Genomic DNA, 57,671 nt, shown 5'->3' with positions numbered 1-57,671 from the left:
GTATGTTTCAGGTTCTCCTCTGCTCCCATGACTGACGTCGTTTACATAGAGCATTCTCCCGAGATATCTGAGACGTAGCTACGGCTTTCGACCAGAAACAGCTGACACGTGGAAGAAAGCAAGCCCGATAGCGGCGATGCCTTCTCCGGTGCTCCCGGCTAGAATTCATCCTCCTGCAGCGTCAGAACTCGCAGATGCTCGAGCATTTTCTCGGCGGCCGGGCTGAGCCAGTCGTCGGGCAGGCGCTGGATGCCTGTGGTCCGTTTGGGCAGCGGCCGGGACAGCGGCAGTTCGGTTAGGCCGGGGTGTCCCCGCAGGATCGGGGTGACGGCGAAGGTGAGGGCGTCGGACTGTTCCAGATAGGTGGTGATGAAACCGTTGGAGGTCGAACGTATCCGGGCGACGGGCGGGCTCAGGCCCTCGGTCTGGAACAGCCCGTCGAGCCGCTTCTGGGCGTTGACGGCCTTGTCGGGCATGACCCATGGAAACCCGAGGAGATCCGGAAGCTCAAGCGTTCCTGCCCGCTCCAGCGGGTGCCCCCGGCGCGCGACCACGGCGTAGCGCGCGGAAGCAAGCGGCTCCGAATGGAGATCGGAAAACTCCGGGTCGTCGGTTAGCTCGGTGAGGATGAAGGCGACCTGTCCGCGCCGGACCAGTTCGGCAAGCTGGCGCTCGAAACCGCCGATCACGCTGATCGAGACGCCGGGCAGGTCCTGCGTGGTCAGGTTGATCGCGCGCGGCAGCAGACCGGTCAGCCAGATCGGGCCTGAACCCACGGAAAGCTCCGTCTCTTCATGTTCCTGCAGATGCCGGATTTCGTGCTGGGCGTCTTCCAACTGCCGGAAAATGCCTTGCGCCCTGCGCACCATCACACGTCCGAACACGGTCAGCCGCATGGCCTTGGGAAGCCGCACGAAAAGCTGCGCTCCCACTTCGTCCTCAAGCGCCGCAAGGCCGCGGCTCAGTGCCGGCTGGGTCATGTTCAACTGCTCTGCCGAGCGGGTCATCGACCCCGTTTCGGCTATGGAAAGAAGGTAACGCAGGTTTTGCAGGTTCATGTTTACGATTACCAAAATGCATGAGGAATGCGTTGTTAATTATTTGCATTAATGAAGCCATCTCTTTAGCCTTTGTCAAATCCAAGGGAGGAGAAATGATGATTTCCAGATCACTGGCCCGCTTTGCGGGTGTCGCACTTTCGTTTGCCGCTTTTGCCGGCACGGCCGCCGCGCAGGATTTTCCGACGCGCCCGATCACGATGATCGAGCCCTGGGAGGCCGGCACTTCCGGCGACATAACCGCGCGGATCGTTGCCGAATTCGCTGCCCAGAAGCTGGGGCAGCCGATCGCGGTGCAGAACATCGCCGGCGGCGGCGGCGCCAAGGCGATGCTTGCGCTTTCCGAGGCCGATCCCGATGGCTACACGATCGGCAATTCGTGGGTCGCCACCCAGATCATGGTGCCTACATTCGAGCCGCGTATCGGCTTCGATCCGATGGGTTTCGACCCGATCGGGCTGATGTGGGTGAACCCCTTCACCTTGACGGTTGCCGCCGATCATCCCGCAAACAACGTTGATGAATTCGTTGAATGGGCAAAAGCCCAGGACGGTGTCCTGAGAGTTGGCGTCTGCCCGGCGGTCAGCCTGCCGCATGTGGTGATGCGGCGGTTCCTCGAAGTGGCCGAGATCACCAGATATCAGCCGATCCCGGCGGACGGTTGCGAGACCTCGAATATTCAGGGCCTGTTTGACGGCTCTCTCGACTTCACCACCGGCGCGCTCGGCGCGGTGAAGATCTACGGCGACAAGATCAAGACGCTCGCGATCTTTACCGAAGAGCGCTCCCCGATCGAACCCGGGATTCCGACGGCGAAGGAACAGGGCTACGACCTTGACTGGGGTGCGGCGACCGCCGGCTGGTCGGGACTGGTCGCGCCCGAGGGCACGGATCCGGAACGCATGAAGAAACTTCAGGACGTGTTCCGCGAGGTCATCAATTCCGAGCCCTTCAAGAAGAAGATGTTCGAAGGCGGGTTCACCGTCCAGTACATGGAGCCGGATGCGTTTCAGGATCTCTGGCAGGTTTCGCTCGACCGGCTGGCGCCGGCACTGGAAAACCTGAAGAAAAATTGAGCGTTTCGCGCCGCTCCATACCATTGGCCGGCGGCGCGATTTCCTTTCAGACCTGAGGTTCTCCCGATGTCCAACGACGAAACCTTTCAGGCTCCGCAACGGGAAACGGCAACCCGGTCGCAAGACCTTGCCGCCGTCGTCGTCGGAGCAGGATCCTTCATTCTCGGCCTCTGGATGGTTCTGGATATCGCGGCGATGGAAGACAATCCCATTGCGTCGCTGTCGGGCGGCATCGATGCCAAGCAGTACCCCACATGGCTGGGCGTGGGCCTGATGGTCCTGGCGGTCGCCGTCATCATCCGCCCCGCGACGCGGCTGATTTCCGTACGCGGCCGGCCCGATGAAACTTTGCCGTGGGCGCGCATTATCGGCGTCGTCGTGGCGCTGTTTCTCTATCTTCTGGCGTTTCCGCGGTTTGGCTATATCGCCTCGACCACGCTTTTCGGCGCCGCGCTGATGGTTGCCGGCGGCGCGCGCAGGCCGCTTTCGATCGTCGGCTTTCCGGTGGCGTTCTCGCTGGCCCTTTACTGGCTGGTGCGGATCGTCTTCGACATTCACCTGCCCTTCGGGCGGTTTCTCACCGCCCTGATCGGAGGCTGAAGGACAATGGATACCCTGCTTTCGGCGCTGGACCTTGCCGGCGTTCTGTCGCTTCTTCTGGCCATCGCTGTCGGCATCGGCGTGGGCATCATCTTCGGCGTCCTGCCGGGCATGGGGCCATTGCTGGGCATTGCACTTGCGATTCCGTTCACCTTCTACATGGATCCGGTCCCTTCGATCGCCCTGCTGATGGGCATCTATCAGGGCGGCAATTTCGGCGGCGCGGTCACCGCGATCATGATCGGCGTTCCGGGCACGCCGATGGCCGCGGCGACGCTGCTGGACGGCTTTCCCATGGCCCGGGCCGGCCGCGTTTCCGACGCGCTGGTGCTTGCCACGCTGTCTTCGTTTGCAGGCGCCCTTATCAGCGCGGTCCTGCTGATCCTGCTGTCGCCCTATCTCGCCGCCGCCGCCGCCAATTTCGGCCCGATGGAGACGATGCTGCTGGCGGCGCTCGGCCTGTCGACCGTTGCCTCGCTCACCGGAAAATCCCTGCCGCGGGGCCTGCTGGCGGCAGCGCTCGGGCTGTCGGCTGCAGCGATCGGGACCGACCCGATCCTCGGCCTGCCGCGCATGACGATGGGCCTCAGCGGCCTCGATGGCGGGTTCAACCTCGTTGCTCTCCTGATGGGGCTGTTCGCGGTCTCCGAGCTTCTGACCCAGGTGGCCGAAGGCGAACATCTGAAGGCAGGCCGCGTGCGCCTTCAGTTGCGCAACGGCGTCCTGCGGAACTTCCTCGGACGCTGGAAGAACTGGCTCCGCTCCAGCGCGCTCGGCATCTTCATCGGCGCCATTCCCGGGATCGGCGGCGATGCCTCCGCTTATATCGCCTATCGCGTTTCCCGTGACTTTTCCGATGAACCCGAGAAATTCGGTCAGGGCGCGGACGATGGCGTCGTGGCCTCGGAATCCGCCAACAGCGCAACGACCGGCGGAGCGCTTCTGCCGATGCTTGCGATCGGCATTCCGGGCGATCCGGTCGTGGCGGCGCTCATGGGTGGGTTTCTCATCCAGGGGCTCACTCCGGGGCCGCAACTGTTCCAGCAGAATCCGGAAATCGTCTATGGCGTTCTGGCGGCGTTTCTGCTCGGCGCATTGCTGCTGTTGCCGATCGCGCTGATCATGCTGCGCGCCCTGATCCGCACGCTGGCCGTCCCCAAACCCTATCTCATCGCCGCCGTCGGCATGTTCAGCGTGCTCGGCGTGTTCATGGTGCAGCGTTACATGTTCGACCTCTGGGTGTTCTTCGCCTTCGGCCTGATCGGCTACGCGCTTCGCCTGGCGGCGATCCCGCTCGCGCCGCTGATCATCGGCTACGTGCTGGGATCGACCTTCGAGGAGGAGCTGAGGATGACGTCGCTGGTCACCGGCGGCGACTGGGTCGGCTTCTTTCTGAACCGGCCGGCCTCGCAGATCATTCTGGCGCTTCTGGTTCTCGTTCTTTTCACGCCGATCGTGCAGGCGCTGCTGCGCCGCCGCGCACGCCGCAAGCTTTCCACTTCGACACGTGAGACCCATTCATGACCGATACCCGTCCCAATATCGTCTTCGTCATCACCGACCAGCAGAGGCACGACACGATCCGCGCCATGGGTTTTCCCTACATGGATACGCCCAATCTCGACGCGCTGGTGGAAGAGGGTACGGCCTTTTCGAACATGTATGTGACGTCGCCGTGCTGCGCGCCGTCGCGGGCGAGCCTGTTCACCGGGCTCTATCCGCACAATTCAGGCGTCCTGCGCAATGACGAGGTCTGGCCCTCGACCTGGGTCAGCGATCTGGCGGCGGCCGGCTATCACTGCTGCAATGTCGGAAAGATGCATACCCATCCCTTCGAGGCGCCGTTCGGCTTTCATGAGCGCCATGTCGTCGAGAACAAGGACCGGGCCCATCCGAACCTGCCGTTCTTCCTCGACAACTGGGACAAGGCGCTGATGGCGCGCGGCGTCGAGAAACCCGACCGCCGCAGCTACCGCCGCCGGCAGGACTATGCGACCGCGCTCGGCGCGTTTTCATGGGAGCTCGACCGGGACCTGCATCCGGACGTCTTCACCGGCCGGCTCGCCTGCCGCTGGCTGAAGGAATGGAATGGGACAAAACCGTTCTTCCTTCAGGTCGGCCTGCCCGGGCCGCATCCGCCCTACGATCCCGCGCCGGAGGACCTGGAGCCCTATCTCGACCGCGACCTGCCGGCGCCCATTCCCTCGGACATAGAGGCGCAGCCGAAGGCGCTGCAGGAACTGCAGGCAAACCATATCCGCGACGATCACGACGCGGTGCGCCACCTCGCGCATCCGACCGATGAACAGACCCGGCGCCAGCGTGCGCATTACTACGCCAATGTCTCGATGATCGACGGCATCATCGGGGAGATCAGGGCAGCGCTCGAACAACGCGGCGTGGCCGGTAACACGATCATCATCTTCACCTCCGATCACGGCGATTGTCTAAACGACCACGGCCATAGCCAGAAATGGACGATGTACGAACATTCCGTGCGCGTTCCGGCGATCATTCACGATCCGCGCCGCGCCGGCGGAACCCGCGTCGACGATCTCGTCTCGCTCATGGATCTCGGGCCGACCGTGCTGGAATTTGCGGGCCTTGCTCCCCCTTCATGGATGGAAGGCATATCGCTCGCGCCCTGCACCCGGGGTGAAACCGAAGCGCCGATCAGGACCGAGGTCTTCGCCGAGCTGGCGCGCGACATGATCCAGAGCAACGCGGCGTTCTTCACCATGATCCGGACCGGGCCGTGGAAGCTGGTGCACATTTCCGGAACGACGGAAGGGCAGCTCTTCAATCTCGAGAACGATCCGGACGAATGCATCAATCTCTGGGACGATGCGAACCATGCCGACATGCGCCGGCAACTGACCGCGCGGCTTCTGGAATGGCGCATCGAGAGTGGCCTCGCCGCCCAGGGCTGGCTCGGAAGGGTGGCATGCTGATGTCGGCGAACTGGGATTTTTCGGTGCAAGGCAAGCGCGTTTTGATCACCGGTGGTCTGGGCGGCATCGGCTCGGCGCTGGCGGAGGGTTTTGTCCGCTGTGGCGCGGAGGTCATCGTCACTGGTCGAGCGCCTGATCGTGCACCGCCCGAGGGCTGCCGATACGAAGCCGTGGACCTCACGAATGATGCCGATGTGGACCGTCTTGCCGAACGAACCGGCGCGATCGATACGCTGATCCACTGCGCCGGACAGATCGAGCGCGAACGGGAGATGCAGCCTGATGGTTTCAACGCGGTGCTCGACGTTCATCTGACCGGTGCGCTGCGGCTTGCCAATGCCTATCGCGCGGGACTTGCCGCGCGCGGCGGCGCGATCATCAATATCGCCTCGATGTTTTCCTATTACGGCGCGCCGCATATACCGGCCTATGCGGCTGCAAAGGCCGGCGTGGTGTCGCTGACGAAATCGCTGGCGCTTTCCTTTGCGGAGGAGGGCATCCGGGTCAACGCGATCGCGCCCGGCTGGATCCGTACGCCGATGACCGAGCGCGGCCGGGCCGACCCGGAGATCCGTCAGAAAGTTCTGACCAGATTGCCGAAGGGCGGCGACTGGGCCGATCCGGACGAGCTCTGCGGTACAGCGGTGTTCCTGGCATCGTCGGCGTCGCGCATGATCACCGGCGTCACGATCCCGGTCGATGGCGGATATACAGCCGCATAGGCAGGACGAAACAAGGGAGGACGTTTCGATGGCCGGACATATGCTGATTACCGGCGCCGGCGGCGGCATCGGTTCCGCCACGGCGCGCATGGCGGCGGCACGCGGCTACGCCGTGAGCCTGATGGTGCGTCCCTCGGGCAGCAAGGAAGCCTCGGTGCTTCTGGACGAGATCGCTGTAAAGGGCGGAGAGGCACAGGTGGTGACCGCCGATGTGACCAGCGAGGGCGATATCGTCGATGCGTTCAAAAGGGCGGTCGACCGGTTCGGCCCCCTCACGGTGCTGATGAACTCGGCCGGCATTGCCTACAACGCGCCGGTCAGCGCGCTCGGCTCCGAAGACATAGCCCGGGTGATGGCGGTGAATGTCGTCGGCCTGATGCTCTGCTGCCGCGAGGCTGTCGGCCACATGTCGACTGAAACCGGCGGACAAGGCGGTTCGATCGTCAATATTTCATCGATGGCGGCAACCATCGGCGGCCGTCCCGGGGCGAGCGTCTATGCCGCCTCGAAAGGCGCGGTGGACGTTTTCACCACGGGGTTCGCGCGCGAGGTCGCGGATCAGGGCATTCGCGTCAACAGCGTCAGGCCCGGCATGATCGCGACGAAGATGACCGCCAATCTGGAACACGATGCTGCTCTCAAGAAATCGGTGGAGGCTTCTATCCCGATGAAGCGGATAGGACAGCCGGAGGAGATCGCGGAGATCGTCCTGTGGCTCAGTTCGCCGGCGGCCTCTTTCGTGACCGGTGCACATATCAACGCCGGCGGCGGTGGATTTCACATCGCGTCTTCCTGAGGAGGAAAAAACATGACTGTACTGGTGACCGGAGCGACAGGCTTTATCGGCTCCTATCTGATACCGGTTTTGCTCGAGCGGGGCTACGACGTCGCTGCCACCGATCGCATGCCGGCGCCGGAATGGATCGCAAAGCTCTCCAATGTTTTCTATGTCCAGACCGATCTCGGTCGCGAAGCTGATATTCAGAAACTGATGGGCATCGTCCGGCCCGAGAAGATCGTACATCTGGCATCGGTGCTTGCCGGGCCGTGCGAGGCCGACCCGCTGCTCGGCTACCGCGTCAACTTCATGTCGACCGCAACACTGCTGGACGCCGGACTTGCCTACGGGCTGAAGCGCTTCGTGATGACGAGCGCCGGATCTGTTTTTGGCCAGGGCCTGCAGGAACCGGTGCGCAACGACGCCGAGCGGCTGCCGCGCACCGTCTACGGACAGACCAAGCTGGCTTGCGAGCACCTGATTGAATGGTATCGCCGGGTCCATGGGCTGAGCTGCGGCGCTGTCCGTTTCCCGTGGGTGTACGGGCCGGGCAGGAGCACCGGCATCACGGCCGAATATTCGTCGCTGTTGCTCGACAGGATCGCCAGAAACGAGCCGCTTGTCATTTCCAACCCCGAGGAGCGCGGCGACTGGCTCTATGTCAGGGACGCGGTCAAGGCGCTGATGCTGCTCCTTGAGCGGGAGGAGCAGCCCGAAATCAGCTATAACATCATGGGGAGCGTCCACAGTATCCGGGAGGCGATGACGCTTGCCATGCAGATCTTCCCGGAAGCGCGTGTAACCTTCGAAGAAAGTGCCCGGACAACCCAGCCCTACGCCTCTTCCTATGATGACAGCAAGGCGCGCGCGGATATCGGCTGGCAACCGGAATACGCGCTTGCCGATGGCATCAGGGAACATGTGACGCTGGTCAGGCAACGTCATGTGGCCTGATGCCGAAGACCGTTTGCCTCGGAACAGGGATCGCAGGATAGTCACGCGGGCCTTGCGATGCTGAAAGATTATGCAATCGTGGTTCATGCCGCGAAAGATCTGCGCTCGGAGACGCGCGATCTCGTGCCTCTCGGTGCGGGTGAGGTCAGGCTCGAAATGGCCTGGGGCGGGATTTGCGGCTCCGATCTCCATTTCTATCGTCACGGCGGAACCGGCGTTGCAAAACTCCGCCAGCCAATGGTTCTCGGCCACGAGCTTTCCGGCCGTGTCTGCGAGACAACGCAGGATAGTCGCGGTTTTGCCGTCGGCGATGCCGTCGTGGTTCATCCGGCACGCGTCTGCGGCCAATGCCATGGGTGCCTGTCCGGCCGGGAGCAGCTTTGCGAGGACGTGCGCTTTCTGGGAAGTGCGGCGCGCATGCCCCATTGCGATGGCGGCTTCCGGCGTTTCCTGACGATAGAGGCGACGCAGCTTCGGCGGGTGCCCGAAGGACTGCCGCTCGACATTGCCGCGCTGACCGAGCCGCTGGCGGTTGCCCTTCACGCCATCGCGCGGGCAGGCGACGTCGCCGGCCGCACGGTGCTGGTCATGGGCGCCGGGCCGATCGGCGCGCTGCTCGTTGCCGCGCTGAGGCTGAAGGGTGCCGCCCGGATCGCCGCCGCCGATATCAGCGACTTTCCCCTGAACCTGGCGAGGCGGGTGGGGGCGGATGAAACCTGGAACATGACCTGCACGGCCCCGGAAGACACATTCGATGTTGTTTTCGAGGCCACCGGCGTGCCCGACGGCCTTTCCGCTGCGATCTCGCGAGCACGCCGGGGCGGCGTCATTGCGCAAGTCGGGATCTTTGCGGCCGGGCTCGTGCCAGCCCCGCTGTCTCTGGTTGTCGGTCGCGAGATCGATTTAAGGGGCTGCTGGCGTTTTGGCAGCGAGTTCAACGACGCCCTCGGAATGCTGGCCGACCATTCCCCACAGTTCAGCAATCTCGTGACACAACGGTTTTCCGTCGATGACTATAAAGATGCCTTCGAGACGGCTTCGGACCGGACACGCGCGATGAAAGTCCTGCTCGACCTTGCTGTGACGAACAAGGGGGCTGGAAGTCCGTGCTGACGCATTGAGACAGGGGTGACCGCTGGTTTTACGGTCGAGAGTGGACCTTCGACGCGACACTGATAGATATGGGATGTCGAACGGAAGCGTTGTAGTTTCTCAAGTTTCATGCTCGGCCCGGCCTTCTTCTTGCGGCCGTCCAAGATTTGTCCTCAGGGCGGCGGTAGAGACCGTATAGAATTTTGTGCCCTGCCGCCGCGCCGCACGAACAATTCGCTACCATTGCCTCGAAGCATTCGATGCATGGAAAGTCGCCTGCCTGCCTGCCTGAAAATCAGCGAACCTCGGGGGACTGCTCGGTCCGCTAAATTCAACGCGACAACGCCATCCAGCAATTCGGCGTCCCCGAATCCCGATCGCATCAGGCGTTATGCCGTCGGGTTGCGGCGCTGCGGTCGTATGCATCGGGTGTTTGGGGAGGCGCTGAGGCGCAATGCAGCGCGCGCGACTTCCTTGACAGCCTCACTCAATGATGATCAATATATCGACTATCGATTATTTGATCGGCTTTAGGATATGCATTCCCAGGGAGGAGCCTCGAATGAAAGTCTCATTATTTCACGCAATAGCTGTGGCCGCGACCATGGCGATACTGCCGCTGCAGGCAGGCGCTCAGGAATTGTCCGGCAAGAAGATCGGCATTGCCGCGCGCGAAATCACCAATGACTACAACCGCGACATCATAGCCGGTGCGCGCGAAGTGCTCGAAGGGGCCGGCGCGGAAATCGTCGTGACCGACGGCGGCGGCGATCCGCGCCAGCACAACGAAAACATCGAGAACCTGGTCAATTCCGGCGTTGCCGGTATCATCGTGCAGCTCGGCGATGCCCAGCAGCTCGCACCCGTCGTCGCCAAGGCAAACGACGCCGGTATCCCGGTCGTCACCACCTCGGTTGGCGCCACCACCGCCGGCGCGCTGGCGGATGTTGGCGGCGACGACGCATTGATGTCGGCGATGATGAGCCGCGCTCTGCTGTCGAGCATCGACTACAAAGGCGACGTTTATGTATTCTGGGTTCCGGGCGCGCCGCTTCTGGAAACCCGAAAGCGCGTTCTCGAGGCGGTTGCCGCGGACTATCCTCAGGTGACCCTGCACGAGGTCCCGACCGAGCATTCCGTTGCCCGCGTCCAGACGCAGATGGAAGACCTGCTGACCGCCAACCCGGCTCCCGGCAGCATCGCCGCGGTCTGGGGCGCGTACGACCTTCTGACCTCCGGCGCCGTTGAAGCGATCCGCCGCAACGGCCGCACCGAGATCAAGGCTGCGTCCATTGACGGCGACCGGATCGGCTTCCAGATGCTGCTCGATGAAAACAGCCCGTTTGTGGCCACCGTCGTTCAGGACGTGCCGACCATCGGCAGCACGGCGGCCGAGGTGCTGGTTGAAAAGCTCGGCGGCGCCGAGGAATTTCCGTCCGCGCTTTACACCGATGCTTGGCTGGCCGTACGTGGCAATGGCGTTGCCGCCGCTGAGAAGCGCTGGGGTCCGCAGATATGGGACGAACTCGGCATGGACAAAGCCGACGTCGAAGCCCGTTATCCCCAGGACAAGGATCTGGTGGTCATTCAGCCCATCCTTCCCTGACCGCATCTCCCGCATGTCAGCGGACCGGCGCCGTCTCTGTGCGGCGCCGGTCCACTTTCCAAATCAGGGTCATCTCCGAGCGGGAAGACCTGACAATCGTATGGTTTCGCCGATGACTTTGCATCTCGATCAAGCCCCTTTGGCGCTGGAATGCCGGAATATCCGCAAGGAATTCCCGGGCGTCCTCGCCCTTTCGGATGTCTCACTCCAGGTGCGCCGCGGCGAGATCCATGCGCTTCTTGGCCAGAACGGCGCCGGCAAGTCCACGCTCGTCAAAGTGCTGACCGGCGTCTACCAGCATGATGGCGGCGAGATTCTCGTCGAGGGCAAACCTGTCCGGATGTCGCGTGCTTCCGAGGCCGAGGCGAATGGCATCGTCATCGTTCACCAGGACCAGCAGCTCGTTGCCCAGTTCGACGTCACCCGGAACGTATTTCTCGGGATCGAACGCACCGGCGGCGCCGGTTTTCTGAACCTGCCGGAGATGCGGGCCGAAACGGAAAAGGCGCTCGCAAAGGTTGGCGCGGCTTTCACGCCAGACACTCTGGTGCGCGACCTTTCCGTGGCACAGCGCGAGCAGGTGGCGATCGCCGCCGCGCTCGTGCGCGATCCTAAAATTCTCATCCTCGATGAACCCACCGCCTCGCTTTCAGAAGCCGAGGTGGATCTTCTGTTCGGCGTCATCCGCGGTCTGCGCGACGATGGCGTGACCATCGTCTACATTTCCCATTACCTCGATGAAGTGCTGGATCTGGTCGACCGGATGACGGTGCTGCGCGACGGCAGGCTGATTGCTACGAAGGAGGTCGGAGAGACGTCGCGTCCGGACCTCATCAAGATGATGGTCGGTCGCGAGATCTCCCAGCTCTATCCGAAGGAAGACGTTGCGATCGGCGAAACAGCGCTGTCAATCAGGGATCTAGCGGTCGGCAATGCCGTACGCGGCGTTGATCTCGATATCCGCAGCGGAGAGATATTCGGCCTTGCTGGGCTGATGGGCGCGGGTCGGTCAGAGCTTGCGCTGGCATTGATCGGCGCAATGAAGCGAACACGCGGAACGGTGACGCTCAACGGCAAACCATCGAACCCGTCAAGCCCGAAGGCAGCCAAGAACGAAGGCTACGCGCTCATTCCCGAAGATCGCCGGCATGATGGTCTGATCGGCGAATTGTCGATGCGCGAAAACATGACACTGCCCAACATCTCGAAATGGGCGACATTTGGGCTCCTCAATCTAGGCCGCGAGAAGGCGGATGCGCAGCAGCTTCAGCGTGACCTCGCGATCCAGCCGCCGAACATCGCGACCACCACCAAGAACCTGTCCGGCGGCAACCAGCAGAAAGTGGTCATCGGCCGATGGCTGCCGGGCAATGCCGAGGTTTTCCTTTTCGACGAGCCGACGACCGGGGTCGATGTCGGTTCCAAGGTGGAAATCTACCGCCAGATGACGGCCCTGGCCCGGCGCGGGGCCGTCGTGATCCTGATTTCCTCGGATTTTGAGGAAATCGTCGGCATGTGCGATCGCGCCGCCGTCATGCAGAAAGGCAGGATCAATGCCGTTCTCGAACGCGACGAACTCGATGTAGCCACAGTGCTCTTTCACGCCTCCGGCGCGGACGAGCATGCCGAAAATTCCTCCACCGGACACAAGGCCGCCCCGCCTGCCGAAGTGGAAATGCGCGAACATCACGAGAGCGGCGTCGGCCGTTTCTTCGCTCGTTGGGGATCGTTGTTCGGCATGGCGGTCGCCATCGCGGTGATTGCGTTTCTCGCACCCCAGTTTCTCAATCCGGGCAACATCTTTGATGTGCTCAAGCAGGGGTCGGTGCTGGCCTTCATCGCTCTCGGCTTGACGCTGGTGCTGATCGCCGGCGGGCTCGATGTGTCCGCCGGCGCGATCAGTCAGTTCAGCTCCAACGTCGCTGCCGGCCTGATCGTCGGTTCTGCGGGAACCGCAGTGGCGCTCGGGGCGGGCATCGCCATCGGTGCTGTTGTCGGACTGATAAATGCGGCGCTTGTGCTGATATTCGCGATGCCGCCCTTCGTGGCGACGCTCGGCATGATGTTCGTGACGATGGGCGCCACGCTTCTCTATAACGGCGGCCAGGCGATCACCCTGTCGAACGAGCCCGGCTTCTTCTTCCTTGGCCAGGGATATGTAGGGCCGGTTCCGGCGGTCTTCATTCTTCTCGTCGTCATCACCGTCGTGCTCCACATCTTCCTGTCGCGCAGCCGCATGGGCCTCAGAATGTATGCGGTGGGACAGAATCTCGCCGCAGCCGAACTGCGCGGCATCCGCCAGCCGCGCTACGCGCTGGCTTCCTTTATCATAGGCGGCGCGGTTCTTGGTTTTGCCGGCGTGGTGCTGACCTCTTACAGCTATGGCGCCTCGGCGCTGGCCACCGGCATCGATTTTCTGATCAGCGCGCTGGCGGCGGCCTTCCTCGGCTCCACTCTGTCGCGCAGCGGTCAGCTCAATGTCACCGGCACTGTGGTGGCGGCAATGTTCCTTGCCTCGCTCTCGAACGGCCTGATCCTGATCGGCATCTCCAATCAGGTGTTGCCGGCCATTCAGGGAGCGGTGCTCATTCTGTCGATCGCGATCGGCGTCATACGACGGCGCGAGATCGGCCAAGTGCTGCTGTTCTAGGAGGTCGGCGAGATGAACCACGCATTGACACAAAAGTCGACCGGCGCAACCGTCGTCGGGTTTCTCCGAGACTACGGCGCGATCTTCGGCATGCTCGCCGTGCTCGCAATCTTCTACTATTTGCAGCCTGCGTTCCTGCATCCCAACAATGTATTGAACGTGCTGCGGCAATCCGCCGTGCTGATCGCGATCGCGCTCGGCATGGCGATCGTCATGTCGATGCGCGGGGTTGATCTTTCCGCGGCCCAGATCGCCGATGCCGCCGGACTGATCGCGGCCATGCTGATCATCAGGGGCGAGCCGACCTGGATGGCCTTTGTCATCCCGGTTGTGTTCGGTATCGTCGCCGGCGGGATCAACGGCATCCTCGCCGCCTATATCGGCGTTCCGGCCATTATCGGCACACTCGGCATGATGTTCATCATCCGCTCCGGCGAACTCATCCTCTCCAACGGCGCGGAACCGCAGATCCTGTTTTCGCTGCCGCGCGGACTGACCAAGGACTTCCTCTTTCTCGGCCAGGGAAGCATCGGTCCCGTTGCAACCCTGATCGTGCTGGCCGTCGTGCTCTTTTTCCTCGTCTGGGGGCTGATGTCGGTCACCGGCTTCTCGCGGCGGGCGAAGGCGATCGGCGCCAATGTGCGGGCCGCATATCTGGCAGGTCTGTCCATTCGCTCGGTCTTCGCCCTCGGTTTCGTCGCCTCCGGCGCGCTCGCGGCCATCGGCGGCGTGGCGCTTGCCTCGCGCACCGGGGTCGCCATGCCGCGCGGCGCCGAGCCTTTCCTGCTTGACGCCTTCGCGGCGGTCTTCCTGGGAACGCTGTTTTCCCGGCAGGGCGGGATCAGCATTCCCGGCACGCTCATCGGCGCGCTGTTCATCGGATTTCTGGGCAACGGGCTGACGATCGTCGGCCTCGGCGCGCCCTACCGTTTCGCACTCAATGGCGGCTTCATCCTCCTCGCAATGGCGGTGGGCGGACTGAAGCGCCGGACATGAACTCAAGGAAGGAAACAGGTCATGACGATTATCGATGCCCATAATCACGTCGGCACCATCAAGAAGGCGCATCAGTCCGGCGCCGACCTTGTTGCCAAGTTGGACAAGGCCGGGGTCGAAAGGGCGGTGATGTTCCCGTTCGTGGAGGGTGATTTCTCCAACGAGCCGATCCGGGACGCCCACAGGGAATTTCCCGATCGTCTTATTCCATATTGCGCGGTCAACCCCTGGAACGACAACGCGGTCGACGAGGTGCGGCGCTGCGTGGAGACCTACGGTTTCAAGGGGCTGAAGCTTCACCCCACCATCGGCGGGTATCACCTTTCCGATCCGAAGCTTTGCGATCCGCTGTTTGCCGTTTGCGAGGACTACGGCATTCCGATCGTCGTGCATGGCGCGAGCGACCTCTACAACTGCCCGCCGGAATTCGCGCTGATGGCCGAGCGGTTTCCGAATGTCACGCTGATCATGGCGCATATGGGTTTCTTCTGGTCCGTCGATCAGGCGATCCGCTTTGCGATCCAGTATCCGAATCTTTATCTCGAGACCTCCCGGGCGCCGATCTTCGAGATCCAGACGGCCGTTCGCGAAGCCGGCGCCGACAAGGTGATCTGGGGCACGGATTCGCCTTTCGTGGATTACGCGTTCGAATTCCAGAAAATGAGTAGCGCAACCGACGATACTGATGCTTATAGTAAGATCGTAGGCGGTAATATCGCCCGTATTCTCAAGCTCTGACCGTGGGTACGGATGAAGTGAAAAAGCCGGTTCCGCGCAATCCGGTCGACAATCCCGACCGGCGCCTTGACCTTGCTGCGCGCGCGGCGTGGCTTTCCTATGAAAAGCAGCGCACGCAGGACCAGATCGCCAGGGAGATGCAGGTCTCCCGGCAGGTGGTCCAGCGACTCATGGCGCTCGCGCACCGCGCGGGTCTGATCGAGTTCCGCCTGAAGCATGCGCTGACCGACTGCATCGAACTGGCCGAAAGGCTGCGGGAGAAGCTTGACCTCAGCTATTGTGACGTGGCGCCCAACGAATCCGAGACGATCGAGGATCTCGCGACAGTCGGCAGTCTCGGTGCACACTATCTCGAAACCATCCTGCCGCCGAGCGAACCCTTCACGATTGGCGTGGGGAATGGCCGGACGATGCGTGAACTGTCGCGTCGTATCGAGCGCCGCGACTTGCCGGAGTGCCGCTGCGTTTCGCTGATGGGCAATCTGACCCGCGACGGCAAGGCCAACAATCACGACGTGGTCAGTTGGATTGCCGAGGCGCTGGGGGCGGAATGCTACCCGCGCCCGATGCCGATCATCACCAACACGGCCGAGGAACGCCGGGTGCTTCAGGCACAGCCAGGCTATCAGTCGATCAGCCGTCTCGTTGCCGATGCGCAGGTGCTGATCATGGGGATGGGTTTTTTCGGCGCAAAGTCATCCCTTCTGGAGGACGGCTTCATCACCGCCGAGGAAACACGGCAGGCGATCGAGGCCGGCGCTGTCGGCGAGTTTCTGGGCTTTGCCATCAACCAGGAGGGCGCGATCGTCGCCGCAGAATATCACGAGCGCCTGACCTCATACCTCCCAAAGCCCGAGCAGCATCGCCCGGTCATCATCGTCGCCTCCGGCGCACAGCGCGCCGCAGCGATTATCGCAGCGTTCAAAGGCCGGCTCGCCAACGGTTTGATCACCGATGAAAATACGGCCCGGATTCTTCTCGATGACGAGCTGACGCAGAAAGGCAACCGGTAACGCTCGTGTACGGTGATCAGTGCCGGTCACGCTTCGACCGAAAGGGTTTCCAGAACGGCGCGGGCCACCGTTGCATGTGTGATCAGTGAGTTGACTATGCCGCCGCGGATGGCGGCGGCGATTGGTCCCGCCTTTTGTTCGCCGAAGGCGATGCATAACACATTCGGACATTTTGCAAGCTGGTCCAGCCCGGCAGCGATCGAGCGGTGCGACAACCCTGATTTCACCGACTGACCGTTTCGATCAAAGGTCTGTCCGCAAATTTCGCCGACAGCGCCGCTTTCCGCCAGTTCCAGACGCTCTTCCTGCGATAAAATGCTCCACAGCGATGTCTGTCCCTCGCGCAAAGCGCCCAGCCCGACGATGGCGAGCGTGACGGCGGGAAAGAGCGCGCTGACAATATGATAGTCCCGCTGGCGTCTGAGCGCATCGGCCGCGTCGCCATCGCTGGCGACGAGCGGCGCGTAGAAGGCGTTGCCGGGGCTGCCGGTCAGTTCCGCGATCCGACGCACCATCTCGACCGAGGTCTGACCGTTTGCCACGCCGGGCCATGCCCCGCCGAGCTGTACCACTGCGCGGGCGGAGAAGGGACGGGCATGCCGGGTCATCGCCTCCGTGGCAAGGGTCGAGGCGACACCCAGGATATCGTCCGGCCCGCTGATGTCGCAGAGCAGCTCCGCCGCCACCCGGCCCATGCTGTCAATACACATGTCCGTATCAAGGCCGGCGTCCTTGACGACGACGGCGTTTGCCAGGCCCATCTCCCGTTTCAGCATGGCGCTCAACTCATAGTCGACCGCGTCGGCAGGGTGAACGAATTCGATCCTGACAATGCCCTCGCGCAACGCCTTTTCAATTAAACGCGCGACGCGGAAGCGGCTGATGCCCAATTCCTTCGCGATGTCCGACTTGGCGATGCCATCCAGGTAAAAGCGCCGCGCCGCCGCGGCGCACAGAATACGGTCGGTAAAGCTGTCAACGTCTGCAGGCATCGGTGTTGGCGTGTCCTTATGGCGCTCATATGAGCATGTGTGCGTTACAATAGGTGGTTATTTCTGGATGAGAAACCAGAAAATTCCGTAAATTATTCGATTTTTTCTTGACGCTGACGAAAATGGAATGCTCATATGATTTTTGTAATGCACATATGAGCGATATGAGAATCCATGACTGATGGCGTGAAGCGTCCGAATATTCTGGTTTTGATGACTGATCAGCAGCGTTTTGACGCGCTTGGCTGCGCGGGCAATCCGGCGATAAGCACGCCCAATCTCGACCGGCTTGCCGCCGAGGGGGCGATGTTCCGTTCCTGCTATGCGCAGAATCCGATTTGCAGCCCGTCGCGGGCAAGCTTTGCGACCGGGCTTTACCCGCATGCCCACGGTCTGTGGGCCAATGGCGTCGAACTGCCCGAAGACCGGACGATGGTGTCACGCTCGCTGGCCGAGGCCGGCTATGATTGCGGTATGGCCGGAAAGCAGCACCTTGCGCCATGCGCCAATGGACCGGAGCCACGCCGGGAGGACGGCTATCGGGTCTATAAATGGTCACACGACCCGATTCACCGTTCCGCCGAAAACGCCTTTCACCGCTGGCTTGAGGACAATCATCCGGATATCTGGTCCCGGATCGGCGACACTTCCGGAGCTACGGCGGAGGCGGGCAATATTGCCAAGGGAGCAACGGCCGTCGATGTCCTGCCGGTGGAGGCTCACTACAGCCACTGGATTGCCGAGGAGGCCATCGCCTTCATCGGGGAACGTCGCGATGCTCCCTTCTATTTCATGGCAAATTTTTTCGACCCACATCATCCTTTCGGCGCGCCTGCGCCTTTCCGCGCGCTCTACGATGCGAAAAATCTTCCGGAACCCGTTGGCGGACCGGAAGAACTTGAAACCAAGCCGCTCGTGCAAAGCGAGTATCACCGGAAGTCCTATGGCGGACACGCGCCGGGCTTTGCCGAATATACACCAGAGGAACTGCGCGAGGCACGGGCCGGGTATTTCGCGATGGTTTCCATGATCGACGCGGAAGTCGGTCGCATTCTGGAGGCGTTGGAGGCGTCGGGCCAACGCGAAAATACGATCGTGATCTTCAGCTCCGATCACGGTGAGATGCTGGGTGATCACGGCATCATGCTGAAGGGGCCAATGCTTTATGACGCGCTGGTGCGCGTACCGCTGATCATGAGATGGCCTGGCCAGATCGCGCCCGGCCAGAGGCGCGAGGAAATCGTTCAACTGATCGATCTGACCGCGACATTGCTGGACGCGGCTGAAGCCGGTGACGCGCAGCAGGTGCAGGGCGAAAGCCTGTTGCCGATGCTGTGCGGCGGCGATGCGACGGATTGGCGCGACTGGGCGCTGGCGGAATATCGCGACAGCGGGCACAGCGCAACGCCCCCCGTTTTCACGACCATGCTGCGTGAAAAACACATGAAGCTGGTTGTTTGGCATGGAGCGCCAACAACACAGCGTCCGCGTGATGGCGAACTTTATGATTTGGGGCGTGATCCCACCGAACAAACAAATCTCTACAACGATCCCGCCTACAGGCTCGAGCGGGAGCGAATGAAGGACAGTCTGCTCGACGTTCTGGTCGCGACTGAATGGCCGCGTCCGGCGCGAACAGCGCAATGGTGACCTTGACGGTCGCATCTTTTAAAACTGGAGGAGTGTATCATGTTCAACAAGTTATCTGTTCTTACAGCAATGACGGCGGTAGTTCTGTTGCCGTTCGCCGCCCATGCCGAGCAGGTGGTGGTGGCTCATGCGGCCGGCATCAACGGTAACGCCGTGGAGGCAATACTCAAGGACTATTCGGCGGCGACGGGCGTCGATGCGGTCGGTATTACGATGTCGGACACGGACTATGGCGCCAAGATGCAGCTTGCCGCCAGGACAGGACGCTCCGATTTTGACCTTGCGCTCGGCGTGACCAGCGATATTTACAATCTGATCCAGCCGCAGGGCGTGTTCACGGCCATCGATACCTCCGGCTGGAACGCGGATGTTCTGGACGCGATGAAGGAGGCCGGGCTGATTGGAGAGGATTACGCCGTCTCGCAGGATACGGCAGCGCTTCTGGTCTATTCCCCGACCTTCGAGGACGATGCGCCGGCCTCTTGGAGCGATTTTTTCGATACCGCGAAATGGCCGGGCAACAGGGGCATGGCATCAGGCGGCATGGGCGTTCCCATCAATCTCGAATATGCGCTGATCGCATCAGGCGTTCAGCCGGATGAACTCTACCCGCTCGATCTTGAAAAGGCTTTTGCCGAACTGGACAGGGTGGCGGACAGCATCGTGTTGTGGGACAATGCGCCCAAGGGCATTCAGGATCTCGTCAATGGTGATACCGTGATGACATGGTCTTATGCCCCTGCGGCGCTGTCGGCGGTCAAGGCCGGTCAGGACATCAAGCTTGCAGCACCTCCCGGCACGGCGGTTGCCCGCCAGTACGCCGTGGTCATGGAGGGTGCCCCGAATGGCAACGAGGCCGCTCAGCAATTCCTGAAATGGTGGTTCGAACCGGAACAGCAGGTGAAATACACCGAACTGACCAATTACGGAATTGTCGTGCCGTCGCCGTTGATCACCGGGAATTTCACCGAGGAGCAGCAGGCCTATATGCCGTTCTCGGGCAATCACCCGGAAAACTACCGGACGATCAACTACGATTATTACAGTTCTGAGGGCGATTTGGGGCAGAGCAATCTCTCGCTCGTGCTTGATGGATGGAACAACTTCCGTGCTCGCTGACCAAGCCGGAATATCCGGCCGGCCCTTCGGGGCCGGCCGAAAAGGCGCGCTCCGGTCATGGTTGAGTGCCTGCCTGCACGCGCCGCTTCTGCTCGCATTTCCCGCGATTGTTTTCGTTGGCATCTTCGCCGTCTGGCCGATGGCGCAGTTTCTGTTCGACAGCCTGCGTGATGGTCAGTCGTTTTCGCTCATTCAGTTTCAGCGGTTGCTGGCCAGCTCGACCTTCTTCGTTGTTCTCGGCAAGACGCTGGTTACCGCCATCACGGTCACGCTTTGCTGCCTGGTGCTTGCCTACCCTATGGCCTATGCGCTGATGCGGGTTCCTGGCCGACTTAAGTCGGTGATGATCGGCCTCGTCGCTCTGCCCTATCTCACATCGGTGATCGTGCGCACCTACGCCTGGGCGGCGATCCTTGCCTTGCGTGGACCTGTCAACGAAATGTTGCTTGGACTTGGACTGATCTCGGAGCCGCTTCTGCTGGGCCACAGCGATTTCGGCACGATGATCGGCATGATCCACATTCTTCTGCCGATCGCGGTGCTGACATTGTGGTCGGGGATGGAGAAGATCGATGCGCACCAGCGCACAGCGGCCGCCAGCCTTGGGGCATCGCGGATCGAGGAATTCCTGACGGTCACGTTGCCGCAGTCGCTCCCTGGTCTCGGGTCGGCGGCTTCCCTTGTCTATATTCTCTCGCTCGGCGCCTATGTTATTCCGCAGACGCTCGGCGGAACGCGCGGTCTGCTGTTCGCGCAGATGCTGGTCGATCAGGCGACGACGCTTTTGAACTGGAACCTTGCCGCTGCGATGGCCGTGATCATGCTCGTCGCGGCCGCGGTTCCCGCCATGCTCCTCGCTCTTGCCGGCCGGGTGCGGTTGCGCGGACATGCCCATCACGCCATCGGCCCGGTGCAATCGTTGCTTTCGCAGAGCCTGTTTCCGATTTTTGAGCGCGTACCGGAACCGTTTTGGACATGGGCCTGGCGGATTTCGGCCGGGCTGGTCCTTGCCTTTCTGATCTTGCCGGAACTGGTGATCGTTGCGTTTTCCTTTGGACCGGAACAGGACATCAGCTTCCCTCCCGCCTATTTCACCCTGCAGGGATATATCCATACGCTCTCCGATCCGAGTTGGATGCAGCCGCTTCAGCGCAGCGTCGTCTATGCGGCGATCGACGCGCTGCTGGCCACGGCGCTTGGCGCGCTGGCAGCCTATGGCTTTGCGCGCAGCCGGCCGCGCTGGGGCCAGGCAGGGACTGCGCTCCTCGTTATTCCCATCGTGTTGCCGGAGATCGTGATCGCGATCAGCTATTTCATCTTTGCCAACCGTATCGGTCTGTCCGGTTCGGCGGCTGGCGTGATCCTTGGGCAGGGCGCCGCCGCGGTCGGACTGGTGGTTGTCATTCTCTCGGGTGTGGTTCGCCAGCTTGATGAGAATATCGAATACGCGGCGCTGATGTGCGGCGCTTCGCGCTTGCGAACCGTGCGAGAAATCGTGCTGCCGATGATTGCGCCCGGCTTGCTTGTCGGCTTTGTCTACGGCTTTCTCCATGCCTTCGACAATCTGGTTCTGCCGCTCTTCATTACAGGACAAAAACCGACCGTTACCGTGCGCATGTTTCTTTCTTTGCAAGAGGAACTGACATCCGCGCCGGCGGTCATCGCTTCGATTCTCATTGCAGTGCTGGTCATCGGATTGACGGTGGCCCTGGCTCTTGCGCGTCGCAACGGCGGCTTCGGTCTGCCGCTTTCGGCGGCCGACCTACGAAAGGACTGATCATGTCTGAGATCAATATATCGGTTGAAGCTGACCGTGGCGATCGCGGGCCGCAACCGGACTTCGTCAAGCTGGAACGCATCCGCAAACATTACGGGTCTGTTGTGGCGCTTGACGACGTGTCGCTCGACATTCGCGAGGGCGAATTCGTCACCTTGCTCGGCCCTTCCGGTTCCGGCAAGACGACCTGCCTTCGCGCCATAGCCGGCATGATGACGCCCGACGGTGGAAAGCTCTCGATCGCGGGACGGGACCTGTCGTCAGTGCCGATGAATCGACGCAATATCGGCATGGTGTTTCAGAACTACTCGCTTTTTCCGCATCTGACAGTGGCACAGAATGTTGGCTATCCCTTGCGTGTACGTCGGATCGGGCGGTCCGAGGCGCAGGCGCGTGTCGAGCGCGCGCTTTCCCTCGTCCGTCTTGATACGTATGGGGACCGCCGTCCTTCGGAATTGTCTGGCGGCCAGCAGCAACGCATAGCTTTGGCGCGTGCCGTTGTATTCGAGCCGGATGTGCTTCTCCTCGATGAGCCGCTTTCAGCTCTCGACCGGGTGCTGCGCGAGGAAATGCAGTTGGAGTTGCGGCGAATTCACCGCGAAATCGGAACCACGATGATCTGCGTCACCCATGACCGGACGGAGGCTTTGACGATGTCGGAACGCGTTGTTGTCATGCGCGACGGGCGGATCGTGCAGGATGCGCCGCCCGAGCAGATCTACCTTCAGCCTGAATCCCGCTTTGTTGCCGAATTCCTCGGCGAGGTGAATATCGTTGCGATGACCGCGAGCAATGACGGCAGGCATTTTCAGGACGAAGCGGGACGTTCGCTGGCGCTTGAGCCATCATCTCCCGCCGGAAGCAACGGCGCGGTCGATCTCGTGGTGCGTGTGGAGCATGTCGGACTGAAGCCGGCAGAAGAGGCGGTCGATGACGGACACCGGTGGCGCGGCGAAATCCGTGAGGCGTTGTTCCTCGGCGATGCCGTTCGCATGGTGGTCGACTGCCATCCCCATGTATTGGTTGCGCGCCTTCCGATCGAGCGTGCAATCGGTTTGAAGCCCGGCGATATCGTCGACATCGACCTGGCGATGCGCAGGCCCATGGTGTTTGCCCGATAGTGCTTGGTTTGCCTTTCGTCGGGACTACGAAGACGGATGGGCTCCGGTTTAGGCCCGTAAGAGTGCCTCTTGGCCGACAACATCCACTTAGCAGGCCGCTGAACAACTCCTAGTCAGCGGGCTGAGTTTGTGATTCGCTTTTGGCATTGCTTTGCGCGGGTGGCTTGACGCGCGGGCGATCGGATCACGGGGATGAGCTTTTCAGTTTTGTGCGACTTGAGGATCGCGTTCCGGCGGACCATCCGTTGCGGGCGATCAGGGCGCTGACGGATGAGGTTCTGGCGTCGCTCAGCGGACGTCTTGAAGGGCTCTATGCGCGCGTCGGTCGGCCTTCAACAAAGACGTCTCCTTCACCGATCATTGCAAGACCGATATGAGACGCAAGTGTGATATCGGCTTCGCCAACCGAACCGCGTTCCGGCACGACCGGGGTGATGCCCAGTTCGATAAACTGACGGTACATTTCCGCCACCGCCGGCTGCACGCCGGTTCGCCATGGACGCGGTGCGCGCGTAGCGAAGACAGGCTGAAGGCTCGAGACATAGCCAGCAAGTCCGCGTCCAGAAGCTTTTTTCCGTCCTCCATGGGGGAAATCGGACAGTCCTTGTTCCAGCCGACGCCAACGGTCAGGCCGTAGACGGCCTTGCCCTGCAACGCCGTCTACGTGACCAGATCGAGTCCCTGCTCGATACGCTCCGATGCAGGCCCGGTGATCGGGTCCGGGCCGCCTTGTCATGGCCGATCCCGGCGATGTCCTCGACCGGTATCCCCTCGGGTACCGCGTTGACGGCACAGAGGCTGCCAGCCGGCTCAGACGAAAAGCAGAACAAGGCCGGGAAACAGCAGGAAGAAAATGATGCGCAGGACGTCGGCCGCGATAAAGAACGAGGCTCCGCGATAGATATCGCGTAGTTTGAGGTCCTTTTGAATGCCGTTGAGCACGAACAGGTTGATGCCGACCGGCGGCGTGATCATGCCGATCTCGATGATCATCACATTCATGATCCCCCACCAGATCGGATCGTAATGAAGTTGCCCAACGATCAGCGGATAAATGAACGGCATCGTCAGGATCATCGCCGCCATCGCATCGAACACGCAGCCGAGGCCGATATAGAGCAGGACCACGATAATCAGCACCGCCTCGCGCGGCAGGCCCATGCCGCCAACCCAGGCGATCGCGGCCTCGGGCAGACCGGACAGGGTGAGAAAGCTCTTGTAGATTTCGGCGCCGATCAGAATGAGATAGATCATGGCGACGTTGGAGGCCGCTTTCTTCAGCGTATCGATGAAATTGCTGCGGGTCAGGCGCGCCCGCACGATGCAGGTCGCGAACACCAGGGCGACGCCGACGGCGGCGCCTTCGTTGACGGTGAAGATGCCGCTATAGATGCCGCCGAGCATGATGACGCCGACCAGCATGGTCAGCCTGGCCTGTCCCGTCGCCTTGGCGCGCTCGCGCCAGGTGGCAGGGGCCAGCGTTTCCGACGTGTCTCCATGAACGGCGATAAAGACGCGCACGGCGATGGCGTAAAACAGCACCGCGACAATGGCGGGTACGATTGCCGCGCGAAACAGCGACAGCACGCTTTGCTGAGTCAGGATAGCATAGACGACCATCACGACGGAGGGTGGGATCAGCGATCCAAGCGTTCCGCCGCCGGCGATGGATCCGGCGATGAGGGAATCGGAATAGCCGCGCCGCCGCATTTCCGGCAGGGCGATCTGGACCATGGTCGCGGTGGTTGCAACAGATGAACCGCAGATCGCTCCGAAGGCGGCGCTGCTGCCCACCGTCGTCAGCGCCAGGCCGCCGCGCAGGTGCCCGACCCAGGCATGGGCAAGCCGGTAGATCTCCGAGGACATTCCGGCAATGATCGAAAAGCCGCCCATAAGGATAAACAGGGGAATGATCAGGAGTTCCTGAGAGGAAAGCGACTGTACCGTCGCAACGCCGAAGATCGAAAAGACCGAAGTGTCGAAGGTCAGGAACAGGGTGAAGAGCGTGCCGACAATGGCCATCGACGCCGCTATCGGGACCCCCAAGAGAATGAAGGCCAGCAGCGTCACCAGTCCTGCCGCTCCGATCATGATGTCCGACATCATTCCGCTCCTTCCGCGGCATTTTCCAGAGGAGCTGGCTCGGATGCTGAGAGCGCGCGACCGCATTGCCCCGCCAGAACGACGAGCTGGATGAGCGCCGACATCCACAAGGCGAGGGAACCAAGCGCCCAGGCCGGCCAGCGCGGCAGGTTCAGGAGCCAGGTTGTTTCCCCCGAGTGCCAGATGTCGAGCGTATAGTCGCTGACCCACCACGCCATCAGCGCGAACATCGCCAGCAGGCACAGGTGTCCGCAGACATCCAGCGCTTCGCGCAGACGCCAAGGCAGAGAGTCGATCAGGAAGCGCACCGTGATCGCGCTGCGGCCCGCCGCCATCGCCGGAAAACAGAAGGCGATGGCGACGATCCCGAGCGGGGCGTAGAGATCGGACAAGCCGTCAACGCCCGAATTCATCACAAAATTGTCGAAGCCGGGAAAAAGATCACGCAGGCCATAGACAATGTCCGACCGCAGCGCGATATCGAACAGGGTCAGGCCGGTGACCGCCAGCAAGGCGCTTAGACCCACCACTGCGAGAATGTTGGACAGTCTAGCCATAGCGGGTTCCTCTTCCCGGCGCGACGACTACTCGCCCAGATTTGCCTTCGCGGCTTCCAGCGTATCGGCATTGGCCGGGTCGGCGGCAACCCAGCCATCGACAACCTGTTGCAGCACCTTGTCTGCGCGTTCCATATCGGCGTCGCTGAAGGCGACGAAATGGTGATCGCCCGATGCTTCCAGCCGCGCCGTCACCTCATCGGTCTGCTTGTCCATATTGGCGCCCAGCACTTCGGTGAACCACTCGCCGCGCAGTGCATCGATCGCCTCGCGCGATTTCGGCGACAGGCTGTCATAGCGATCGCGCGACATTGCCCACAACACCGTGAACGAGCCCAGCGGAAGATTGGTGACATGGTAATGGACGAGGTCGCCGACGCCGAAATTGTAGAGATTGCCGGTATCGGCCAGCGCGCCGTCAATCAGGCCGCGGCTGATGTTTTCCGCAAGCCCCGTGGCCGGAATGTTCGAGACCGGGACCGCGCCCAGCCGCGAGACGATCTGCGCCTGCATCTGGCCTGAAACCCTGAGCTTCTTGCCGCGAAGGTCGCGCAGGCTGCCGATTTCCTCGCTGGTGTGGATGAAATAGGGGCCGGCCTGCAACACGCCGAGCACGACGAGATCGTCCAGTCCGGTGATCTTGCCTTCTTCGATCAGCGCCAGCGTCGCAAGCGAACCGTCGGAATTGGAGCGCGCGAGATTGGGTAGCTCGAAGACATCCATGCCTTCGATGCGGCCGGGCGTGTAGGGGATCGGTATTTCGGCGCTGTCGGCAATGCCGCCCTGCACGATCTTGAGTGAACCTCGCCGCCCGAGACCAGAGATCCGCCGGCGTACAGCCTGATCTGCAAGGCACCCTCCGAAAGCTCCTCGGCCCGCTCGATGCAAGCCGGAACCGATACGGCGTTGTTGACGGTCGAGGCTGGCAGGAAGGACGAGAATTTGAGTTCATCGGTCGCGTCCTGCGCCATGGCGGCAGAGGCCAGCGCGACCGACAGCAATGCGCCTGCGAGAATGTTCTTCAGTTTCATGGTCATTTCCCTCTTTGATTGGTATTTTTCGGTTGTGCATGCGTCTCCCGTCACTCCGAAGGATCAGACGGGAATGTGGTTGATCTTTTTGCGCGATACCTCGTCCAGCGCGTCCGGGTAGCCGGCATCGGCATAGCGGATGACGCCAAGACCGGTATCATTATCGAGTGCGATTTCGAGACGGCGGTCGGCCGCCTCGGTGCCATCGGCGACGATCGTGACGCCGGCCGAAGTCATGTAGCCGGCATAGCCGCCGCCGCCCGAATGAACGGTGACCAGATCGGCGCGGGACGCGCATAACAGCATCGCATCCAGAAGCGGCCAGTCGGCGATCGCATCGGAGCCGTCGCGCATATTCTCGGTCATGATGTTGGGATGCGCCATTCCTGCGGAATCAAGGTGATCGCGGGAAAACGCGACCGGCCCCTGCAGCGCGCCGGTCGCGACCATCTGGTTGACCGCGCGCGCCAGCGCGCTGCGTTCTCCATGGCCAAGCCAGGCGATGCGGGCGGGCAGTCCTTCAAAGGGAACATTTTCGCGCGCAAGCCGGATCCAGTTTGTAACGATCCTGTTATCAGGAAACATTTCGAGCACAAGATCGTCGATCTTGCCGATGTCGGAAGCCTCGCCCGACAGCGCCATCCAGCGGAACGGCCCGATCGCGCGGCAAAACAGCGGCCGCAGATAGGCTTCGGTGAAAACCGGAATGTCGAAGGCATTCTCGACGCCGCCGATCTGAGCCTGTGTGCGGATCAGATTGCCATTGTCGAACACTTCCGCGCCGCTCTTCTGAAAATCCAGCATGGCCCGAACATGCCGCGCGATCGAGGCCCTTCCGGCCGCGATCAGTTCGTCCGGGTTCTGCGCGCGCAGACGACGTACGCGGTCGAGATCGTACCCCTCGGGAATATAGCCATAAACCAGATCGTGCGCCGAGGTCTGATCAGTCACGATATCGGGGCTAACACCGCGCCGGGCGATTTCTGGGTAAACCTCCGCGGCATTGCCGACGAGCCCGACCGAGACCGCCTGGCCTTCGGAGCAAGCCTTTTCGATCCGCGCGAGTGCCGCGTCTAGATCCGGCGCGATTTCATCGAGATAGCCGATTTCCCTGCGCGCTACCGCACGGGCGGGATCGACCTCGACGCAGAGGATTGCCGCGCCCGCCATCCGCCCGGCGAGCGGCTGAGCGCCGCCCATGCCGCCGAGACCGGCGGTCAGGATGAAACGCCCGGCAAGGCTGCCGGCAAAACGGCGCTCGGCGATCCGCATGAAGATTTCATAGGTCCCCTGAATGACGCCCTGCGAGCCGATATACTGCCATGCCCCGGCAGTGAGGCCGCCCCAGCAGATCAGCCCCTTGCGTTCCATTTCGTAGAAGTTTTCGGCTCTGGCCCATTGCCCGACGATATTGCAGTTCGCCATGATGACGATCGGCGCCTCGGGACTGGTTTTCATCAGACCGACGGGTTTGCCCGACTGGATGATCAGGGTCTGATCGTCATCCATATTGATCAGCGCCTGACGGATCGCATCATGGGCGGCCTTGTTGCGCGCGGCCTTGCCCAGAGCGGCGTAGACCACCAGATTTTCCGGGTCCTCGCCGACGGCCAGGACATTTTCCATCAGCCGCAACAGCGCCTCCTGCCGCCAGCCTTTGGCGCGAAGCGTCGGGCCGGAGGGGATCGGAAAGGCCGGATGGCGGGGATTGTCCTTCGGCATGTCAGCCCTCCAATGCGTAAGAGGTCAGGTCGATGCCCATGACCTTTTCCGGGTGGATATAGACGGCGGGATCGAGAACCCCGGTGCTGATCGGCAATAGTGCCTTCGGCACATGCAGGACATGGATCTTCATGCCCACCTTCAACTCGCCGACCGACAGCGGTTCGGCCTCGGGAGAAAGCGTGGTGATGACGTCGGGGAAGGTGGCAATGCGGCGTCCGTCGGCTGCGTCGACGGCCATATATTCATTCATCACATGCAAGGTGACGGCGCGATCGCCGTTGCCGATCGTCACAGTGCCGACATCGAAGGCCTCACTCGTATAAGTCACCTGTTTTGCCGTGATCTCGCCTTCGACGATATAGATCCCGCGGGTGGTACGAGCGATGGCATCGAGCATCGCGTAGGGGCCTTTGGGCTCGGCCGCCAGAATGGCCTCGCCCAGTTCCAGCGCCTTCGAAATTCCGCCAAGGGCTGCATTTCCGGCAACGTAGGACGCATGCACCGGGTTGCGCGCCGAAGCGATAAAGCCGCCGGACATATCCGAGGCGGTGCGCAGCACCGGCGAAACGCGGCCCGTGGCGCCTCGGGTGACAAGCTCGATATAGCGGTTTTGCGCGCGATTGCCGCCAACGGCGGTCTGGATCGTTTGTTCCGGCCGTCCGGCCATGCCGATGGCGCCCATATCGCCTGTCGGATGGGCGCGCATGTCGCCGACCGCATCGAGCACCTTGCAGCCCAGAATGGCGGAGGGAAGCCAGGCGTTGAGGGTCGAGGACTTGCCGTTCTGCCCGATCATCAGCGCCGCGACGCGCGCGCCGAGCGCTTCCTGAAGGAGCTGCACCGCCTTCACATAATCGACGCCGCGCATCTCCCACGGCGTGGTCGAAGCGGGCGCGCCGATGGCGGCGGCGGTGGCGACCCAGTCATCATCATCAAGTTCCTCGACCGAGACCAGTTCCGGCGCGCCGGCATTGACAGCCGCGCGGCCGAGCATCCGGCCGTGATGCACCCAGCCTCCGCCGCCCGCTGCATAGACCGCGCCGCCGCGCACGGCGGGTTCCACATCCTTTTCGGTGAGAACGCGTGCCATCTGCTATCCTTCCTTGTTCGCGTCGATCGAGATTACGGTATCCGCCAGAACCTCGGCGGCAAGAGACAGATCAGCCGCATCGGCCCATTCTTCCGGGCAATGCGAACGCCCGCCAGCACAGGGCACGAACACCATTGCGGCAGGGCAAAGACGCGCCATGAACGCCGCATCGTGGCCGGCGCCGGAAACCATGCGCCGGTGGCCGATATCCAGCGCCGAGGCCGATTGGGACAAGGCATCCACAAGTGCGTCGTCAAGGCGTACCGGGTCGTTGGCGGAAATCTTGCGGGTCTCGACCACAATGCCGTTTTGATGTTCATCCTGCTCGCGGTCTGTGATCCAGCGCAGGAAGGTATCCATATCGGCCTCGGTCTCGGCGCGAATGTCGATCAGCATGCGGACATGGCCGGGAACGACATTGGCGGCATTCGGCTTCATCTCGAATTCGCCCACCGTCGCGGTAAAATGCCGCCCCGCCGCCGTCATTTCCACAGCCTTCGCGCGAATTGAAAGCACCAGTTTGGCGGCGGCGGCCAGAGCGTCGACGCGGCCGTCCATCGGGGTCGTGCCGGCGTGGTCGGGTTGCCCCGTAACGCTGACCTCCACCCGGGTTATGCCGACGATCGTGGTCACCATGCCGAGGCTCAGGCCCTCGCGCTCCAGAACCGGCCCCTGTTCTATATGCATTTCCAGAAAGGCTCTGAGATCATGGCGAAGCGGAACTGTAAGAGCCTCCGCATCGCCGCCAACATCGCCGATGGCCCGGCGAAGATCGCGGCCGGCGCTCTGCCGCTCAAGCCATGCGGGCGGCAGAACCCCGGCCATGGCCCGCGAGCCGATGCAGGAAACGCCGAAAATCGACACTTTCTCGGCGAGAAAATCGGCAATGGCGAGGTTGTGGCGCAGTGTCACGCCCCGGTCTGCCAGAACGCGGGCCACCTCAAGCGCCACGACGACCCCGGCGACGCCATCGAAGCGTCCGCCGTCGGGAACGGTATCGGAATGAGACCCCAGCATGATCGTGCCGGAATCGGGCTCGCTCCCTTGGCGAAGACCGACCAGATTGGCGCCGGCGTCGAGCGAAACAGTGAGACCCGCCGCCCTGAAGCGATCCGACAGGAAGCGCCGGCCCTCGTCGAAAAGGGGCGAGAAGGCGCGCCGCGTCCAGGGCCTTTCGGGATCGGTGATCGCGGAAAGCGCCGTCAGGTCAGCGGCTATCCGGTCCTGCGAGGCATGAAGATTGCGTTTCATGCGTGCAGCTCCCGGCGCAGGCCCAGCGTTTCGGGCGGGCGGACAAAGCCGCCACTGCCCGGCGCGGCCAGAACCTTGTTGCCATCGAACGCCATCCTGCCACCATGCCAGACGGCGGCCACGGTCCAGGGCAAGGCCATGCCGTCATAGGGAGACCAGTCGGCAACCGAATGCGCACTGGCGGCGGCCTCGTAGACGGCGGGCCGGTCGACAAGCACGGTCAGGTCGGCGTCGCGGCCAACCTCGATGCCGCCCTTGCGATGATCGAGCCGGAAGTGACGCGCCGGGTTTTCCGCCATCAGGCGTGCAGCCCAGAACAGCGGCACGCCGCGTTCCATCGCGCCCTTGACGAACAGTGGAACCATCACCTCAAGCCCGGGAACCCCGGAGGCGCATTTGAGCATGGCTGGATCGGTCTTGCGCTCGCGCGCCCAGCTCACATGGTCGGTCGAGACCATGGAAACGCGGCCCTCGGCGACATGACGCCAGATCGCCTCAACCTCGCGCCGCGGTCGCACCGGCGGGTTGATCTTGGCCATGCCGCCCAGACGCGCCACGTCATTTTCCTCGTTCAGCGTCAGGTAGTGGATGCAGCATTCGGCGGTCGCGTAAAAGCCCTGACGGCGGTAACTTTCGGCAATTTCGTAGCCGCGCGCGACCGAGCAATGCACAACATGGGCCGGGCAGCCTGTCTCCGCGCCGGTTTCGTAGATCTGCAGCATTGCCAGGGTTTCGGCGAGTTGAGGGCGGGAGAGGCCGTGAGCACGCCAGTCGGTGATGCCCGCCGCCTCGACCTCGGCGATCGCGGCGCGCACATAATCGTCGTCCTCGTTATGAACGCCGGCGGCAAGGCCGGTGCGCGCAACGGCTTCAAAGCAATTGCGAAGCAGCGCCGGCGGGATGCGCGGAAACCGTTCGGGGTCGGTGCCGAAGGTCGAAAACTTGAAGCCGCAAACGCCGCTTGCCGCCTGTTCGGCAATCCGCGCCGCGCCATCTGCGGGACGGATGGTGCCGTAGAGCGCAACGCTGACCCGCGCTTCGCGATCGGCGAGCGCTGCCTTGCGCGCCACCGCTTCGGCGGAGCAAATCAGATCGCCCTCGTCATAGGGCATGTCGACGATTGTGGTCACCCCGCCTGCGGCCGCCGCACGCGTCGAGGCCGCAAACCCCTCGGTTCCGCGCTGCGACAGAGAATGGACCTGGGCATCCACCGCGCCGGGCAGGATAAGCCCATTGCCGAAATCATGTCTCTCGGCGGCCGCGGGCGGTTTTCCCTGACCGATCATCACGATCTTTCCTGCCGCCACCGCGATGAAACCATCGGGGATCTCGCGATCCGCGAGAATGATCCGTCCCGTCAGAACCAGTTCGAAGCCAGCCAATGCATTCCCTCCGTGTCTAAAATGACTATGCGGCGGATTCTGGAACATGCTATATCCCAAAAACCGGATGCCATATGTCGTATTGCCCTGCCCATCGCGTTTGCATGGAGAGTGGAGGTGAAAATCTCGACCATTTTCGTTGCGGATCAGGCCATAGTGAGAGGCGGCGTTTTGCGGGCCGCACGCAGCCTGGACATGCCCGCCTCGACAGTCTCCGACGCGATCAAGCGTCTGGAAAAGACGCTTTCGGTGCAGCTTTTCCAGCAGGGTGCGCAAGGGTTGACCCTGACGGCGGAAGGCACCAGTATTCGGCCGCTCCTCCATGAAGCCGCTTACGCCATCCGGGCAATCTATGCGCAATGTCAGGATGCTTCGGAACGCACGATCATCGAAAGTCCGATTTCGCTTGCCGCCCTGTTTCGCTTTTCCGATGTCATGGAAACAGGATCGATCAGAAAGTCCGCGCGGCGGCTGCAGATCGGTCAACCGCAACTGACGCGCATGATCTCGGCCACCGAAAAGAGCCTCGGCGGCGCTCTGTTCATGCGCGGCCGCGACGGCTCAACGCCCTCGCGGTTGGCGCTCAGGATATCGCCGCATGTCGAAAAGCTCAGGGATATATGGACGCGGCTTTCCACGGCATCGGAAAGCCGTTTCCGCCGTCACCTGAAGTTCTGGTCGCTTGGCGGCGTCCCGCCGGCGACGCCGGACAGCCCGTCAGCAAGGATACTGGGGCATATCATTGCCAATTGGAGCAGTCGTTTCGGCTCACAGATCTATCTCCAGCCGGGACTTGTGAATGCCTTGTTCGAGGGTCTTGAACTGCAGCGCTATGACGCGATCCTGGTGGATTCGCCAGCGACATCGCCGCGCCTGAAGAGCCGCGACATTCACCGCAGCAGCCTCAGTTTCTTCGTACGCCGCACGGGAGCGGAGATCAGTGACTGGCATGATGAACAGAGCCTGATCCGGGAAACGCTGCTGAACGGCCATCTGGTGTTGCCTTCGCGCGCAGCCGGTCTGCGACAGGTGGCCGAGGAGGTTCTTGAACACATTCTGGGAAGCAACTGGCTGTCGCAGATCCGCTTTACCGAAGTCGACAGTATACCGGTTTCGGTCGATCTCGTCGCAAACCATGGCTATTGCTCGATACTGCCCGCCAATCTGAGGATCTCGAATGACGATGTCATAGCCTATCCGCTTGCCGACCGGTTCAACCTCGTGCTCCGCCTCGTGTGGGCAGATAATCTCCGCGGGCAACAGATGGCCGACCACCTTCAGGATATTCTGGGCTCCTGGAGCTACGGGGAGGAGTAGTTATCGAACATGCATGCGCCAGCCGCCGATGTGGATCTTGTTTCGCAGCGTTCTTCAGCAGGCTTTTATTGCCCTCGCAGAAATTGCCTTTGCCAGTGTCGGAGCATCATTGCGCAAAGCTGAGCCGGGCTACCATGGCTGAGGAATGTCTTGCCGCTGTTGTGTGTGATCAATTGACTATGGGACTGAAAAGCCCGGCGCCTGTCAGCAACGTCTTCGGCCAAAAAAAATGGTTTCCACCTCCGGCGGACCCTCCGTCTTTTCCTGTCCTGCTCCGCCCTCCGCTCCGTTGCGGCCCCGACGGGTGCGGCCAGTTTTCTCCGGTCCTTCTAGATGCCGTATGGGCCTGCGCTCCTCTGGTGGCCATGAAGGTGGCTGTCCCCCAGAGTGATGATGTTGAAACGGGGTCCGATGGTTTCGGCCCCAGGCATCAAGCGAGGAACAGCCATGGACTATTATGCAGGAATCGATGTGTCGCTGGAACAGAGCAGTATTTGCGTGGTGGATGCGTCGGGCAAGATCGTACGCGAAACGAAAGTGGCGAGTAAACCGGCAGCGTTGTCGCGGTATCTTGCCGAGTTTGAGCTTCGGATCGTCAGGATCGGTCTCGAAGCGGGGCCATTGTCTCAATGGTTGCGCGAAGGTTTGGTTGCCGCAGGTTTTGATGTGGTGCTGCTGGAAACGCGGCATGTGAGGGCGGCGTTGTCAGCGATGACCGTGAAGACGGACCGCAAGGATGCCCGTGGGATCGCGCAATTGCTGCGCATGGGCTGGTTTCGCCCGGTTCATGCAAAATCCGCGGACGCTCGGGCCGTGCGGGCATTGCTGGTTGGCCGCAAACTGTTGCAGGCCAAGCTGCGCGATGTCGAACTCAGTATCCGCGGCATTTTGCGTGGTTACGGGCTCAAGGTCGGAGAGGTAAGTCACGGCCGTTTTGATGCCCGCATTCGCGACCTCATCGAAGGCCATGACATGCTGACGACGGTGATCGGTGCGATGCTGAAGGCGCGGGCCGCCCCGTGGGACGAATTCACTCGGCTGCATCGTGAGATGCTGAAGATCGCCCGGGCCGATCCTGTCTGCCATCGGTTGATGAGCGTGCCCGGCGTGGGCGCTCTGGTGGCGCTGACCTATCGCTCGGCGGTCGATGATCCGGAACGGTTTTCCAAGTCCCGAACTGTCGGCGCTTATTTCGGGCTGACGCCTGGAAAATACCAGTCCGGCGAGACCGACAGAGACGGCGGCATCACCAGGGTCGGTGACGCCATGGCGCGCACCGCGCTTTATGAAGCCGCACATATCATGCTGACGCGCGCCTCGAGGTTTTCCGCCCTGAAAGGCTGGGCGATGGGTGTCGCGAAACGGCGGGGCATGAAACGGGCGAAAGTGGCGCTGGCTCGCAAGCTGGCCACGGGCGATCAAGTTGACGAAGAGACTTGCCTGCGTTCATTTGACCGAAGACGCGAGGCCGTTCAAAGCGTCGCGCGAGAAGCCTATTTCCACAAAGAGAGAACCATGTACCTGCTCACGGCAGAGGATTTCCGCTGAAATAACTGATTGTGTCCCGGAGAAGAGCGAAGTGATAAGCTGCGTTATCCCGCAGTTTGTTTGTGCAACGAGAAAGCGGGCCAGGCCCGGCGCCACATCTGTGGGAACCAGGCAGTGAGGAACTTGATATGCTGCTCTCGAAAACGGGCTATTTCGCTGATTTCGTCGCCTATCCAGTGCTGATCGCGGCATTTGGCGTGGCCGGCGTCATGCATGCGGGTGGCGACGGAATAATCGCCGCCATCGCGACATTTCTGGGTGGCCTGGCGCTCTGGACGCTGCTCGAATATCTTCTGCATCGCTTCGTGTTGCATCATCTGCCCTGGATCAGGGATATGCATGAACGTCATCACAGGGAGGTCCTAGCACTGGTCGGAACGCCAACCTGGCTCAGTGTCGCACTGTTCCTCGCCCTGGTATTCTTGCCCCTCTTTTGGCTGACCGGTTTTGCGATGGCGAGTATCGCCACGTCGGGGCTGATGTCCGGATATCTCTGGTATGTGAGCGTGCATCACCTGGTACACCACCGGCATCCGGCGCATTCCGGCTATCTCTACAAGCTCAAGCGCAACCATGCGATGCATCATGCGAACGAAGCTTGCAATTTCGGCGTGACCTCGCGTTTCTGGGATGATGTTTTCCGCACCTCCCGCCCCGCGAGATAGGGTTGGCGCGGAGAGCGGATCGCAAGTCTCGAAACTGCCATGCAATGTTGCGTAGAGGCGCATGCCGATGAGGATCGACGACCGGATGTCCGTTGGCTGTGCTGTTCACAGGTCGTCATCGGGGCAATGTCGGTGGCGCGGGCGTTGCCGCAGACCGGAGCGAGCGTCAGGGCGGCCATCCTCGATACCGGCGACCCGGAGCATCGTGCCGAATTGACGGCATCGGAACGCAATACAGCCACAATAGCGTTATATCGTACACATAATACAACCCCTTCCCGTCATGCTGACGGCGGGTGTACCTCTTCTTTCAACCCCTGACGTTCAATGGCCGCAGTCGAGCCCTTGCTCCTGCGTGTAGGCCTCATGACAACCATTCCGAAGACACCGCCGGCATCGGCACGATCTGCCAGTCGACCGCTGCCGCCCAAGCCCGAGAGGCAACAGGTCCTCAGTCGCGATGAGTTGCGCAGGATTGTCGCCGATCAGATCGACTAGCGCATCATGCTGTCCGAATGGACGCACGGCGCTTGTCTTATGACACATTTTCACCAATCAGGAGCGACCCACGGGGTCGGCATAACATGGAAAAACAAAATACCAGGCAACGGACCGACCGGAATACCGGGACATCGCGAAAGGGCCTGATGGAAAAATACCGCCAGCACCTCGCCTTCGCTGCCCTCAAGATTTCCGCGGGCGACCGCGTCGGCGCGGAAAACGACTACCAGCACGCCGAGCATTTCTATCGCAGCGCCGCGGAATACACGGAGCCTGACCGGAACTGATCCGGACGAACGACCGTCGCCCCGGTTTGTTTCCGCGCGAAACCGCTGGCAAGCATCCAGAGAGCGATGAAGGATGAGGCGCGCAGAGCGACATGACCAAACTCAGTATCAGGCACCGAACCACCTACAGCTATCGCTATCCGGTTCTTCTTGCTCCCCACAGGCTGACGATCCGCCCGCGCGAGAGCCATGACCTCCTGCTCGTCAGCCACGACATCGATGTCTCTCCGGGGGCCACGCTGAACTGGTCGACGGATGTTTTCGGAAATTCGATCGCGACCGCCAGCTTCGCCGAGCCGACGGCAAGTCTTGCCATCGACAGCGCCGCGGTCGTCGACCTCAGGGCCGCCAACTGGCCGATCTTCAACATCGCCGTTTCCGCGATCAACTATCCGTTCTTCTACGAACAGAACGAGTGGAAAGACCTCGGTGCGCTTCGCGATCAGCAATATCCCGATCCGGCCAAAACGCTCGATCGCTGGGTCCGCGGCTTCGTCGGCGGCGACACGCTGTCCCTGCTGAAGGACATCAGCGCGGGCATTGCGAACCGGCATATGTATCTGAGCCGGGAGGCGGAGGGCACGCAGGCGCCGGTCGAGACACTGACCAAGGGGTCCGGCACCTGCCGCGATTTCGCGGTGCTGTTCGCCGAGGCCGCCCGCCTGCTGGGATTTGGCGCACGGATCGTGTCGGGCTATCTCTACAATCCCGCCCGGATGCTGACGGGGTCGCGCGACAGCGGAACAACCCATGCATGGGTGGATGTGTTTCTTCCCGGCGCCGGGTGGATCACCTTCGACCCGACCAACCGCAGCATGGGCAGCGCCAACCTCATCCCCGTGGCAGTCGCCCGCGATATCGCCCAGACCACGCCGATTTCCGGCGGCTTCACCGGCGCTTCGGACGCCTTCCTGGCGATGAATGTCGCGGTCGACGTCATGGAACTCTGAAAAGCAGCGCCCGCTCGGTCACCCGGCTTGCGCCAGGCCATCACGCCGCGCCTGCCGGAACGAGACGAGGCGGTGCGTTGCATCGTCCCACAGGACGAGGTTCACGCAGCGCAGGCTCTCGAGCAGGGTGATGCGGCCGATGCCGCGCAATTCCGGATAGTCCCGCAGGACCTCCGGCAGCCGGTAGAACGGCACTTTCGCGGCGAGGTGGTGGACGTGGTGGATGCCGATATTGCCGGTGATCCAGCGCAGGGGTAGCGGCAGGTCATAATGCGAGCTGCCGTGAAGCGCGGCGCTCTGGAAATTCCAGTCCTTCGCCTCAGTCCACTGCGTTTCCTCGAACTGATGCTGGATGTAGAACAGCCAGACCCCGGCGGTGGCCGCCATCAGGGTGATCGGCAGTTGCACCATCAGGAAGGATGCCGGGCCCATAAGCCACATCAGCAGGGCGACCGGAAGGGCCGCGCCGATGCTGGTCGCGACGGTGGATGTCCACGGTTCCATTCCGGCGCGCATCAGGCCGAGGGGCAGCCGGTACTGGCAGATGAACAGCCAGGCCGGGCCGAGACCGAACATCACGGCCGGATGCCGGTAGAGCCGGTAGCGCAGCCGCCCGAACCGCGACAGCGCGCGATATTCCCGCACGGTCAGCGTATCGACATCGCCGATGCCGCGCTTGTCGAGATTGCCGGTCGTGGCGTGGTGGACCGCATGGGTCCGGCGCCAGTAATCGTAAGGGGTGAGCGTGAACACGCCGATGACGCGGCCGATCCAGTCATCGAGACCGCGCCGGGCGAACAGCGCGCCATGGCCGCAATCATGCTGCAGGATGAAAAGCCGGACGAGAAAGCCAGCCGCCGGAATGGTCAGCAACAGCCCCCACCAGATACCGTTCACCACGGCAAGGCCCGTCAACACCCAGAGCGCGACGAATGGCAGCGCCGTGATCGCGATCTCGACCGTGCTGCGCAGCGTGCTCGGACGCCGGTATGGCGCAAGTGCTGCCGTCCATGAACGATCGTTGCGTTCGATTGCGGCGGCGTTCTCGATGCTGCGTTCCATGGGTTTTCCAGTTTCGATTGGGCGCTTGCAAGCGCGCGGGACCATCTGGTCCTGCATGCCGGAGGTGTCGCAACCAGGCGTGCGCGCGGCGCTGAATGCAAGACGGGCCGGACGCAATGCCCGACCTGCCTGTCCGTCTCGATGTTTCGTGCCAGTACATCCGTGGTCACGAAGCAAGGACGATGCTTATGCCGCCTTGAGGTTCTCGGCGGCGCTTCTGCCCGACCGGTCGTCGGTGACGACGTCAAAGGTCAGCTTCTGGCCTTCGGCGATGCTGCCCATTCCGGCGCGTTCGACGGCGGAGATATGAACGAAGACATCCGAACCGCCGCCCTCTGCCTCGATAAAACCGAAACCCTTGGTGGAATTGAAAAATTTCACTGTACCAGTGCTCATGACGATTTCCTTTCAATCAATCAGAGAGAATTGTCCGACGCGCATGAAGGTTGCGACCGGACGATAAAGTCGATGTTGATGGAAATTCATCGGAGCGCGAGGCGCAAAAATAAAGTTCAGCAAACAAGATCGATGGCATTTATATGTGCCTCTTGCGTTGCCAAAACAAGAAATATCAAAATAATATTTATATATATTTTAAATATTTTCCGAAATTTATTTTAATATAACCCTATTAATTCACGAATTCATGCATATATATGGTTTGTCGGCCAAATACGACCAATCATAAAATTGCCTTTAGTAAATGCCATTCTACGTTCGCGTCATGACTTGACGCGATGGTGGCGTTCCACGCCCGAAAGAGCGGCATTTTCCGAATGCATGGCGAGACTTCGGCACGTACTCAAACGATCCAAAATCGGAAGGAATCGGCATCATGGCAGCAGAAACCAACGGCAATCCGTCCATCGGCCAGCGATGGGCAGCCTATCATCCGGCGAAATCGACGCTCGTCTGGGCGTGCGTCCTGACCGCCGCGGTCACGATGATCGTCGGCTTCACCTGGGGCGGCTGGGTTACGGGCGGCACCTCGCGGAACCTCGCGGCGGAAGCCGGTGATCTCTCCCGCTCCGAACTGGCGACCGTCATCTGCGTGGACCGGTTCAGGGCGGCGCCGGATTCGGCACAGCAGATGACCGACCTGAAGGCGATGACCAGTTCCTACAACCAGCGGCAGTTCATAGAAGCCGGCGGCTGGGCGACGATGCCGGGCCAGACCACCGCCAACCGCTCCGCCGCCTCGGCCTGCGCCAGTGCGCTCGTGAGCTGATCGAACCTTCGGTCTCGCACAGCGAGACCGGGGTTGATCTCATTGCCGCAAACACTGTCCGGGCTGCACGACGTTGTCGGGCCAGAGCCAAGCATAACCCTTTCCGAATGGAGGTCTCCATGGCCAAAGGCCAGAAGCGCAGCAGTCGCGAAATCAGAAAGCCTAAAAAAGAAAAAGCCGCTGCAGCCCCTGCAGCGCCGCTTCTCGGCTCGCAGGTACGCGAAGCCGGAAACAGCAACAAGGTCCGCGGCAAGCCGAAGGGCTGAACCGCCCCTTTTCAAGGATATACCCGACCATGGCACTCGATTTCCCCAATCAAAGCCGCAGCTACGACAAAGCCGGTCATCGCGTCCGTTTCACCGGCCATGACGGTATGTTCGAGGTGATGTTCTTCGTCAGGGCCGATGCGCTCAAATATCCCGAAGATGGCGAAGCGAACTACCTCGCCGCCTTCGACGCGGCGCGATCCAGGATCTACACCGCGGCCCGCAAACTATACGCCAGAGGCCGCAAGGCCATGTATGTGATGACGGCGGCCGATTTCGCCTGACCGGCAAGGGCAACGGAACGTCCGGCAGCGCGTTCAGCCGCTTGCCTGGAGCATCGAGCGACGAGTTGGCATCGCCCGATGCTCTGGTTTCTTTGTTTTGACGCGTCGGGTTGACGAAAAACCGGATTCCAGTTTTTCGCCCGACGCTCTATCGAAGCTGTCGCGAAGGGCAAATCCGGCGCGTTTGTCCTGCTTCAACGTCTGAAACAACATGCGGCGACATCGCATCACTCCGTGAAGTCTGAGCTGTCAGGACCAGATGACAAGCCGGATTTCAGGCCGGATTTCAGGGATGGCGCGTTGGCGACGAAACAGAAGCTCGCCGCGTAAACGTCGTTCACGCCCGGCAGAAAAGGCACGTCTTGAAAATAAACCTCAAATTCCCGGGCGCCCGCTTTGCATCCCCGCTCTGGAACGACCGTGCACCCGTCAGACAGGAGCTTTTCAGCACCGAACGGCTGGAACAGCACGCCATCAGCCTTGCGGCAGCCCAGCCGGTGTCAGGCAAGGCGCCCGCCGTCATGTCCCTGCACAAAAGGCTCAGTCGCAATGCCGCTGTCCTTCTGTCCGCATACCGGGCGAGCATCGCCGAACTGAGAAACGGGCGGGAAGTGGTGCCGGCGGCCGAATGGCTTCTCGATAACTATCATCTGGTCGAAGAGCAGATTCAGGAAATCAGAAATGACCTGCCGCCCGGCTATTATCGCCAGTTGCCGAAACTGGCCGATGGCCCGTTCGCCGGCTATCCAAGGGTTCTGGAACTGGCCTGGGCCTTTGTCGCGCATACCGACAGCCTGTTCGACCGCGACAAGCTGAAACGATTTCTGACAGCCTATCAGCAGGTTCAGCCGCTGACCATCGGCGAATTATGGGCGGTGGCGATAACGTTGCGGTTTGTCCTCGTCGAGAATCTGCGGCGGCTGGCTGACCAGATCACCGCAGGCGACGCGGCGCGCGCCGAAGCGTCAGCGCTGAGCGCGAGGCTTCTTGATCCGGAGGCAAAAGAGTCTGCCTTCGCTGTCAGCACTGCCGTGCACTCAAAGGCTCCCCTACCCGAACGTTTCGCCGCGCATCTGGCCAAGCAACTGCGAAATCGTGACCCCTCGACCACACCGGCACTGGCGTGGCTGGAGGAAAAGCTGGCGCAGCAAGGATCGTCGATCGAGGAAGCCGTCCAGCACTCCCAGCAAAGACAGGGCGCATCAAATGTCACAGTGCGCAACATCATTACGAGCATAAGGCTGATCTCCGACATCGACTGGACGGAAATGTTCGAAAGCGTCAGTCTGGTCGATGCGCGGATGCGCCAGGCCAGCTCTTTCGAGGACATGGATTTTCCGACCCGGGATCTCTACAGAAAGGCGATCGAGCAGCTTGCGCGCGGATCGTCGCTCACCGAACTGGAGGTCACCGAGAGAGCCCTTGATACGGCTCGGCGATCGCCTTCAGATCAAAACGACGCGATCGAGGCGGCACGCTCCGCCGATCCGGGCTATCACCTGATTTCCGAAGGCCGGCCCGCGCTTGAACGCGCGATCGGCTTTCGCCCGCCCGTGCGGCTCTGGCTCGGTCGCCTCAATATGCGGCTCGGAATTGCCGGCTATGTCGGAACCAGCCTGATCGTCACGGCGCTGCTGATATCCCTGTCGCTGTTTCTGTTGTCGCGGACAGGGCTTGAGGCAGGTTGGCTGGCGATGTTCGCGGCCGTCGCATTTCTGCCTGCCAGCGAGATGGCGACCGCTATCGTCAACCGGGCGATGAGTTGGGGTTCCGGGGCGACCATACTGCCCGGTCTTTCCCTCAGGCAGGGCGTGCCGCCGTCACTGCGCACGCTCATCGCCATTCCCACGCTCCTGACGAGCGAAGCGGATATTCTTGAGCAGGTCGAACGCCTTGAGGTCCATCATCTCTCCGGCGCCGGCGGCGATCTCATCTTCGCGCTTGTGACCGACGGAACCGACGCCGATGATGAAATCATGGAGTCGGATGAACGGCTGCTGGCCGTGGCCGCCGATGCAATCGCCCGATTGAACGAACACCATGAACCGGTCAATGGCGGCAACCGTTTCCTGCTCCTTCACCGCCGCCGCCTGTTCAATGCCGAAGAAGGCAAATGGATGGGCTGGGAACGCAAACGCGGCAAGCTTCATGAACTCAACCGCCTGCTGCGCGGAGCCGATGACACGAGCTTCATGCCGGTCGCTGGAACACCGCTTCAATTGCCCACCGATGTTCGCTATGTCATCACGCTCGATGCCGACACGCGCCTTCCGCGCGATGCCGCGCACCGCCTGATCGGCAAGATGGCGCATCCGCTCAACCGCCCGCGTTTCAGCGAAGCGGAACAGCGGATCGTCGATGGATACGGGATTCTCCAGCCGCGTGTAACGCCCTCGCTGCCGATCGGCCAGGAAGGCTCCCTGTATCAGCGCGTCTTTTCCGCGCCGGGCGGCATCGACCCTTACGCGGCGGCGGCCTCGAATGTCTATCAGGATCTTTTCGGCGTGGGCGCTTATACCGGCAAGGGCATCTATGATATCGACGCGTTCGAAAGCGCGCTTTCCGGCCGCGTGCCCGACAATGCGATGCTCAGCCACGACCTTTTCGAGGGCGCCTTCGCGCGCGCCGGCCTGGCGTCCGATGTCGAGGTCATCGAGGAATTCCCCGCCCGCTATGATGTCGACGCCAGGCGTCAGCACCGCTGGACGCGCGGCGACTGGCAGCTTCTGCCATGGCTGACCGGACAAGAGAAGAAAAACGGCGCGGTTCCCGTTGTCGGCCGCGGCATGATGATCGACAATCTCAAGCGCTCGCTGGCAGCGCCGCTGACGGTGCTGGCCTTCGCTCTCGCTTGGCTGATGCCGCTGCCTGCGGCACTGACGGCGACCGCGCTGCTCATCGCCGCCATGGCGATCCCCGCCTTTCTCCCCATCCTCTTCACCCTCATACCGCAAAACAGCGGCATTCATGTGCGCGGCCATGTTGCCGCGCTCGGCGCGGATCTGCGCCTTGCGGCGCTCAGAACATGTCTTGATCTCGCCTTCCTGCCGGATCGGGCATGGCGGATGACGGATGCCATCGCGAGAACGCTGATACGGCTCTACCGGACCCGCCGCCACCTTCTCGAATGGACCACCTCCGCCCAGTCGCAGGGGAGCCCGCGTCTGGATGCCGCCGGCTTCTATCGTCGCATGGCGCCAGGCACTTTGATTGGCCTCGCCATCGCCGTAGCGGCAAGTCTGTTGACACCTTCGTCCTTGCTGCTCGTTCTACCGTTCGCGCTTCTATGGCTCCTGGCGCCCGCGATTGCCCTCTGGGTCAGCCGGCCGCCGGCCGAAGGGGCCGGCCCCGCCATCTCTGATCAGGAGGCAGACGAGCTGCGGCTGATCGCCCGCCGCACCTGGCGTTTCTTCGAGACCTTCGTGACGCCCGAAAGCAACATGCTGCCGCCCGACAACTTTCAGGAGACCCCCAAGCCCGTCATCGCCGAGAGGACATCTCCGACCAATATCGGGCTCTATCTCCTCTCCGCCGTGGCGGCTCGCGATTTCGGCTGGGCCGGCAGGGCCGAGACCGTCGAAAGGCTTGAGGCCACGCTGAAGACGATGACGGCACTCTCAAAGCACAGAGGCCATTTTTTCAACTGGTATGCGACAGATGACATGCGCGTCCTCGATCCCGCCTATGTCTCGTCTGTCGACAGCGGCAATCTCGCCGGGCACCTGATCGCCCTCGCCAATGCCTGCGAGGCGTGGGCGGAGGCAGACGACGTGCCGGATGTCCGGGCAGGCATGAACGACAGCCTGACCCTCGCCCGGCAGGCATTTGACGCAATTGCCGGAAGCGGTCAACAGGGTGACGGGCACCTCACGCCCGTGCTCGACGACATCGAGGCCCGGCTGAACGGCTCGCTGTCCCTTGATACGGCTGAACCCATGCTGATGCGGCTTGCCGACAAGGCCGCCGCCATTGCGCGGGAGATGGTTCCGATAAGCCGGGAGGCTGCATGTTCCGACCTCATCTTCTGGCTCGCGGCCCTGAAGAAACAGATTGCCGAGGATACGCGCGACCGTCTGGGGGATAACGGCCTGGACCTTCGCCTGACGGCGATTGCCTCCGAAGCGCGGGCGATGGCGATGGCGATGGATTTCGCTTTCCTTCTCGATCCCGAGCGAAAGCTCCTGTCGATCGGCTACGCGCTCGCCGACAACAATCTCGATGCGAACTGTTACGATCTTCTCGCCTCCGAAGCGCGGCTCGCAAGCCTGTTTGCCATCGCCAAGGGCGATATCGAAACCCGGCACTGGTTCCTGCTCGGACGCCCGGCGACGCCGCTTTCGGGCGCTTCGGCGCTGGTCTCGTGGTCGGGCTCCATGTTCGAATATCTGATGCCCTCCCTGATCATGCGCGCACCCCAGGGCAGCCTGCTCGCGCAGACCAACCGGCTGGTGGTCAGACGCCAGCAAGCCTATGCGGAAACGCTCGGCACGCCATGGGGCATTTCCGAATCCGCCTACAATGCCCGTGACACGGAACTGACCTACCAGTATTCGAACTTCGGCGTTCCCGGCCTCGGCCTGAAACGCGGCCTTTCCGAAAATGCCGTCATCGCGCCCTATGCGACCGGTCTCGCCACGATGATCGATCCGGCCGGCGCCTGCGCCAACTACACCCGGCTTGCCGCACTCGGCGCGCTTGGCTCCTATGGTTTCTACGAGGCGCTGGACTTCACAAGCACCCGGCTTCCCGAAAAGGACAAGGTCGCGATCGTGCGCACGAGCATGGCCCATCACCAGGGCATGACGATTGTCGCGATCGTCAACACGCTCCAGGACGGCATCATGCGCACGCGTTTCCACCGCGAACCGATGATCCGGGCCTGCGAACTGCTGCTGCAGGAGCGCATTCCGCGCACTGTGACGAATGATCATAAAAGGGTCGATGAAGCACCGCTCTCACCCGCCAGATCCTCGCTTGGTCCCGATACGTCGCGCCGGATTGCCACGTCTGCCGCCGGTCCCCCGGTGACGCATCTGCTTTCGAACGGCCGCTATGCGGTGATGCTGACGGCCACCGGGGCGGGCTACAGCCGCTGGCGCGGCCTTGCGATCACCCGCTGGCACGAAGACGTCACGCGTGATGGCGACGGATCGCCCATCTTCATACGCGATGTCCAGAATGGCGCCGTCTGGTCCGCCGGCGCCCGGCCTCTGACCGAGGGCAGCGAACATGGCGATGTCGTCTTCGATGAGGATCGTGCACATTTCCTGTCTGTTCAGGGCGGGCTGACCACGACAATGGATGTCATGGTTTCCGGCGAGGACGATTGTGAGGTCCGTCGCATTTCCATCTCCAACGGCAGCAGGCGCCCGCGCGAGATCGAGATCACCTCCTATGCCGAACTGGTTCTCGCCCCGGTTTCCGCGGACACCGCCCATCCGGCATTTTCCAAGATGTTCGTCCAGACCGAATATTCCGCCGAATACGGCGCGCTGATCGCCACCCGTCGCCCGCGCACGCCGGAGGAAGCCGGCATCTGGGCCGCTCATTTCGCCGTGGTCGAAGGAAAGATCGCTGCCGATCCGCAATTTGAAACCGACAGGGCCCGGTTTATCGGGCGCGGCCGCACGGCCGCCACCGCCGCGGCCATGGACACCGACACGCCGCTTTCAAACACGGTCGGCACGGTGCTTGATCCGGTTTTCGCGATCCGCCAACGCGTCACGATCGCTCCCGGCAAGGTTGCCCGCATCGCCTACTGGACGGTCGTCGCATCGTCCCGGACCGAACTCGTCGACCTGATCGACAGGCATCTCGACCGCAGCGCCTTCGAACGCGCGAAGACACTGGCATGGACCCAGGCGCAGGTTCAGCTTCGCCACATCGATGTCAGATCCGGCGAGGCCGCTGATTTTCAGCGGCTGGCCGCGCCGATCATCTATGCGGACCCGCGTTACCGCGCATCCGGAGCCGAAATCGCGCGGGGCGCCGGGCCGCAATCGGGCCTCTGGCATCTGGGCATTTCCGGTGATTTTCCCATCGTGCTGCTCAGCATTGACGACCCGCACGACATGGCACAGGTCCATCAATTGCTGCGGGCTCACGAATACTGGCGGATGAAGAGCCTTGCTGTCGATCTGGTCATCATCAACGAGCGTGCCTCCTCCTACACCCAGGACCTGCAGACCGCGATCGAGGCGGCGCATCGCAGCAGCCAGTCGCGGCCGCGCCCCGGGATCGAACTGGCACAGGGCTCGGTCTTCGTGCTTCGGGCGGACCTGATGAGCGCCGAGGCGCACGCGCAGCTTCATTCGGTCGCCCGCGTGAAACTGAATGCCCGGCGCGGCCCGATCGCGGAGCAATATCCGGACCTGCCGGCATTACCTCCGGCGCATCCGTTGCCGTCAGCACCGAAGCGGGCACCGGCACCGGATGCGGCGCCTCATCAACGTCCCGCCCTCGAATTCTTCAACGGCCTCGGCGGTTTCGACAAGAATGGCCAGGAATATGTGACCATTCTCGAAGCGGGCGCCGTCACCCCCGCGCCCTGGATCAATGTGATCGCCAATTCCGGTTTCGGCTTTCAGGTGTCAGCGGAAGGAAACGGCTATACATGGGCGGAAAACAGCCGTGAAAATCAACTGACGCCGTGGTCGAACGATCCTGTCACCGATCCCGCCGGCGAAACGCTCTATATCCGCGACGAGGACACCGGCGAACTTTTCAGCGCGACCGCGCAGCCGATCCGGCGCAAAGGCGCCTATATCGCCCGCCACGGCTTCGGCTACAGCCGGTTCGAACACGAGGAAAACGGGATCTCTGCCGCGCTCCTTCAATATGTACCGCTGGCCGATCCGATCAAGATCTCGCGCCTGACGCTCAAAAACACCTCCGCCCGGCCACGCCGGCTGACAGTGACGAGCTACACGGCGCTTGTGCTCGGCGGCTCGCGCAGCGCAACCGCGCCTTTCCTGATCACCGGCATCGATCCGGAGACCGGCGCGCTGTTCGCGCGCAACCCATGGAGCGCGGGCTTTCCCGGTCGCATCGCTTTTGCCGACCTTGGTGGTGAACAGACGTCATGGACGGCGAATCGCAGCGATTTTCTCGGACACCGCGGCAATGCCGCCGCGCCGCGGGCGCTCATTCTTGGCGTACCCCTGTCAGGCGCCGTCGGTGCGGGCCTCGATCCCTGCGCCGCCCTGCAGCGGACGATTGCCTTAAGCCCCGGCGAAACGATAGAAATCGTTGCGTTCCTTGGAGAGAGCGGCTCTGCGGATGAGGCCCGCAGCCTGCTGTCGCGCTATCGCGAGATCGATCTTGACACGGTCCTGCAGGACGTCACCGACCACTGGAGCGACCTTTTGCAGACCGTACAGGTCAGGACGCCGGACCGGGCGATGGATATCATGCTGAACGGCTGGCTTCTCTACCAGACGGTCGCCTGCCGTATCCGGGCGCGCTCCGCCTTCTATCAGGCGAGCGGAGCCTATGGCTTCCGCGACCAGCTTCAGGATGGCATGGCATTGACCCTTGCCCGGCCCGAAGAGACCCGGCATCACCTCCTGCGCGCCGCCTCCCGGCAGTTCGTCGAGGGCGACGTCCAGCATTGGTGGCTGCCACAGTCCGGCCAGGGCGTCAGAACCCGCATCTCCGATGACCGGGTCTGGCTCGCATTCGCGGCCGCGACCTATGTCAGGACAACCGGTGACGAGGCGGTGCTCGATGTTGCCGTGCCCTTCCTTGAGGGCCCGCCACTGGAGCCCGGCCAGCACGATGCCTTCTTCCATCCGACGATCGCTGCCGAGACGGCCTCGCTTTTAGAACACATGGCCCGCGGCCTCGACCAGTGCATCGCGTTGACCGGAGAGCACGGCCTGCCGCTGATGGGCACCGGCGACTGGAACGACGGCATGAACCGCGTCGGCGAGGGCGGCAAGGGTGAGAGCGTCTGGCTCGGCTGGCTGCTGCTGGCCGCCATCGATCTTTGTGCTCCGCTCGCCGAACACCGCGACCGGCAACGTGGCCAGCGCTGGCGGGCCCATGCCGCCACGCTGCGCGCGGCCATCGAAACCCATGCCTGGGATGGCGAATGGTATGCCCGTGCAACCTTCGACGACGGCACATGGCTCGGCGCCAGCGACAATCAGGAATGCCGGATTGATTCCATCGCGCAATCCTGGTCCGTCCTGTCCGGCGCCGGGGATCCGACACGCGCCGCCACCGCCATGGCTTCGCTCGAGCGGCATCTCATCCGCCGCGACGACGGGCTGGCGCTGCTGTTCACCCCGCCCTTCGATGACGGGCCACGCGATCCCGGCTATATCAAGGGCTATCCTCCGGGCCTGCGCGAGAATGGCGGGCAGTACAGCCATGCGGCCATGTGGGCGATCATGGCCTTTGCCAGATCCGGCGCCGGCGGCAAGGCGCACGCGCTGTTCGAACTCCTGAACCCCATCAACCATGCCCTGACCGCCGCGGATACCGAGCGCTACAAGGTCGAACCCTATGTCGTCGCCGCCGATGTCTATTCCGTCGCGCCGCATGTCGGCAGGGGCGGCTGGACATGGTACACGGGCTCCGGCGGCTGGATGTATCGCGCGGGGATCGAAGGTATTCTCGGGATCCGGCGCGAGGGCAAATTCCTGATTGTCGATCCATCCATTCCCGCCGAATGGCCGGACTTCGAGGCCGTCGTGACGGTCGATAAAACCCGGTTCAGCATCCGCGTCGACAATGCCCGGCAACCGGGCTCGGGCGCCTGGAATGCCGTTCTCGACGGCAATGTCGTCGCGGCATCAGCGGGGCCCGTGCGCGCGCCCATCGACGGAGCGGACCATGTCCTGCTTCTTGGATAAGCGGCAGTTGATATGCGCGGCACGCAGCCCCCCTGGAGCCGTGCCAGGTTGTTTTGCCATGCCGGTTTTCGGCAATTCTCAACTCAAACCAGTTGAAGCCTTCCGATATCGTCAACCTTGTTCTGCAGGGCTGCCCGATCGAGGGCTGCGCCCTGGAGCCCGGCGAAGGGCTGAATGCGCCGGCTCATGGCCTGATAGGTCTGGCGAAACAGTTCGAGGCGTCTATCGTCGCTGAGGTCGCCCGCCGCTGGGTCCGGATGTCCCCAATGCGCCGTCACCGGCTGTCCGGGCCAGACCGGACATTCCTCATTGGCCGCCTGATCGCATACCGTGAAAACGAAATCCATTCTCGGGGCCGCCGGCTTCTGAAACTCGGCGATCGAAATTGCCTGCAGACCTGAAGTCGCATGACCGTTTTCTTTCAGAACCTGCAGGGTCATGGGATGAACCGTGCCATCTGACGACGTGCCTGCGGAATAGGTTACAAACCGGTCGGGCGCGCTGTCGCGAAGGATAACTTCGGCGAAGATCGATCGCGCTGAGTTGCGCGTACAGACGAACAGGACATTGAATGTGCGGCGATCGTTCGTTTCAAACGCGATCGCGCGATTATCATTGTTTGTCCGGCCACGACAGCAATCCTGCGAGAGGAAGCCTGTCAGCGCTTTCGCGCCGGCGAGATCGGCGCTGTACAACAGGGAGTTTCCCTCACGGTCCTGATGGACCAGGCCTGCACGCCGCAGAACGGACAGATAGATCGAAAGCGTCGAGCGTTTATAGCCAAGTGTTTCGGCCAGTTCACCGGCTGCTATGGATTGCGGATATCTTCGAACCAGAACGCGGAATACGTGGAGCCGTTCGGCGTGCCCGAGTGCATCGAGCATCCCGACCATGTCATCTATCATTACGTGCATGCCTCTTCAATGCAGTCATAAGTCCGGTTTAAGCTTATGGCCGGAAGAGACAACGTTTTTGTGTCAGCCGCAAGTTTTAGAGCGTCGGGCGAAAAAGTGGCTACCGGTTTTTCGTTAACCCGACGCGTCAAGATAAAGAAGCTAGAACATCGGGCGATGCCAACTCATCGCCCGATGCTCTAGCCGAGGGCGTAGCCGATCCCCCTGATGGTTCGAAGCGGGTAGTTCACTTTCTTCTGGTTGAGCGCCTTGCGCAAACGGCCGATGTGAACATCCACGCTGCGAATATCGACATCGCCTTCGCGCCGTCCGACGCGTTCCAACAATTGTTCCCGCGTGAACGGGCGGCCGGGACGGGCCATGAAGGCCGCAAGCAGGCGATATTCTGTGGGGCCGAGATGCACGGGACGCCCTTCGACATAGACGCGCAGCGCGTCTTCATCCAGAGCGATGCGCTCGAAGGTAAGACAGGGTTTTACCTTTCCGGACTCGAAACGGCGAAGCTGAACATGGAGCCGCGCCGTCAGCTCCGATGGAGAATAGGGCTTGGCCAAGTAGTCGTCGGCGCCCAGTTCCAGCCCCTTGACCTTGTCTTCCTCGTCGGAATTGCCGGACAGAATGATCAGCGGGATCTGCCTCGTGGCGCTGTCCTGTTTGAAGCTGCGGCACAGGTTGAAGCCATAATCATTCGGCGCGACCCAATGGAAAAGAACGATGTCCGGTCGCTCGTCTCTTCCCGCCTGCAGCGGCGTCTTGCCATCCATCGCCACGCATGCGGCATATCCACTGTCCAGCAGATGCCGGAACAGGGAGTCCCTTTCGACCATCCCGTTTTCGACAACGAGAATTCTGGGTTTCAGCAGATCGAGTGCTTTCTGCTTCAGCATGGCGGTTCCCGTCTTATTTGTTGATTGACCTGTCTGGCGATTCGCGTCTGCTCATGAAAATCACTTCCTCAGCAATATTCGTGGCGTGGTCACCGATACGCTCCAGGCTTTTGGCGGCAAACAGCAGATGGATGTCGGATTTCAGTTTCGAGGTGTCTCGCCGGCTGCCCGCCAGAACAAGGTGAAACAGGTCGTCATGGATCACATCGATACGCCTGTCGCCGCGCACCACCTTGTGCGCCAGGTCAACATCCCGGCGCACAAGGGCATCATCGGCATCTTCCAATGCTCCCAGCACCGCGGCATGCAACTGTCTGAACAGTTCAGCTGCATCCCCCGATATCCGGGAGTTGCGGTCCGCAATGGCGCGCTTGGCGATATTCTTGGCATGATCCGCCGCGCGCTCAAGGTTTCCCGCGCTGTGCTCGATGGCGATGACCTGTCGCAGGTCACCGGCCACCGGCTGGTAGCGCACCAGTATATCCAGGCAGCGGGCGCGGATCGTTTCCAATTCGCGGTCCACGACCAGATCGTTTTCAACCACTTCACCGGCGCGCACCAGATCGTTGTCGAGAAGCACATGGGCAGCGCTTGCTACCATCGACTGAACATGCTCCGCCATGATCAGGATGGCGGCGGACAGGTCGCTCAGTGCCTGTTCAAAGGCTTGCAGTGTATGTCGCTTTTCCATTTGCTTCCTTTCGGCATCTCCTCAACCGTAGCGCCCGGTGATGTAGTTCTCCGTGCGGGGATGTTTGGGATTGTTGAATATCTGGCTTGTTTCACCGAATTCTGTCAGTTCACCCAGATACATGAATGCCGTGCGGTGCGAGATACGCGCCGCCTGTTGCATGTTGTGGGTGACGATCACGATGGTCACCGATTGCGCAAGCTCCTGGACCAGATCCTCTACCTTGGCCGTCGCTATCGGATCGAGCGCCGATGTCGGCTCGTCCAGAAGCAGGATTTCCGGGTTCGGAGCCAGACCGCGTGCGATGCACAGACGCTGCTGCTGCCCGCCCGAAAGGTCGTAGGCCGAGCCATTGAGCTTGTCCTTGACCTCGTCCCAGATCGCGGCGCGCTTCAACGCGCTTTCCACCGCTTCGTCGATCACCTGGCGTTTGCTGATCCCGCGCACGCGCAAGCCGGCAGCCACGTTCTCGTAAATCGACTTGGGGAAGGGATTCGGTTTCTGGAACACCATGCCGATGCGCAGCCGCACCAGCACTGGATCGGCATCGCGGCCGACAAGGTTCTCGCCCTCCGGCTCCAGAATTACCCGTCCCTCGTAGCGGTTGCCGGGGTAGAGATCATGCATCCGGTTGAGACTGCGCAGAAGCGTGGACTTGCCACATCCCGAGGGCCCGATGATCGCCGTCACCTTGCGGTCGAGGATCGGCATGCTGACACTCTTGATCGCCTGAAAGCCGTTGGCGTAGTAAAAGCTGAAATCCTCAATCCGGGCGCGTAGCGCGTCGCTCTCTGCCGCAGCCTTGATCGGAGGCGGCATGGCCGCCTCGCGTTCATCTTGAAGTCTGGCTTTCTCGATCTCGGCGTCTGCTTTTTCGACGGTCATGTTATCATCAGTCATGGTTCAGTTCCTGTGTCCTTTGCGGAGCCGGTACCGGATCCAGATGGCGATGCCGTTGAGCGAGAAGGTGAGCGCGATCAGCACCACACCGGTTGCGGCAGCGGCGGTGTGAAAACCAGCCTGAGGCCGGGAAATCCAGTTGAACATCTGTATCGGCAGCACGGTGAATCCGTCGTTGAGCCAGGCGAAGGAGATGAACGGAAACGCTCCGGTCACGGGTGCCGGCGGCAGGAAGGCGATGAAGGTCAGCGCGCCGATCGTGATGATCGGGGCGGTCTCGCCGATGGCACGGCTGAGGCCCACGATGGCGCCGGTCAGGATGCCAGGCCGCGCTGCCGGTATGATGTAGTGCCACATCACCTGCCATTGATCGGCTCCAAGGCCATAAGCACCCTCCTTGATGATCGCGGGGATCGAGCGCACCGCCTCGCGGGTCGAGACGATCACGATCGGCAGGATCAGCAATGCGAGCGTCATGCCGGCCACGAGGATCGTCTTGCCGAGGTTGAACCCGTAGACGAAGAGACCGAGCGCCAGAAGACCGTAGATGATCGAAGGTACGCCGGCGAGGTTGGACACGTTGATCTCGATGAAGTTCGAGAGCCACCCCTTCCTGGCATATTCCTCCAGATAAAGCCCCGCGCCGATCCCGATGGGAATGGCGAGGAAAGCGGTTACCAGCATGACCAGAAGCGAGCCGACCCATGCCGACAGAATACCCGCCCGCTCCGGCACGCGCGACGGATAGCTGGTCAAGAAATCGTAACTGATGCGGGTGGCCCCGCGAATGACCAGATCGCCGATCAGCGTCAGAAGCAGCGCCATTGCGATGGCCATGACGATCACCCCGCCGGAGGCGAAGATGATGTCTCTTTTCTTAGCGCGCGCGACGGCGTCGAACGCCTCCTGGTTGGTCGAGACACCGTTGCCAAACGTTCCTTCGGTTGTGGTAACCATCTCAGTATGCCTCGCGGAATTTGCGGCGCAGGTAGAAGCCGATGACATTGAAGGTGAGCGTGATGACAAAGAGCAGAAGACCCACCGCAAAGATCGACTCGTATGCGACCGACCCATGCGCCACGTCACCGAGGCTCATCTGCACGATATAGGCTGTGATTGTCGCGGCACCCTCGCGCGGGTCCCATGTCAGGTTCGGGTTCTGGCCTGCTGCGATCGCCAGCACCATCGTCTCGCCCACCGCGCGCGACATGCCGAGGATGAAAGCGGCGGTAATGCCCGAAAACGCGCCGGGGATGACGATGCGCGTCGCCACCTGCCATTTCGCCATGCCGAGCGCGTAACCGCCTTCGCGCAGGCTGTTGGGCACGGCGCGCATCGCATCTTCAGAGACAGAGACCACGTAAGGCAGGATCATGATGCCGAGGATGATGCCGGGCACCAGCAGGTTGATCCCCTTCAGCCCGGGAATGAACTGTTGCAGAAATGGCGTCATCACCAGAAGCGCGAAATAGCCATAGACCACCGTGGGCACCGCCTCGAGCATTTCGAGCGCAGGCTTCAGTGTCTCACGCACCGCCGGTTTGGCATATTCGCTGAGATAGATCGCCATGATCAGGCCGAAAGGCACCGCGATGATCATAGCAAGCCCCGCCGTTTGCAATGTCGCGGCCAGGAGAGGCAACACCCCGAATTGCGGGTCTGCGAAGACCGGCGTCCACATCGTGCCGAACAGGAAATCGAACAGCGGCACATGGGCAAAGAACCCGGCCGAGTCGCGTATCAGAATATAGACAATGGCGAATGTGACGAACACTGACAGCGCGGCGCACAGGAACAGAAAAACCCTCATGCCCCGGTCGATCAGCCGCCGTCTTTTGACAAAACCGCTGTTGATGAGTTCCGCTGAACTGGGAATGGAATTTACGGGCACGGCAACCTCGCTTGTCCGAAAAATGGATACGGCGGGTCCGAAGACCCGCCGCAAAGGTGACCAGCCCTTAGTTGGCAGCCTTCAGAAGATCGTCGGGCGTGACGCCGACCTTGGAACCGCCGTCGAAGAACGACCCGGTCGCGCGGGCATTGATCTTTTCTTCAGCCCGCGAGAACGCCTTGCTGGGCAGCGCCAGATAGCCGGTGGAGGACACGAGTTCCGGTGCGAGTTCCGGGTTGAACATGAACTTCGCGTAATCCTCGACATTCGCCTTCGTGTCCAGATGCTCTTTGTTCGCGTAGATGAACAGCGGACGGGTCAGCGGCTGATACTCACCGCTGGCCGCGGTTTCGGTGGTCGGCGCAACGCACTCACCGCCGTTGAACGAGATTTCCAGCGGCTTCACGCGGCCACGGTTCTCTTCGACATAGGCCAGACCAAGGAAGCCGATGGCATCAACGTCGGTCGACACGCCCTGGATCGTGATGTTGTCGTCTTCGGTCGCGGTGAAATCGCCGCGCGAGGCGCCCTCTTCGCCGATGATGGCGAAGGTGAAGTAGTCATAGGTGCCCGAATCGGTGCCGGCGCCGAACAGGGTCAGCGGCTGGTCCGGGTATTCCGGGTTCAACTGGTTCCAGTTGTTGACGACGCCCTGGGCTTTGGTCTCGTAAGCCGTCTTCAGCTCTTCGACGGTCATGCAGTTGATCGGGTTGTCGGGGTTCACGATCACGGCCAGCGCGTCCATGGCGACGGGCATTTCGAGGAACTCGATGCCGTTCTCGGCGCAAAGCTCCGCTTCCGAGGTCTTGATCGGGCGCGACGCGCCGGAGAAGCTGGTCTCGCCGCGGCAGAACTTCTTGAAGCCGCCGCCGGTGCCGGACACGCCGACGACGACGCGGTTGCCGGTTGCGATCTGGTATTCCTCGGCAAACGCCTCGGATACGGGGAACACGGTCGACGAGCCGTCAACCTGGATGGCATCTTCCTGGGCTGCGGCCTGATAGGCGAGCAGTGAGGCTGCGGTGAGAACGGTGACTGAAAGTATCTTTTTCATTGGAATAATCTCTCCTGGCTGGATCTGGTGTCGAATCCATTCGGGTTTCAACGGGTGGTCCCCGGAGGACGGTAAAACACAGTCTTGTTACAGTTTCATGAAATTGCAACATAGATGGTTTATTGCGACTTGCAGCGGCTCGTTCGGGTGTCGCGAAGATCCAGTGCAATCGGCATTCGGGTGAAACAGGAGGTTTCAGCCAGTCCGGAGCCAAAGCGACGGCGTAATCGATTTGCCGATCCGCCTTGCCGACCCGCCTTGCCGGCATGGCTTTGCGCGGGTCGGCGTCCGGTCACAGTCACGACGCTACTGGCAAACGGCGCTTCCGCGCATTTTCCACACCGACATGAAAATGAGAGTTCGGCCATGACAAGCAATCAGAACTTCAACATTCTCTTTCTCTGCACCGGAAACTCGGCGCGGTCGATCATGGCTGAAGCCATTCTCAACACGGAGGGCAGAGGTCGCTTTCAGGCCTTTTCGGCAGGTAGCCGACCGAAAGGCGCTGTTCATCCGCTCGCGCTCAAGGTGCTGACGGCGCAGGACTACCCGATTGAGGGGCTCCACTCGAAGAGCTGGGATGCCTTTTCGGGCCCCGATGCGCCCCGGTTCGACTTCATATTCACGCTCTGTGACAGCGCGGCGGGAGAGGCCTGCCCGATAGCGCGCGGGGCCGCAAAGCGGGCGCATTGGGGGATTGAAGACCCCGCCGCTGTCGAGGGGACGGATGCGCAAAAGGAACTGGCCTTTGTGCAAACGGCACAATTCCTCAAAAGCCGGATCAAGGCGTTTCTGAGCCTTCCGGTGGAGACAATCGAAAAAATGGCGCTGGAAAGCAGGCTGAACCAGATCGGCCGTATGGAAGGCGCAACGGACCTCGCGGCAAAGAGCGAGTGAATGCCGAATGAGACATTTCCGGTTCAAGGCCTTTGCAGCGGTATCGGCGCGGGGTCACCGCAGCTTTGCTAGTCGGGAATTTCATTATCATTGACCTGAAAACGGCCACCGGGGCCGCAGCGTTGTATAGCTGTAATAAAACGCTGCTAAGCCCGGCCGAAATGATATCCAAACAATGATCGGAGATAATAAAATGCGTCGTGCTCTTCTTGCAGCAGCCGCTCTGGTTGCTATGACAGTACCTGCTTTTGCAGATTTCACCCTGGACAGCCGCTACACGGATGCAGACGGCGACCTGATTGCCGATATCCCGTCCGATCCGGCTGAGCTTGTCGATCCTTCCGTGCTGATCTTCGCCTATACGCCGGTTGAAGACCCGGCTGTCTACGCCGAGGCATGGAAGGACTTTCTGACGCATATAGAAGAGGTTACCGGCAAGCGGGTCCAGTTCTTCCCGGTCGATTCCAACGCCGCCCAGATCGAAGCCATGCGTGCCGGCCGCCTCCATATCGCAGGCTTCAACACCGGCTCGAACCCACTGGCCGTGGCCTGCGCCGGTTTCCGTCCGTTCACCATGATGGCCGCCGAGGACGGTTCATTCGGCTACGAGATGGAAATCATCACCTATCCAGGCTCCGGCATTGCCGAAGTTGAAGACATCAAGGGCAAGGCCCTGGCGTTTTCGTCCGAGACCTCCAATTCAGGTTTCAAGGCCCCGTCGGCCATTCTGAAATCCGAATACGGCATGGAAGCCGGCACGGATTTCGAGGCCACTTTCTCCGGCAAACACGACAACACCATCCTCGGCGTGGCCAACAAGGACTATCCGGCCGGCGCCATCGCCAATTCGGTGCGCAAGCGCATGGTTGCCCGCGAGGTGATCACGGACGATCAGGTCGAGATCATCTACACCTCGCAGACCTTCCCCACCACCGGCTATGGCTTGGCGCACAATCTGACGCCCGAGCTTCAGGACAAGATCAAGGAAGCCTTCGCCTCCTTCGAATGGGAAGGGTCGACGCTGGAAGAGGAGTTCTCCAAGTCCGGCGAAGCACAGTTCATCCCGATCACCTTCAAGGACAACTGGGCCGTGATCCGCCAGATCGACGAGGCAAACGGCGTTTCCTACAATTGCCAGTAAGAACTGGTATCATCCTTTCGAACGGGCGGAGATCATCCGCCCGTTCCCTTGTTGTGGAGCCGTCATGCTCGAACTCAAATCGCTGACCAAAACCTACAAGACCGGCGACAAGGCCCTGAACGACGTCAGCCTCACCGTGCCGGAAGGTCAGGTTGTCGGACTGATCGGTCCCTCCGGCGCCGGAAAATCCACGCTGATCCGCTGCGTCAACCGCCTCGTCGAGCCGACCTCCGGTTCGGTTGCAATATCCGGCAAGTTGATCACAGGCCAGGGGCAGCGCGAATTGCGGGCCATGCGT

Annotated in this window: 47 protein-coding genes and 2 pseudogenes (1 of these 49 cut by a window edge); 30 read left to right on the top strand and 19 right to left on the bottom strand. The window is 61.7% G+C overall.

Annotation, left to right across the window (positions count from 1 at the left end; all coding sequences use genetic code 11):
• Positions 1–158: 158 nt before the first annotated feature.
• Positions 159–1,058: a LysR family transcriptional regulator gene (locus tag HQ843_RS01090; protein ID WP_180900216.1), complete on the bottom strand. Its 900-nt coding sequence runs from the start codon at positions 1,056–1,058 to the stop codon at positions 159–161.
• Positions 1,059–1,153: 95 nt separating this feature from the next.
• Here HQ843_RS01090 and HQ843_RS01085 point away from each other — a divergent pair, with 95 nt between their 5' ends.
• The 13 genes from HQ843_RS01085 to HQ843_RS01025 all read left to right on the top strand — a co-directional run bounded on the left by HQ843_RS01085 (position 1,154) and on the right by HQ843_RS01025 (position 16,234).
• Positions 1,154–2,134 carry a Bug family tripartite tricarboxylate transporter substrate binding protein gene (locus HQ843_RS01085; protein ID WP_180903382.1) on the top strand — a complete coding sequence of 327 codons (981 nt, stop codon included), beginning with the start codon at positions 1,154–1,156 and terminating at the stop codon, positions 2,132–2,134.
• Between the two features lie 66 nt (positions 2,135–2,200).
• The gene (locus tag HQ843_RS01080) at positions 2,201–2,734 is read left to right on the top strand and encodes a tripartite tricarboxylate transporter TctB family protein (RefSeq protein ID WP_180900218.1); all 534 of its coding nucleotides are present in this window, start codon (positions 2,201–2,203) and stop codon (positions 2,732–2,734) included.
• Between the two features lie 6 nt (positions 2,735–2,740).
• Complete coding sequence (locus tag HQ843_RS01075) at positions 2,741–4,258, top strand: tripartite tricarboxylate transporter permease (RefSeq protein ID WP_180900219.1); 1,518 nt, start codon at positions 2,741–2,743, stop codon at positions 4,256–4,258.
• Positions 4,255–5,685 carry a sulfatase family protein gene (locus tag HQ843_RS01070; protein ID WP_180900220.1) on the top strand — a complete coding sequence of 477 codons (1,431 nt, stop codon included), beginning with the start codon at positions 4,255–4,257 and terminating at the stop codon, positions 5,683–5,685. Before HQ843_RS01075 ends, HQ843_RS01070 begins: the two co-directional genes overlap by 4 nt.
• Positions 5,679–6,407 (top strand): SDR family NAD(P)-dependent oxidoreductase, encoded by a 729-nt coding sequence (locus HQ843_RS01065; RefSeq protein WP_180900221.1) that lies wholly within the window; start codon positions 5,679–5,681, stop codon positions 6,405–6,407. The genes HQ843_RS01070 and HQ843_RS01065 overlap by 7 nt, the downstream gene beginning before the upstream one ends.
• A gap of 28 nt (positions 6,408–6,435) precedes the next feature.
• Positions 6,436–7,203 (top strand): SDR family NAD(P)-dependent oxidoreductase, encoded by a 768-nt coding sequence (locus tag HQ843_RS01060; RefSeq protein ID WP_180900222.1) that lies wholly within the window; start codon positions 6,436–6,438, stop codon positions 7,201–7,203.
• A gap of 12 nt (positions 7,204–7,215) precedes the next feature.
• Positions 7,216–8,139: an NAD-dependent epimerase/dehydratase family protein gene (locus tag HQ843_RS01055; protein WP_180900223.1), complete on the top strand. Its 924-nt coding sequence runs from the start codon at positions 7,216–7,218 to the stop codon at positions 8,137–8,139.
• A 57-nt stretch (positions 8,140–8,196) separates the two neighbouring features.
• Positions 8,197–9,252 (top strand): L-idonate 5-dehydrogenase, encoded by a 1,056-nt coding sequence (locus tag HQ843_RS01050; RefSeq protein WP_180900224.1) that lies wholly within the window; start codon positions 8,197–8,199, stop codon positions 9,250–9,252.
• 541 nt (positions 9,253–9,793) lie between these two features.
• Complete coding sequence (locus tag HQ843_RS01045; protein ID WP_180900225.1) at positions 9,794–10,837, top strand: substrate-binding domain-containing protein; 1,044 nt, start codon at positions 9,794–9,796, stop codon at positions 10,835–10,837.
• Positions 10,838–10,949: 112 nt separating this feature from the next.
• Positions 10,950–13,487: an ATP-binding cassette domain-containing protein gene (locus tag HQ843_RS01040; protein WP_180900226.1), complete on the top strand. Its 2,538-nt coding sequence runs from the start codon at positions 10,950–10,952 to the stop codon at positions 13,485–13,487.
• Positions 13,488–13,499: 12 nt separating this feature from the next.
• Positions 13,500–14,483: an ABC transporter permease gene (locus HQ843_RS01035; RefSeq protein ID WP_180900227.1), complete on the top strand. Its 984-nt coding sequence runs from the start codon at positions 13,500–13,502 to the stop codon at positions 14,481–14,483.
• A gap of 21 nt (positions 14,484–14,504) precedes the next feature.
• A complete protein-coding gene (locus tag HQ843_RS01030; protein WP_180900228.1) occupies positions 14,505–15,221 on the top strand; it encodes an amidohydrolase family protein in 717 nt (238 codons plus the stop codon).
• Positions 15,222–15,238: 17 nt separating this feature from the next.
• Entirely contained in the window at positions 15,239–16,234 is a 996-nt protein-coding gene (locus HQ843_RS01025) for a sugar-binding transcriptional regulator (RefSeq protein ID WP_180900229.1), read from the top strand.
• Positions 16,235–16,260: 26 nt separating this feature from the next.
• Here the strand turns inward: HQ843_RS01025 and HQ843_RS01020 are convergent, their stop codons facing one another.
• Positions 16,261–17,226 (bottom strand): sugar-binding transcriptional regulator, encoded by a 966-nt coding sequence (locus tag HQ843_RS01020; protein WP_180900230.1) that lies wholly within the window; start codon positions 17,224–17,226, stop codon positions 16,261–16,263.
• 174 nt (positions 17,227–17,400) lie between these two features.
• Here HQ843_RS01020 and HQ843_RS01015 point away from each other — a divergent pair, with 174 nt between their 5' ends.
• The 5 genes and pseudogenes from HQ843_RS01015 to HQ843_RS00995 all read left to right on the top strand — a co-directional run.
• Positions 17,401–18,876 (top strand): sulfatase-like hydrolase/transferase, encoded by a 1,476-nt coding sequence (locus HQ843_RS01015; RefSeq protein WP_180900231.1) that lies wholly within the window; start codon positions 17,401–17,403, stop codon positions 18,874–18,876.
• 39 nt (positions 18,877–18,915) lie between these two features.
• The gene (locus tag HQ843_RS01010) at positions 18,916–19,995 is read left to right on the top strand and encodes an extracellular solute-binding protein (protein ID WP_180900232.1); all 1,080 of its coding nucleotides are present in this window, start codon (positions 18,916–18,918) and stop codon (positions 19,993–19,995) included.
• Entirely contained in the window at positions 19,985–21,772 is a 1,788-nt protein-coding gene (locus HQ843_RS01005; RefSeq protein WP_180900233.1) for an ABC transporter permease subunit, read from the top strand. The genes HQ843_RS01010 and HQ843_RS01005 overlap by 11 nt, the downstream gene beginning before the upstream one ends.
• A gap of 2 nt (positions 21,773–21,774) precedes the next feature.
• Complete coding sequence (locus HQ843_RS01000; RefSeq protein WP_180900234.1) at positions 21,775–22,893, top strand: ABC transporter ATP-binding protein; 1,119 nt, start codon at positions 21,775–21,777, stop codon at positions 22,891–22,893.
• 164 nt (positions 22,894–23,057) lie between these two features.
• Positions 23,058–23,228: pseudogene (locus HQ843_RS00995) on the top strand (IS5/IS1182 family transposase); the annotation flags it as partial.
• Here the strand turns inward: HQ843_RS00995 and HQ843_RS29260 are convergent.
• The 8 genes from HQ843_RS29260 to HQ843_RS00955 form a co-directional block, all read right to left on the bottom strand.
• Positions 23,204–23,356, bottom strand: coding sequence for an aromatic amino acid lyase (locus tag HQ843_RS29260; protein ID WP_246710464.1), 153 nt, complete (start codon positions 23,354–23,356; stop codon positions 23,204–23,206). The pseudogene HQ843_RS00995 and the gene HQ843_RS29260 sit on opposite strands and share 25 nt — an antisense overlap.
• 347 nt (positions 23,357–23,703) lie before the next feature.
• Positions 23,704–24,999: a TRAP transporter large permease gene (locus HQ843_RS00985; RefSeq protein WP_210280280.1), complete on the bottom strand. Its 1,296-nt coding sequence runs from the start codon at positions 24,997–24,999 to the stop codon at positions 23,704–23,706.
• Positions 24,996–25,553, bottom strand: coding sequence for a TRAP transporter small permease (locus tag HQ843_RS00980; protein ID WP_180900236.1), 558 nt, complete (start codon positions 25,551–25,553; stop codon positions 24,996–24,998). Before HQ843_RS00980 ends, HQ843_RS00985 begins: the two co-directional genes overlap by 4 nt.
• Before the next feature lie 27 nt (positions 25,554–25,580).
• Positions 25,581–26,342, bottom strand: a complete 762-nt coding sequence (locus HQ843_RS00975) for a type 2 periplasmic-binding domain-containing protein (RefSeq protein ID WP_180900237.1) — start codon at positions 26,340–26,342, stop codon at positions 25,581–25,583.
• Between the two features lie 305 nt (positions 26,343–26,647).
• The gene (locus HQ843_RS00970; RefSeq protein ID WP_180900238.1) at positions 26,648–28,306 is read right to left on the bottom strand and encodes a urocanate hydratase; all 1,659 of its coding nucleotides are present in this window, start codon (positions 28,304–28,306) and stop codon (positions 26,648–26,650) included.
• 1 nt (position 28,307) lies between these two features.
• Positions 28,308–29,399: a DUF917 domain-containing protein gene (locus HQ843_RS00965; RefSeq protein WP_180900239.1), complete on the bottom strand. Its 1,092-nt coding sequence runs from the start codon at positions 29,397–29,399 to the stop codon at positions 28,308–28,310.
• A gap of 3 nt (positions 29,400–29,402) precedes the next feature.
• A complete protein-coding gene (locus HQ843_RS00960) occupies positions 29,403–30,650 on the bottom strand; it encodes a Zn-dependent hydrolase (RefSeq protein ID WP_180900240.1) in 1,248 nt (415 codons plus the stop codon).
• The gene (locus tag HQ843_RS00955; RefSeq protein WP_180900241.1) at positions 30,647–32,032 is read right to left on the bottom strand and encodes a dihydroorotase; all 1,386 of its coding nucleotides are present in this window, start codon (positions 32,030–32,032) and stop codon (positions 30,647–30,649) included. The genes HQ843_RS00960 and HQ843_RS00955 overlap by 4 nt, the downstream gene beginning before the upstream one ends.
• Positions 32,033–32,149: 117 nt before the next feature.
• Here HQ843_RS00955 and HQ843_RS00950 point away from each other — a divergent pair, with 117 nt between their 5' ends.
• From HQ843_RS00950 to HQ843_RS00930, 5 genes and pseudogenes are all read left to right on the top strand, one after another.
• On the top strand, positions 32,150–33,349 hold the full coding sequence (locus HQ843_RS00950) for a LysR family transcriptional regulator (protein WP_180900242.1): 1,200 nt from the start codon (positions 32,150–32,152) through the stop codon (positions 33,347–33,349).
• 447 nt (positions 33,350–33,796) lie between these two features.
• A pseudogene (locus tag HQ843_RS00945) lies at positions 33,797–34,762 on the top strand (IS110 family RNA-guided transposase); the annotation flags it as partial.
• Between the two features lie 263 nt (positions 34,763–35,025).
• Positions 35,026–35,562 carry a sterol desaturase family protein gene (locus HQ843_RS00940; protein WP_180900243.1) on the top strand — a complete coding sequence of 179 codons (537 nt, stop codon included), beginning with the start codon at positions 35,026–35,028 and terminating at the stop codon, positions 35,560–35,562.
• Between the two features lie 584 nt (positions 35,563–36,146).
• On the top strand, positions 36,147–36,350 hold the full coding sequence (locus HQ843_RS00935) for a DUF4167 domain-containing protein (RefSeq protein WP_180900244.1): 204 nt from the start codon (positions 36,147–36,149) through the stop codon (positions 36,348–36,350).
• A gap of 92 nt (positions 36,351–36,442) precedes the next feature.
• Positions 36,443–37,300, top strand: coding sequence for a transglutaminase family protein (locus HQ843_RS00930; protein ID WP_180900245.1), 858 nt, complete (start codon positions 36,443–36,445; stop codon positions 37,298–37,300).
• An 18-nt stretch (positions 37,301–37,318) separates the two neighbouring features.
• On the opposite strand, the gene HQ843_RS00925 is transcribed toward HQ843_RS00930, so the two are convergent.
• Together HQ843_RS00925 and HQ843_RS00920 are read right to left on the bottom strand one after the other, a co-directional pair.
• On the bottom strand, positions 37,319–38,362 hold the full coding sequence (locus HQ843_RS00925) for a fatty acid desaturase (protein ID WP_180900246.1): 1,044 nt from the start codon (positions 38,360–38,362) through the stop codon (positions 37,319–37,321).
• Positions 38,363–38,548: 186 nt separating this feature from the next.
• Entirely contained in the window at positions 38,549–38,758 is a 210-nt protein-coding gene (locus HQ843_RS00920; RefSeq protein ID WP_180900247.1) for a cold-shock protein, read from the bottom strand.
• Positions 38,759–39,197: 439 nt separating this feature from the next.
• Between HQ843_RS00920 and HQ843_RS00915 the strand changes: the two genes are divergently transcribed.
• The 4 genes from HQ843_RS00915 (at position 39,198) to HQ843_RS00900 (ending at position 48,998) form a co-directional block, all read left to right on the top strand.
• Positions 39,198–39,590, top strand: coding sequence for a hypothetical protein (locus tag HQ843_RS00915; protein ID WP_180900248.1), 393 nt, complete (start codon positions 39,198–39,200; stop codon positions 39,588–39,590).
• Positions 39,591–39,709: 119 nt separating this feature from the next.
• Positions 39,710–39,856 (top strand): hypothetical protein, encoded by a 147-nt coding sequence (locus tag HQ843_RS00910; RefSeq protein ID WP_180900249.1) that lies wholly within the window; start codon positions 39,710–39,712, stop codon positions 39,854–39,856.
• Between the two features lie 29 nt (positions 39,857–39,885).
• Positions 39,886–40,140: a DUF1488 family protein gene (locus HQ843_RS00905; protein ID WP_180900250.1), complete on the top strand. Its 255-nt coding sequence runs from the start codon at positions 39,886–39,888 to the stop codon at positions 40,138–40,140.
• A 362-nt stretch (positions 40,141–40,502) separates the two neighbouring features.
• Positions 40,503–48,998 (top strand): GH36-type glycosyl hydrolase domain-containing protein, encoded by an 8,496-nt coding sequence (locus HQ843_RS00900; protein ID WP_180900251.1) that lies wholly within the window; start codon positions 40,503–40,505, stop codon positions 48,996–48,998.
• A gap of 83 nt (positions 48,999–49,081) precedes the next feature.
• Here HQ843_RS00900 and HQ843_RS00895 read toward each other — a convergent pair whose 3' ends face one another.
• The 7 genes from HQ843_RS00895 to HQ843_RS00865 form a co-directional block, all read right to left on the bottom strand.
• On the bottom strand, positions 49,082–49,903 hold the full coding sequence (locus tag HQ843_RS00895) for an arsenate reductase/protein-tyrosine-phosphatase family protein (RefSeq protein ID WP_246710244.1): 822 nt from the start codon (positions 49,901–49,903) through the stop codon (positions 49,082–49,084).
• 188 nt (positions 49,904–50,091) lie between these two features.
• Positions 50,092–50,799 carry a winged helix-turn-helix domain-containing protein gene (locus tag HQ843_RS00890; RefSeq protein WP_180900253.1) on the bottom strand — a complete coding sequence of 236 codons (708 nt, stop codon included), beginning with the start codon at positions 50,797–50,799 and terminating at the stop codon, positions 50,092–50,094.
• Positions 50,800–50,812: 13 nt separating this feature from the next.
• Entirely contained in the window at positions 50,813–51,490 is a 678-nt protein-coding gene (gene phoU / locus HQ843_RS00885; protein WP_180900254.1) for a phosphate signaling complex protein PhoU, read from the bottom strand.
• A 21-nt stretch (positions 51,491–51,511) separates the two neighbouring features.
• The gene (gene pstB / locus HQ843_RS00880; protein ID WP_180902002.1) at positions 51,512–52,309 is read right to left on the bottom strand and encodes a phosphate ABC transporter ATP-binding protein PstB; all 798 of its coding nucleotides are present in this window, start codon (positions 52,307–52,309) and stop codon (positions 51,512–51,514) included.
• An 84-nt stretch (positions 52,310–52,393) separates the two neighbouring features.
• Complete coding sequence (pstA, locus tag HQ843_RS00875; RefSeq protein WP_180900255.1) at positions 52,394–53,347, bottom strand: phosphate ABC transporter permease PstA; 954 nt, start codon at positions 53,345–53,347, stop codon at positions 52,394–52,396.
• 1 nt (position 53,348) lies between these two features.
• Positions 53,349–54,200 carry a phosphate ABC transporter permease subunit PstC gene (gene pstC / locus HQ843_RS00870; RefSeq protein WP_180900256.1) on the bottom strand — a complete coding sequence of 284 codons (852 nt, stop codon included), beginning with the start codon at positions 54,198–54,200 and terminating at the stop codon, positions 53,349–53,351.
• Between the two features lie 148 nt (positions 54,201–54,348).
• On the bottom strand, positions 54,349–55,335 hold the full coding sequence (locus HQ843_RS00865) for a PstS family phosphate ABC transporter substrate-binding protein (protein ID WP_180900257.1): 987 nt from the start codon (positions 55,333–55,335) through the stop codon (positions 54,349–54,351).
• Positions 55,336–55,701: 366 nt separating this feature from the next.
• On the opposite strand from HQ843_RS00865, the gene HQ843_RS00860 reads away from it, so the two are divergent.
• The 3 genes from HQ843_RS00860 to phnC form a co-directional block, all read left to right on the top strand.
• Positions 55,702–56,232, top strand: coding sequence for an arsenate reductase ArsC (locus HQ843_RS00860; RefSeq protein WP_180900258.1), 531 nt, complete (start codon positions 55,702–55,704; stop codon positions 56,230–56,232).
• A 193-nt stretch (positions 56,233–56,425) separates the two neighbouring features.
• Complete coding sequence (gene phnD, locus HQ843_RS00855) at positions 56,426–57,373, top strand: phosphate/phosphite/phosphonate ABC transporter substrate-binding protein (RefSeq protein WP_180900259.1); 948 nt, start codon at positions 56,426–56,428, stop codon at positions 57,371–57,373.
• 64 nt (positions 57,374–57,437) lie between these two features.
• Positions 57,438–57,671 carry the 5' portion of a phosphonate ABC transporter ATP-binding protein gene (phnC, locus tag HQ843_RS00850; protein WP_180900260.1) on the top strand. 588 nt of this gene lie beyond the right edge of the window, so 234 of the gene's 822 nt are visible here — the first part of the coding sequence; it begins with the start codon at positions 57,438–57,440; the stop codon falls past the right edge of the window.

It is taken from the genome of Martelella sp. NC20, from assembly GCF_013459645.1.
Lineage (GTDB): Bacteria > Pseudomonadota > Alphaproteobacteria > Rhizobiales > Rhizobiaceae > Martelella.
The sequence above is the reverse complement of the archived record's forward strand: the minus strand, read 5'-3'. Positions and strand labels throughout refer to the sequence as shown.

Bases quoted from the DNA above. Each gene is read 5' to 3' on its own strand.
- HQ843_RS01040 (WP_180900226.1), top strand. From the start codon at position 10,950: ATGACTTTGCATCTCGATCAAGCCCCTTTGGCGCTGGAATGCCGGAAT.
- HQ843_RS01050 (WP_180900224.1), top strand. From the start codon at position 8,197: ATGCTGAAAGATTATGCAATCGTGGTTCATGCCGCGAAAGATCTGCGC.
- HQ843_RS00925 (WP_180900246.1), bottom strand. From the start codon at position 38,362: ATGGAACGCAGCATCGAGAACGCCGCCGCAATCGAACGCAACGATCGT.
- HQ843_RS01080 (WP_180900218.1), top strand. From the start codon at position 2,201: ATGTCCAACGACGAAACCTTTCAGGCTCCGCAACGGGAAACGGCAACC.
- HQ843_RS01010 (WP_180900232.1), top strand. From the start codon at position 18,916: ATGTTCAACAAGTTATCTGTTCTTACAGCAATGACGGCGGTAGTTCTG.
- HQ843_RS29260 (WP_246710464.1), bottom strand. From the start codon at position 23,356: ATGTACCGTCAGTTTATCGAACTGGGCATCACCCCGGTCGTGCCGGAA.
- pstA (WP_180900255.1), bottom strand. From the start codon at position 53,347: ATGGTTACCACAACCGAAGGAACGTTTGGCAACGGTGTCTCGACCAAC.
- HQ843_RS00865 (WP_180900257.1), bottom strand. From the start codon at position 55,335: ATGAAAAAGATACTTTCAGTCACCGTTCTCACCGCAGCCTCACTGCTC.
- HQ843_RS01030 (WP_180900228.1), top strand. From the start codon at position 14,505: ATGACGATTATCGATGCCCATAATCACGTCGGCACCATCAAGAAGGCG.
- HQ843_RS00905 (WP_180900250.1), top strand. From the start codon at position 39,886: ATGGCACTCGATTTCCCCAATCAAAGCCGCAGCTACGACAAAGCCGGT.
- HQ843_RS00965 (WP_180900239.1), bottom strand. From the start codon at position 29,399: ATGGCACGCGTTCTCACCGAAAAGGATGTGGAACCCGCCGTGCGCGGC.
- HQ843_RS01060 (WP_180900222.1), top strand. From the start codon at position 6,436: ATGGCCGGACATATGCTGATTACCGGCGCCGGCGGCGGCATCGGTTCC.
- HQ843_RS00890 (WP_180900253.1), bottom strand. From the start codon at position 50,799: ATGCTGAAGCAGAAAGCACTCGATCTGCTGAAACCCAGAATTCTCGTT.
- HQ843_RS00920 (WP_180900247.1), bottom strand. From the start codon at position 38,758: ATGAGCACTGGTACAGTGAAATTTTTCAATTCCACCAAGGGTTTCGGT.
- HQ843_RS00985 (WP_210280280.1), bottom strand. From the start codon at position 24,999: ATGATGTCGGACATCATGATCGGAGCGGCAGGACTGGTGACGCTGCTG.
- HQ843_RS01035 (WP_180900227.1), top strand. From the start codon at position 13,500: ATGAACCACGCATTGACACAAAAGTCGACCGGCGCAACCGTCGTCGGG.
- phnD (WP_180900259.1), top strand. From the start codon at position 56,426: ATGCGTCGTGCTCTTCTTGCAGCAGCCGCTCTGGTTGCTATGACAGTA.
- HQ843_RS00860 (WP_180900258.1), top strand. From the start codon at position 55,702: ATGACAAGCAATCAGAACTTCAACATTCTCTTTCTCTGCACCGGAAAC.
- HQ843_RS01045 (WP_180900225.1), top strand. From the start codon at position 9,794: ATGAAAGTCTCATTATTTCACGCAATAGCTGTGGCCGCGACCATGGCG.
- HQ843_RS01020 (WP_180900230.1), bottom strand. From the start codon at position 17,226: ATGCCTGCAGACGTTGACAGCTTTACCGACCGTATTCTGTGCGCCGCG.
- pstB (WP_180902002.1), bottom strand. From the start codon at position 52,309: ATGCCGCCTCCGATCAAGGCTGCGGCAGAGAGCGACGCGCTACGCGCC.
- HQ843_RS01090 (WP_180900216.1), bottom strand. From the start codon at position 1,058: ATGAACCTGCAAAACCTGCGTTACCTTCTTTCCATAGCCGAAACGGGG.
- HQ843_RS00960 (WP_180900240.1), bottom strand. From the start codon at position 30,650: ATGAAACGCAATCTTCATGCCTCGCAGGACCGGATAGCCGCTGACCTG.
- phoU (WP_180900254.1), bottom strand. From the start codon at position 51,490: ATGGAAAAGCGACATACACTGCAAGCCTTTGAACAGGCACTGAGCGAC.
- HQ843_RS00940 (WP_180900243.1), top strand. From the start codon at position 35,026: ATGCTGCTCTCGAAAACGGGCTATTTCGCTGATTTCGTCGCCTATCCA.
- pstC (WP_180900256.1), bottom strand. From the start codon at position 54,200: ATGAGGGTTTTTCTGTTCCTGTGCGCCGCGCTGTCAGTGTTCGTCACA.
- HQ843_RS01070 (WP_180900220.1), top strand. From the start codon at position 4,255: ATGACCGATACCCGTCCCAATATCGTCTTCGTCATCACCGACCAGCAG.
- HQ843_RS00980 (WP_180900236.1), bottom strand. From the start codon at position 25,553: ATGGCTAGACTGTCCAACATTCTCGCAGTGGTGGGTCTAAGCGCCTTG.
- HQ843_RS00970 (WP_180900238.1), bottom strand. From the start codon at position 28,306: ATGCCGAAGGACAATCCCCGCCATCCGGCCTTTCCGATCCCCTCCGGC.
- HQ843_RS01015 (WP_180900231.1), top strand. From the start codon at position 17,401: ATGACTGATGGCGTGAAGCGTCCGAATATTCTGGTTTTGATGACTGAT.
- HQ843_RS01085 (WP_180903382.1), top strand. From the start codon at position 1,154: ATGATGATTTCCAGATCACTGGCCCGCTTTGCGGGTGTCGCACTTTCG.
- HQ843_RS00915 (WP_180900248.1), top strand. From the start codon at position 39,198: ATGGCAGCAGAAACCAACGGCAATCCGTCCATCGGCCAGCGATGGGCA.
- HQ843_RS01075 (WP_180900219.1), top strand. From the start codon at position 2,741: ATGGATACCCTGCTTTCGGCGCTGGACCTTGCCGGCGTTCTGTCGCTT.
- HQ843_RS01055 (WP_180900223.1), top strand. From the start codon at position 7,216: ATGACTGTACTGGTGACCGGAGCGACAGGCTTTATCGGCTCCTATCTG.
- HQ843_RS01065 (WP_180900221.1), top strand. From the start codon at position 5,679: ATGCTGATGTCGGCGAACTGGGATTTTTCGGTGCAAGGCAAGCGCGTT.
- HQ843_RS00895 (WP_246710244.1), bottom strand. From the start codon at position 49,903: ATGATAGATGACATGGTCGGGATGCTCGATGCACTCGGGCACGCCGAA.
- HQ843_RS00935 (WP_180900244.1), top strand. From the start codon at position 36,147: ATGGAAAAACAAAATACCAGGCAACGGACCGACCGGAATACCGGGACA.
- HQ843_RS00910 (WP_180900249.1), top strand. From the start codon at position 39,710: ATGGCCAAAGGCCAGAAGCGCAGCAGTCGCGAAATCAGAAAGCCTAAA.
- HQ843_RS00930 (WP_180900245.1), top strand. From the start codon at position 36,443: ATGACCAAACTCAGTATCAGGCACCGAACCACCTACAGCTATCGCTAT.
- HQ843_RS01000 (WP_180900234.1), top strand. From the start codon at position 21,775: ATGTCTGAGATCAATATATCGGTTGAAGCTGACCGTGGCGATCGCGGG.